The organism is Arthrobacter sp. NPDC058288 (assembly GCF_042880995.1).
Taxonomy (GTDB): Bacteria; Actinomycetota; Actinomycetes; order Actinomycetales; family Micrococcaceae; genus Arthrobacter.
Window position 1 is genome coordinate 55,459 of sequence record NZ_JBHVYH010000010.1, and the last position, 55,754, is coordinate 111,212.

At 66.4% G+C, this 55,754-nt stretch carries 48 protein-coding genes, 4 tRNA genes and 1 riboswitch (2 of these 53 only partly in view); of the genes, 29 read left to right on the plus strand and 23 right to left on the minus strand.

The window, feature by feature from the left end; all coding sequences use genetic code 11:
• Positions 1 to 518 carry the 5' portion of a hypothetical protein gene (locus tag ACFVWT_RS20745; protein WP_390251213.1) on the minus strand. Its footprint begins 58 nt before the window's first position, so only the first 518 of its 576 coding nucleotides appear in the window; the start codon lies at positions 516 to 518; its stop codon lies off the left edge, out of view.
• A gap of 181 nt (positions 519 to 699) precedes the next feature.
• On the opposite strand from ACFVWT_RS20745, the gene ACFVWT_RS20750 reads away from it, so the two are divergent.
• Complete coding sequence (locus tag ACFVWT_RS20750; RefSeq protein ID WP_390251215.1) at positions 700 to 1,476, plus strand: type 1 glutamine amidotransferase domain-containing protein; 777 nt, start codon at positions 700 to 702, stop codon at positions 1,474 to 1,476.
• 148 nt (positions 1,477 to 1,624) lie between these two features.
• On the opposite strand, the gene ACFVWT_RS20755 is transcribed toward ACFVWT_RS20750, so the two are convergent.
• On the minus strand, positions 1,625 to 2,230 hold the full coding sequence (locus ACFVWT_RS20755; RefSeq protein ID WP_390251217.1) for a dihydrofolate reductase family protein: 606 nt from the start codon (positions 2,228 to 2,230) through the stop codon (positions 1,625 to 1,627).
• A gap of 119 nt (positions 2,231 to 2,349) precedes the next feature.
• Between ACFVWT_RS20755 and ACFVWT_RS20760 the strand changes: the two genes are divergently transcribed.
• A complete protein-coding gene (locus ACFVWT_RS20760) occupies positions 2,350 to 2,871 on the plus strand; it encodes a hypothetical protein (RefSeq protein WP_390251219.1) in 522 nt (173 codons plus the stop codon).
• Positions 2,871 to 3,101, plus strand: coding sequence for a helix-turn-helix domain-containing protein (locus ACFVWT_RS20765; protein WP_390251222.1), 231 nt, complete (start codon positions 2,871 to 2,873; stop codon positions 3,099 to 3,101). The genes ACFVWT_RS20760 and ACFVWT_RS20765 overlap by 1 nt, the downstream gene beginning before the upstream one ends.
• Before the next feature lie 420 nt (positions 3,102 to 3,521).
• Here ACFVWT_RS20765 and ACFVWT_RS20770 read toward each other — a convergent pair.
• A tRNA-Ser gene (locus ACFVWT_RS20770) sits at positions 3,522 to 3,608 on the minus strand.
• Positions 3,609 to 3,713: 105 nt separating this feature from the next.
• Here ACFVWT_RS20770 and ACFVWT_RS20775 point away from each other — a divergent pair.
• The 3 genes from ACFVWT_RS20775 to ACFVWT_RS20785 are packed head-to-tail and all read left to right on the plus strand — an operon-like array spanning position 3,714 to position 6,289.
• Positions 3,714 to 4,742, plus strand: a complete 1,029-nt coding sequence (locus ACFVWT_RS20775; RefSeq protein WP_390251225.1) for a dehydrogenase — start codon at positions 3,714 to 3,716, stop codon at positions 4,740 to 4,742.
• A gap of 3 nt (positions 4,743 to 4,745) precedes the next feature.
• Positions 4,746 to 5,144, plus strand: a complete 399-nt coding sequence (locus ACFVWT_RS20780) for a 6-pyruvoyl tetrahydropterin synthase family protein (protein ID WP_390251227.1) — start codon at positions 4,746 to 4,748, stop codon at positions 5,142 to 5,144.
• Between the two features lie 8 nt (positions 5,145 to 5,152).
• A complete protein-coding gene (locus tag ACFVWT_RS20785) occupies positions 5,153 to 6,289 on the plus strand; it encodes a glycosyltransferase family 4 protein (RefSeq protein ID WP_390251229.1) in 1,137 nt (378 codons plus the stop codon).
• On the opposite strand, the gene tadA is transcribed toward ACFVWT_RS20785, so the two are convergent.
• The gene (gene tadA, locus ACFVWT_RS20790) at positions 6,270 to 6,788 is read right to left on the minus strand and encodes a tRNA adenosine(34) deaminase TadA (protein ID WP_390251231.1); all 519 of its coding nucleotides are present in this window, start codon (positions 6,786 to 6,788) and stop codon (positions 6,270 to 6,272) included. The two genes, ACFVWT_RS20785 and tadA, sit on opposite strands and share 20 nt — an antisense overlap.
• A gap of 43 nt (positions 6,789 to 6,831) precedes the next feature.
• Between tadA and ACFVWT_RS20795 the strand changes: the two genes are divergently transcribed.
• The 5 genes from ACFVWT_RS20795 to ACFVWT_RS20815 all read left to right on the plus strand — a co-directional run bounded on the left by ACFVWT_RS20795 (position 6,832) and on the right by ACFVWT_RS20815 (position 10,056).
• Positions 6,832 to 7,710: a phosphatase PAP2 family protein gene (locus ACFVWT_RS20795; RefSeq protein WP_390251233.1), complete on the plus strand. Its 879-nt coding sequence runs from the start codon at positions 6,832 to 6,834 to the stop codon at positions 7,708 to 7,710.
• A 12-nt stretch (positions 7,711 to 7,722) separates the two neighbouring features.
• A complete protein-coding gene (upp, locus tag ACFVWT_RS20800; RefSeq protein ID WP_043478170.1) occupies positions 7,723 to 8,358 on the plus strand; it encodes a uracil phosphoribosyltransferase in 636 nt (211 codons plus the stop codon).
• A gap of 137 nt (positions 8,359 to 8,495) precedes the next feature.
• On the plus strand, positions 8,496 to 8,873 hold the full coding sequence (locus tag ACFVWT_RS20805; RefSeq protein WP_390251235.1) for a glyoxalase superfamily protein: 378 nt from the start codon (positions 8,496 to 8,498) through the stop codon (positions 8,871 to 8,873).
• A gap of 44 nt (positions 8,874 to 8,917) precedes the next feature.
• Positions 8,918 to 9,622: an HAD-IA family hydrolase gene (locus ACFVWT_RS20810; RefSeq protein WP_390251237.1), complete on the plus strand. Its 705-nt coding sequence runs from the start codon at positions 8,918 to 8,920 to the stop codon at positions 9,620 to 9,622.
• 65 nt (positions 9,623 to 9,687) lie between these two features.
• Complete coding sequence (locus ACFVWT_RS20815) at positions 9,688 to 10,056, plus strand: STAS/SEC14 domain-containing protein (protein ID WP_390251239.1); 369 nt, start codon at positions 9,688 to 9,690, stop codon at positions 10,054 to 10,056.
• A gap of 3 nt (positions 10,057 to 10,059) precedes the next feature.
• On the opposite strand, the gene ACFVWT_RS20820 is transcribed toward ACFVWT_RS20815, so the two are convergent.
• The 4 genes from ACFVWT_RS20820 to ACFVWT_RS20835 form a co-directional block, all read right to left on the minus strand.
• Entirely contained in the window at positions 10,060 to 10,986 is a 927-nt protein-coding gene (locus ACFVWT_RS20820; RefSeq protein ID WP_390251241.1) for a dolichyl-phosphate beta-glucosyltransferase, read from the minus strand.
• A 212-nt stretch (positions 10,987 to 11,198) separates the two neighbouring features.
• Positions 11,199 to 11,954: a hypothetical protein gene (locus ACFVWT_RS20825; RefSeq protein ID WP_390251244.1), complete on the minus strand. Its 756-nt coding sequence runs from the start codon at positions 11,952 to 11,954 to the stop codon at positions 11,199 to 11,201.
• Positions 11,954 to 12,138: riboswitch (cyclic di-AMP (ydaO/yuaA leader) on the minus strand. Its footprint overlaps the gene before it by 1 nt.
• Before the next feature lie 139 nt (positions 12,139 to 12,277).
• A complete protein-coding gene (locus tag ACFVWT_RS20830; RefSeq protein WP_390251246.1) occupies positions 12,278 to 13,810 on the minus strand; it encodes an ATP-binding protein in 1,533 nt (510 codons plus the stop codon).
• A 3-nt stretch (positions 13,811 to 13,813) separates the two neighbouring features.
• Positions 13,814 to 14,554, minus strand: coding sequence for a response regulator transcription factor (locus ACFVWT_RS20835; RefSeq protein WP_390251248.1), 741 nt, complete (start codon positions 14,552 to 14,554; stop codon positions 13,814 to 13,816).
• Positions 14,555 to 14,801: 247 nt separating this feature from the next.
• On the opposite strand from ACFVWT_RS20835, the gene ACFVWT_RS20840 reads away from it, so the two are divergent.
• The 6 genes from ACFVWT_RS20840 (at position 14,802) to ACFVWT_RS20865 (ending at position 20,061) form a co-directional block, all read left to right on the plus strand.
• Complete coding sequence (locus tag ACFVWT_RS20840; protein WP_390251250.1) at positions 14,802 to 15,656, plus strand: hypothetical protein; 855 nt, start codon at positions 14,802 to 14,804, stop codon at positions 15,654 to 15,656.
• Positions 15,657 to 16,198: 542 nt separating this feature from the next.
• Positions 16,199 to 17,071, plus strand: coding sequence for a winged helix-turn-helix domain-containing protein (locus ACFVWT_RS20845; protein ID WP_390251252.1), 873 nt, complete (start codon positions 16,199 to 16,201; stop codon positions 17,069 to 17,071).
• Between the two features lie 279 nt (positions 17,072 to 17,350).
• Entirely contained in the window at positions 17,351 to 17,554 is a 204-nt protein-coding gene (locus ACFVWT_RS20850; protein WP_011690525.1) for a dodecin family protein, read from the plus strand.
• Between the two features lie 57 nt (positions 17,555 to 17,611).
• Positions 17,612 to 18,139 (plus strand): histidine phosphatase family protein, encoded by a 528-nt coding sequence (locus ACFVWT_RS20855; RefSeq protein WP_011690526.1) that lies wholly within the window; start codon positions 17,612 to 17,614, stop codon positions 18,137 to 18,139.
• A gap of 134 nt (positions 18,140 to 18,273) precedes the next feature.
• Entirely contained in the window at positions 18,274 to 18,930 is a 657-nt protein-coding gene (locus ACFVWT_RS20860) for a hypothetical protein (protein WP_390251254.1), read from the plus strand.
• Positions 18,931 to 18,975: 45 nt separating this feature from the next.
• Complete coding sequence (locus ACFVWT_RS20865) at positions 18,976 to 20,061, plus strand: EamA family transporter (protein WP_390251256.1); 1,086 nt, start codon at positions 18,976 to 18,978, stop codon at positions 20,059 to 20,061.
• 530 nt (positions 20,062 to 20,591) lie between these two features.
• Here the strand turns inward: ACFVWT_RS20865 and ACFVWT_RS20870 are convergent.
• From ACFVWT_RS20870 to ACFVWT_RS20885, 4 genes are all read right to left on the minus strand, one after another.
• A complete protein-coding gene (locus tag ACFVWT_RS20870; protein WP_390251258.1) occupies positions 20,592 to 21,209 on the minus strand; it encodes a TetR/AcrR family transcriptional regulator in 618 nt (205 codons plus the stop codon).
• Complete coding sequence (locus ACFVWT_RS20875) at positions 21,206 to 23,242, minus strand: YhgE/Pip family protein (RefSeq protein WP_390251260.1); 2,037 nt, start codon at positions 23,240 to 23,242, stop codon at positions 21,206 to 21,208. Before ACFVWT_RS20875 ends, ACFVWT_RS20870 begins: the two co-directional genes overlap by 4 nt.
• Positions 23,239 to 23,976 carry an ABC transporter ATP-binding protein gene (locus ACFVWT_RS20880; RefSeq protein ID WP_390251263.1) on the minus strand — a complete coding sequence of 246 codons (738 nt, stop codon included), beginning with the start codon at positions 23,974 to 23,976 and terminating at the stop codon, positions 23,239 to 23,241. The genes ACFVWT_RS20875 and ACFVWT_RS20880 overlap by 4 nt, the downstream gene beginning before the upstream one ends.
• 87 nt (positions 23,977 to 24,063) lie before the next feature.
• Positions 24,064 to 25,530 carry a dihydrolipoyl dehydrogenase family protein gene (locus tag ACFVWT_RS20885; protein WP_390251265.1) on the minus strand — a complete coding sequence of 489 codons (1,467 nt, stop codon included), beginning with the start codon at positions 25,528 to 25,530 and terminating at the stop codon, positions 24,064 to 24,066.
• 172 nt (positions 25,531 to 25,702) lie between these two features.
• On the opposite strand from ACFVWT_RS20885, the gene ACFVWT_RS20890 reads away from it, so the two are divergent.
• Positions 25,703 to 26,431 carry a FadR/GntR family transcriptional regulator gene (locus ACFVWT_RS20890; RefSeq protein ID WP_390251267.1) on the plus strand — a complete coding sequence of 243 codons (729 nt, stop codon included), beginning with the start codon at positions 25,703 to 25,705 and terminating at the stop codon, positions 26,429 to 26,431.
• A 150-nt stretch (positions 26,432 to 26,581) separates the two neighbouring features.
• Here ACFVWT_RS20890 and ACFVWT_RS20895 read toward each other — a convergent pair.
• Positions 26,582 to 26,655, minus strand: a tRNA-Arg gene (locus ACFVWT_RS20895).
• A gap of 278 nt (positions 26,656 to 26,933) precedes the next feature.
• Here ACFVWT_RS20895 and ACFVWT_RS20900 point away from each other — a divergent pair.
• Positions 26,934 to 28,769 carry a phosphoenolpyruvate carboxykinase (GTP) gene (locus ACFVWT_RS20900; RefSeq protein WP_390251269.1) on the plus strand — a complete coding sequence of 612 codons (1,836 nt, stop codon included), beginning with the start codon at positions 26,934 to 26,936 and terminating at the stop codon, positions 28,767 to 28,769.
• A gap of 153 nt (positions 28,770 to 28,922) precedes the next feature.
• On the opposite strand, the gene ACFVWT_RS20905 is transcribed toward ACFVWT_RS20900, so the two are convergent.
• The 4 genes from ACFVWT_RS20905 to ACFVWT_RS20920 form a co-directional block, all read right to left on the minus strand.
• A complete protein-coding gene (locus ACFVWT_RS20905) occupies positions 28,923 to 30,083 on the minus strand; it encodes a globin domain-containing protein (protein ID WP_390251271.1) in 1,161 nt (386 codons plus the stop codon).
• A 126-nt stretch (positions 30,084 to 30,209) separates the two neighbouring features.
• Complete coding sequence (locus tag ACFVWT_RS20910; protein WP_390251273.1) at positions 30,210 to 30,659, minus strand: RrF2 family transcriptional regulator; 450 nt, start codon at positions 30,657 to 30,659, stop codon at positions 30,210 to 30,212.
• A gap of 20 nt (positions 30,660 to 30,679) precedes the next feature.
• The gene (locus tag ACFVWT_RS20915; RefSeq protein ID WP_390251275.1) at positions 30,680 to 31,150 is read right to left on the minus strand and encodes a hypothetical protein; all 471 of its coding nucleotides are present in this window, start codon (positions 31,148 to 31,150) and stop codon (positions 30,680 to 30,682) included.
• A gap of 9 nt (positions 31,151 to 31,159) precedes the next feature.
• A complete protein-coding gene (locus ACFVWT_RS20920) occupies positions 31,160 to 32,578 on the minus strand; it encodes a phosphomannomutase/phosphoglucomutase (RefSeq protein ID WP_390251277.1) in 1,419 nt (472 codons plus the stop codon).
• Between the two features lie 171 nt (positions 32,579 to 32,749).
• Between ACFVWT_RS20920 and ACFVWT_RS20925 the strand changes: the two genes are divergently transcribed.
• Entirely contained in the window at positions 32,750 to 34,939 is a 2,190-nt protein-coding gene (locus ACFVWT_RS20925) for a RecQ family ATP-dependent DNA helicase (protein ID WP_390251279.1), read from the plus strand.
• 93 nt (positions 34,940 to 35,032) lie between these two features.
• Positions 35,033 to 36,475, plus strand: coding sequence for an MFS transporter (locus ACFVWT_RS20930; protein WP_390251281.1), 1,443 nt, complete (start codon positions 35,033 to 35,035; stop codon positions 36,473 to 36,475).
• 37 nt (positions 36,476 to 36,512) lie between these two features.
• On the opposite strand, the gene ACFVWT_RS20935 is transcribed toward ACFVWT_RS20930, so the two are convergent.
• The 3 genes from ACFVWT_RS20935 to ACFVWT_RS20945 all read right to left on the minus strand — a co-directional run bounded on the left by ACFVWT_RS20935 (position 36,513) and on the right by ACFVWT_RS20945 (position 40,732).
• The gene (locus ACFVWT_RS20935) at positions 36,513 to 38,102 is read right to left on the minus strand and encodes a phytoene desaturase family protein (RefSeq protein WP_390251283.1); all 1,590 of its coding nucleotides are present in this window, start codon (positions 38,100 to 38,102) and stop codon (positions 36,513 to 36,515) included.
• A 70-nt stretch (positions 38,103 to 38,172) separates the two neighbouring features.
• Positions 38,173 to 38,260 (minus strand) — tRNA-Ser (locus ACFVWT_RS20940).
• A 135-nt stretch (positions 38,261 to 38,395) separates the two neighbouring features.
• Positions 38,396 to 40,732, minus strand: coding sequence for a prolyl oligopeptidase family protein (locus tag ACFVWT_RS20945; RefSeq protein ID WP_390251285.1), 2,337 nt, complete (start codon positions 40,730 to 40,732; stop codon positions 38,396 to 38,398).
• A gap of 61 nt (positions 40,733 to 40,793) precedes the next feature.
• Here ACFVWT_RS20945 and ACFVWT_RS20950 point away from each other — a divergent pair, with 61 nt between their 5' ends.
• A complete protein-coding gene (locus ACFVWT_RS20950) occupies positions 40,794 to 42,776 on the plus strand; it encodes an FAD/NAD(P)-binding protein (RefSeq protein WP_390251287.1) in 1,983 nt (660 codons plus the stop codon).
• 292 nt (positions 42,777 to 43,068) lie between these two features.
• Here ACFVWT_RS20950 and ACFVWT_RS20955 read toward each other — a convergent pair whose 3' ends face one another.
• The 3 genes from ACFVWT_RS20955 to ACFVWT_RS20965 all read right to left on the minus strand — a co-directional run bounded on the left by ACFVWT_RS20955 (position 43,069) and on the right by ACFVWT_RS20965 (position 49,102).
• Positions 43,069 to 47,646 (minus strand): ExeM/NucH family extracellular endonuclease, encoded by a 4,578-nt coding sequence (locus ACFVWT_RS20955; RefSeq protein WP_390251289.1) that lies wholly within the window; start codon positions 47,644 to 47,646, stop codon positions 43,069 to 43,071.
• 363 nt (positions 47,647 to 48,009) lie between these two features.
• Positions 48,010 to 48,843 carry a VOC family protein gene (locus ACFVWT_RS20960; protein WP_390251291.1) on the minus strand — a complete coding sequence of 278 codons (834 nt, stop codon included), beginning with the start codon at positions 48,841 to 48,843 and terminating at the stop codon, positions 48,010 to 48,012.
• Between the two features lie 171 nt (positions 48,844 to 49,014).
• A tRNA-Ser gene (locus ACFVWT_RS20965) sits at positions 49,015 to 49,102 on the minus strand.
• Between the two features lie 123 nt (positions 49,103 to 49,225).
• On the opposite strand from ACFVWT_RS20965, the gene ACFVWT_RS20970 reads away from it, so the two are divergent.
• The 7 genes from ACFVWT_RS20970 to ACFVWT_RS21000 all read left to right on the plus strand — a co-directional run.
• Entirely contained in the window at positions 49,226 to 50,209 is a 984-nt protein-coding gene (locus ACFVWT_RS20970) for an NAD(P)H-quinone oxidoreductase (protein WP_390251293.1), read from the plus strand.
• A 136-nt stretch (positions 50,210 to 50,345) separates the two neighbouring features.
• Positions 50,346 to 50,882: a PadR family transcriptional regulator gene (locus ACFVWT_RS20975; RefSeq protein WP_390251295.1), complete on the plus strand. Its 537-nt coding sequence runs from the start codon at positions 50,346 to 50,348 to the stop codon at positions 50,880 to 50,882.
• A gap of 188 nt (positions 50,883 to 51,070) precedes the next feature.
• Positions 51,071 to 53,371, plus strand: a complete 2,301-nt coding sequence (locus ACFVWT_RS20980) for a carbon starvation CstA family protein (RefSeq protein WP_390251297.1) — start codon at positions 51,071 to 51,073, stop codon at positions 53,369 to 53,371.
• 13 nt (positions 53,372 to 53,384) lie between these two features.
• Entirely contained in the window at positions 53,385 to 53,576 is a 192-nt protein-coding gene (locus ACFVWT_RS20985; RefSeq protein ID WP_390251299.1) for a YbdD/YjiX family protein, read from the plus strand.
• Positions 53,577 to 53,727: 151 nt separating this feature from the next.
• Positions 53,728 to 54,351: a bacterial proteasome activator family protein gene (locus tag ACFVWT_RS20990; RefSeq protein ID WP_390251301.1), complete on the plus strand. Its 624-nt coding sequence runs from the start codon at positions 53,728 to 53,730 to the stop codon at positions 54,349 to 54,351.
• A gap of 7 nt (positions 54,352 to 54,358) precedes the next feature.
• A complete protein-coding gene (locus ACFVWT_RS20995) occupies positions 54,359 to 54,814 on the plus strand; it encodes a hypothetical protein (RefSeq protein WP_390251303.1) in 456 nt (151 codons plus the stop codon).
• Between the two features lie 118 nt (positions 54,815 to 54,932).
• A protein-coding gene (locus tag ACFVWT_RS21000; RefSeq protein ID WP_390251305.1) for an aldo/keto reductase crosses the window boundary here: on the plus strand, positions 54,933 to 55,754 show its 5' portion. 24 nt of this gene lie beyond the right edge of the window; the window shows 822 of its 846 coding nt (coding positions 1-822); its start codon is at positions 54,933 to 54,935; the stop codon falls past the right edge of the window.

Below are 55,754 nucleotides of genomic sequence, written 5' to 3' on the forward strand. Positions count from 1 at the left end.
AAGGGGTGGGTGCTGTGAGGGAAATTCTCCCGGGTGATCGCCAGGGTTCCCGGGTGCTCCTCGAACCATCTGCGCGCTTGATCGTCGGTCACCGCGTACATAGGCTTTGGTAGCCCTTTGGCCTTCCGGAGCTTGCGGGCACGCCACTCATCGCGGAGTGCCCTGATGCTAAGGAGCCAGCCGCCGGTGAACAGGGCCGTACATAGCAGCGAACCAACAATGGTTATCAGGCCCATCCCCATGTTTCCCGGGTCCGGGAAGGATATGAGTAGGGCAATGAGCCCGAAAACTGCACCCAGCGGGGCCAGGATGGCCGGGATCGTCATCAGCACGGTGACGATGCTAAGCCCTGTGAAGGTCCTGGCGCGGTAGTTGCCGCCTGACGGGTGGTTGCCTCCGAGGCCCCACTCTTCCGGGGTGTAGGCGTGGATGATCGTCTTGTTGTTCCACCCCTCAATTCCGGGCCCGTACCAATATTTGGGTACGTCTGGAAGCTGTTTGGGTTGAGTGCCGGCCAAAGGTCTGTTTGTCCCTTCTCACAAAGTGGGCGATGGCCCGTGAGCCGTGGAGATCGCTGTTTGGGCGCGTAGCCCTCACACTAGCGAAGAATGAGGCCCCCGACGGCCACCGCCTCGGACGGGAAGGATGACCCGGAATTTGGCTGGGCGTAGGGTGGAAGTTGGACGAAAGGAACACTTCATGAAGAAAATCCTCATGGTACTGACCAGCGTTTCCGAGATCGGCGATACGGGAGAGAAGACCGGCTACAACGTGGCCGAGGCTGCACATCCCTGGAAAGTCTTCAAGGATTCCGGGCATTTCGTCGACTTCGCGTCCATCAAAGGCGGCCAGCCCCCGCGCGACGAGGTGGACTCGAACGATCCCGTCCAGGTCGCCTTCACGGAGGACGAGACCACCCGCGCGGGTCTCTACAACACAGCCCGCGTCGACGTCGTTGATCCCGACCAGTACGACGCCGTCTATCTTGTGGGCGGCCACGGCACCATGTGGGACTTCCCGGACAGCGAAGGCCTGCAGAACCTGGTGGCCAGCGTCTACAACGCCGGCGGTTTGGTGGGCGCGGTCTGCCACGGACCGGCCGGACTGCTGAACGTGGAATTGGAGAACGGGTTCCGCCTCGTCGAGGGCCGCAAGGTGGCCGCCTTCACCAACGACGAGGAGGTTGCAGCAGGGAAGGACAAAGTCATCCCGTTCTTCCTGGCAGACCGCCTCGAGGAACAGGGCGCCACCCACGTCTCCGCTGATGTCTTTGAGGAGAAGGTGGTGGTTGACGAGCGGCTGGTCACCGGCCAGAACCCCGCCTCAGCCGCCGGCGTGGCCAAGGAAATGGAGAAGCTCTTCGCAGAGGTCATCCACCAGGAAAAAGCCGAGGAGCAGCACGAAGCGGAGGCTCTGCGCGCCGAGAAGGATGCAGAGAAGAACGCCAAGAAGGCTGCTGCAGAAGCAGAGCACTAACGCCCCTGCTTCAAGCCCGCTTGCTGAACGTACCGCTCCACGCCGCTGGGCGCTGCTGCCAGCACCCGTGCGATATTTTGTGGTCCCTACTTATTCTCTTGCCGCTCTGCACGGCCCACCCACGCCTGCGGAGCTAGCTGACGCGGAGCTAGCTGACGCGGCGGTAGCGGATGTGGGTGGCCAGCGGTGAGTGAAGCACCTCGGCGGGTTCAAAGCCGAAGGACTCAATCCCGTCGAAGATGCGCTCGCCCGAACCCAGCAGAACCGGTGCGATGTCGAGGGTGAGCTCGTCGATCACGCCTGCGATCAGTGCCTGTCGGACGGTCGAGGCCCCGCCAGCGATGTCGACGCCCTTGTCCCCGGCAGCCTGGCAGGCTGCGGAGTAGGCCGCGTCGAAGCCCTCGGTGACGAAGTGGAAGGTCGTCCCCCCGTCCATCTGGATCGGGTCATGTGCGTGATGGGTCAGCACGAACACCGGCGCGTGGTACGGCGGTTCAGCTCCCCACCACCCGGTCCATTCCTCATCCCAGTCCCCGCGGATCGGGCCGAACATGTTCCGACCCATCACATACGCGCCCCGCGGGCGCATGAGCCACTCGTTCGCGACCTTGTCGGCATCATTGGCTCGCGGGTCGCCGATATGCCAGCGGTGCAGCTCCAGCCCCCGCTTGCCCAGCGGGTCCTCGCGGCTCTGTTTTGGCCCGGCGACGAAGCCATCCAACGAGATCGACATGTGGCAGGTGGTGTCCGGCACCGCGAACCTCCTGAGTGAATGCGACTTGCTTACGGTCGCCTGTGGGTTCTGGGGATCGTAGCACGTGCCGGCATAATCGCCGCTCCATTTGGGAAGGAGTGACGGTCTTCCATGCCGGCATGGTGAAGTATTTATCGTTTGTCGTTACTTTCGGACTCGCAGCTGCCGGAATGGCAGTCTCGGCGATCGTGGCTGTCTACTCCGGGCTTGGGAGCGCGTCGCTTCTGACGGTGCCTCTCACGAACCTGGTGACGCCTGCGCTGGGTGAGGGCAACAGTCAAGTCCTCCAGGCCGCGTATGCCACAGCCGATGTGCAGCCGGCCAGCCTCACTTCGACCGAACGCTCTTTGCTGATCGGATCAGGACTCCTGGGTGGTCTTGCCGGTCTGTTGTCCGCAGCGACTCTCGGCATCTCGGGCCTGGCCGTGATGACCTGGGGGCTCCTGGGTCCGTTCATGGACGCCATCGCCTATCACTCGGTCCTCGATCGCATTGCGTTGCTTCCGGAACGAGGAACAGGAGCTTTCTTCCTCATGGAACTCGACGTGTGGCCGATCGCGGTTGGACTCGGCGCTGCCGCTCTCGCGAGCATGTTCGAGACGGGCCGGCGTCAGCAGCTGGAACTGGACGGGCTGATCTGATGGCTCCCGCACCAGATGAAGAGCAGCGGATACATTGCAGGCTCGACGAGCTGCTCGCGGCCCGTGGCATGACCTTGACCGAGCTCAGCCAGCGGGTGGGTGTCAGCTTGGTCAATCTGTCTGTGCTGAAGAATGACCGGGCGCGTGCGATCCGTTTTTCCACTCTGACCGCGATCTGTGATGTCCTGGACTGTGCGGTGGGTGACCTGCTGATAGTGAGGCCCTCGTAGGGGCGTGGTTTCCTGCAATGCTGGGCCGCATTCAGGCTTCTGCGAGGCGAACATTGGGCCAGGTTCGTTCTGTCCATCGTGACCGTCTTGTCGCTTGGAGGTGCCTTCAGTGTCGTACCAACACCTCTGGTTTTTACCGGTTTGGTCCTGACTCTTGCCGGTGCGGTGCTGATGTGGACGCCGGCATCCAGAACGTATTTTCGACGTAGTTCGGCCGCCGACTAAACTAAGCGACCCAGAATCGGCAGGGTGCGGGAGGCTCGGCCGCCACGGTGACGAATCGATCGTGGGTTGCGCAATGTTCCCGGGCTGCGGAGCGCAGGGCGTCGCGAGAATTGCGTTACTGCAGCACCTTTCCGGGGCAAAGCAAAAGGCCCTTGGTCCCTTCTAAACAAAGAAACCAAGGGCCTCGCTATCTCGCGGTGACGGTGGGATTTGAACCCACGTTGGCTTTGACACCAAACAACATTTCGAGTGTTGCACCTTCGGCCGCTCGGACACGTCACCAACCTGAATAGGTTACCGGAGCATGGCTCGCTTCCCCAAAACGAGGGCGCGCCGAAGGCGGAAGTCTTCCCCGCACCCGGTGCGGGGACTAGATTCGTAAGCAAGATGATCAATCCCCAGCAGCAATCCGAACACCGTCCCCAAGCCCGGGCCTATTGGACTGTCGGCCACGAAAAGGGCGAGCTCCGCACGGAAGAGCTGCCTGCGCCCGGCCCCGGCGAGGCTCTGGTCCGCGCCCTGTATTCGGGAATCAGCAAAGGCACTGAAACCGTGGTCCACTGCGGCAATGTGCCACCACGGGTTGCCGAACAAATGCGGGCGCCCCTGCAGGAGGGTTCCTTCCCGTCGCCGGTGAAGTTCGGCTACCTCTCGGTTGGAACAGTGGAACACGGCCCGGAGGGCTGGGTGGGCCGCACGGTGTTCTGCCTGCACCCGCACCAGGACCGCTACATTGTTCCGGTCGAGTCGCTGACCGTGGTCCCGGAGAACGTCCCGGCCCGGAGGGCGGTTCTCACCGGAACCGTCGAAACGGCTGTCAACGCCCTATGGGAAGCCGGTCCACGGCTGGGTGACCGCGTCGCGGTCGTCGGCGCGGGCCTGGTGGGCGGCATGGTGGCCAGCCTCCTGCGGACGTTCCCGCTGCAGCGGCTCCAGCTGGTGGACGTCGATCCGGCGAAGGGGGCGTTCGCCGATGCCCTCGGAGTCGAATTCAGCCACCCGGACGACGCCCTGGCCGACTGTGACATCGTGTTCCATTGTTCTGCGTCCCAGGAAGGCCTCGAACGCAGCCTTCAGCTGGTAGGCGACGAAGGCGACGTCATCGAAATGTCCTGGTACGCCGACCGCAAGGTGACCATTCCGCTGGGGGAGGACTTCCACGCCCGCCGGCTCTCCATCCGCGCGAGCCAGGTGGGGGTGGTGGCACGCGCCCGCCGCCACCGCAGGACCACCGCCGACCGGCTGGCGCTCGCTGTGTCCCTGCTCAGCGATCCCGTCTACGACATGTTCCTCACTGGGGCGTCGCCGTTTGCGGAACTTCCCGCCGTCGTTCACCAGCTGGCCGAGGGCAGCCTGGACGCCCTGTGCCACGTCATCGAGTACCCTTCCGACCACCCCGCCAAAGACAAGAGGTAGCCCTTGTTCAGCCTGACCGTCCGCCGCCACTTCATGATTGCCCACAGCCTTCCCCGGGAAGCCTTCGGACCGGCCCAAGGCCTGCACGGTGCCACCTTCGTGGCCGAGGTGACCTTCCGCCGTCGTGCGCTGAACGACGACGCAATCGTCTTGGACATCGGCGCCGCCGGCGGACTCATCGAAGAAGTGCTGGCCGGCCTGAACTACAAGAACCTGGACGAGCACCCCGATTTTGCCGGGAAGCTGAGCACCACCGAGGCATTGGCGCAATACATCGCAGAGGCCGTTGCGGCCAAGGTCCGTATCGGCGAGGACGGGCGGGAGCTTGCGGGACTGGCTGTAACGCTTCGGGAGAACCCGGACGCGTGGGCGTCGTTCTCACTCGACTTCGACGCCGAGTAGCGCCTTCCATGACTAAGCCGGGCGGCCCGGCGGTCCGGCTGATCGTTCCGGGCAATGTGCGGCACAACTCAGGCGGCAACGCCTACAACGCTGCACTGGCCCGGGGGCTCAGGGCCCTGGGGGCGGAGGTGGACATCTGCCGCGTTGACGGCAACTGGCCGGTGGGCAGCGAGGAAGAACGACGGCGGCTGGCAGAGTTACTGCTCGACGGCGTGGACCACCGCGGTTCCAGCGGCCGTGAGACGTCCCGTACGCCGGTGACCATCGTGGACGGCCTGGTGGCGCTGGGTGCGCCGAACGCCCTGGAAGAGGCCGCGGCCGCGGGGCGGCCCGCCTGGATCCTGGTTCACATGCAGTTGGCGGAGCACCGGGATCTGGAAGGGCGCGCCCTCGCTGCCGCGGCGGGCGTCATCTGCGCCAGTTCGACGGCGGCCGCCGAGATCCGGGAGCGGCACAATCCACCACGGCACAGTTCGGCCGGGGGCAGCACAATGCCGATCCACGTGGCGCTGCCCGGCACGGCTGCCGCACCGCCGGCAGCCGGATCCAACCCGCCGCACTTCCTGGCCGTGGCAGCCCTCCTGCCGAATAAGGATCAGATCCTGCTGCTCAAGGCGCTCGCCGGAATCAGGGACCTGCCCTGGACCGCATCCCTGGTGGGCTCCGACTCTGCAGACCCGGCCTACGCGGAGGCCGTCAGGAGCGCAATCACCGGACTGGCGCTGGGGGGCCGGGTCTCGGTCCAGGGCGAGCTGAGGGGACAGGCCCTGGACGCGGAATGGGACCGTGCGGATCTCAGCCTGCTCATCTCGCAGGCCGAAACCTACGGGATGGTGGTCACTGAGTCGCTCGCCCGCGGCATCCCGGTGGTGGTAAGGGACGGCACCGGCGCCGTCGAGGCGCTCGCGGCCGGGTCACAGGCTGTGGCAGAAGCTCCCGACGGCGGCGGGACAGCCGCCCTGCCGGGCACCGCCGTCGTGCGCGGTACGGACCCCGCGCCGCTGGAAGCCGTGCTGCGCCACTGGCTCAGCACGCCGGAGCTGCGCCTGCGCTGGCGTGAAGCGGCCCTGGCTGCGCGGAACCGGTTGCCGGGCTGGGATGTCACGGCCGGAACCGTGCTGGACCTCATTGCAGCGGCTGGCTGAGTTGCCGATGACCGGCGAAGAACTCCCGGAGCAGCGTGGCACACTCCTGCTCGCGGACTCCGGCGTAGACCTCCACCCAGTGGTTGAGGCGGCGCTCGCGGAGAATGTCGAACACCGAACCGGCCGCCCCTGCCTTCTCGTCCCACGCTCCGAACACCACGCGGGGAATCCGGGCCAGGACAACAGCGCCTGCGCACATGGCACAGGGCTCCAGCGTCACCACGAGCGTGCAGTCCGCCAACCGCCAGCCGTCACCCGGGCCGCCATTCGCACGTCCCAGCGACTGCAGCCGGGCGGCCGCTTCACGGATCGCCACCATCTCGGCGTGCGCCGTGGGATCACCGTGCGCTTCCCGTTCGTTCCTCCCGGTACCCAGGACGTCGCCGTCGGGCCCGATGACGACGGCGCCGATGGGCACGTCCCCGGTGCCCAAGGCGCGCTGAGCCTCGGCGAGGGCAAGGCCCATCCATTCGGCATGGCGGGGATCCGGGGAAGTCATGGCTCAATGATAGTTTCGAAGATGAGGAAGGCGCAGGCGACGTATGAGCCCGGGAGACGACGTGAAGACCTTGACTGACCGCATTACCGACCGGTGGGGGCGGTGGGTGGTGCCGTACGCCGCCCTCTGGATCACCATGCTAATTGGCGGCGTGATCGTCGTGACGCTGGCGTTCCTCGGCGCCGAAGTCTACGACAACGTGGTGGACGACGCCGGCCTCGCCAACCTGGACAAGCCCGCGCTGGCGCTGTCCGAAGACCTCCGGACCCCCTGGCTCAATTCCGCCGTCACCGCCTTCACCAACATTGGCGGCGGGATCGGCATGCCCATCGTCGGCAGCATACTGACGGCCTGGCTGACATGGGCGGGGCGCACCTGGCGGCCCCTCATCCTGGTGGGCGGCGCCGCTGCTGCTTCGGTCACTGCAACCACCTTCGGCAAGAAGCTCTTTGGCCGCACCCGTCCGGACCATGCGGACGCTGTTCCGCCCTACGAGGATTCGCCGTCGTTCCCCAGCGGGCACACGCTCAACACCACCGTCGTCATCGGGCTGATTGTCTACCTGGCCTGCCTGCAGATCCAGCGGACCGTTGCGCGGGTGTCCATGATCACGGCCGGTTCGCTCTTCATCATCGCCATGGGACTAAGCAGGGTGTTCCTCGGCCACCACTGGCTGACGGACGTCATCGCCGGGTGGCTCCTTGGCCTCGCCTGGGTGGGAATCGTGATCCTGGCCCACAGGCTCTTCCACGTGATGCGGCACCGCGAGCACGCCGGTCCCGCCCCGACGTTCGACCACCCCGTGCTCCGGGAAGAACTTGCGGCCCACCATGCCGCACACCGTGCCGAGGACCACCCGGAGGGCACGGACAGCCCCGGGCAGGCCCGCGGCCCTCGGGGCGGGGACACCACCTCCGGGTGATAGTTTTGACCCATGCGCACACTCGTCGTGGACCACCCGCTGGTCGCTCACAAGCTTACCGTTCTGCGGGACAAAAACACTCCTTCCCCGGTCTTCCGGCAGCTCACCGAGGAGCTCGTCACACTCCTCGCCTATGAGGCCACGCGGGACGTCCGCACCGAGCCCGTCACCATCGAAACACCGGTCAGCACCACGATCGGCACCGCGTTCACCAAGCCCACGCCGCTGGTGGTTCCCATCCTCCGCGCCGGACTGGGCATGCTCGAAGGCATGACCAAGCTGGTACCCACGGCCGAGGTCGGCTTCCTGGGAATGGCACGCGACGAGGAAACCCTGGACATCATCACGTACGCGGAGCGCCTCCCCGAGGACCTGACGGACCGGCAGATCTTCGTCCTGGACCCCATGCTCGCCACTGGCGGCACGCTGCGCGAAGCCATCAAGTTCCTGTTCAAGCGCGGCGCCTCGGACGTGACGTGCATCTGCCTGCTCGCCGCGCCCGAGGGCCTGGCCAAGCTGGAGGAAGAACTCTCGGACGCCAACGTGACCATTGTCCTGGCCTCCATTGACGAAAAGCTCAACGAGAAGTCCTACATCGTTCCCGGACTCGGCGACGCCGGGGACCGCCTCTACGGCATCGCAGGCTAGCTGGGCCGGCTGATTCTTCACTCCTTGGCTGCGGGCCGGGGGCTGCGTTCCGGAACCCAGCCCCCGGCCCGCACCCGCGTTCTCGGGAAGCGGTTGCCCTCTTCCGGATTCCGGTGGCCGCGGCTAGCCTGTGGCCCATGGACTGGAAACTTGAACTGGTGTTTGTGCCTGTGTCCGACGTGGACCGTGCCAAGGATTTTTACGTCAACAAGGTGGGCTTCAACGCGGACTACGATGAACGTCCCATGGAGGGCATCCGTTTCGTCCAGCTGACCCCGCCGGGCTCCGGCTGTTCGATCGCCATCGGCGAAGGCCTCAACGACGCTCCGCCGGGTACCGCTCCCGGCCTGCAACTTGTGGTGAGCGACATCCAAGCCGCGCACAAGCAGCTGAAGGACAACGGCGTTGACGTCAGCGACGTCGACGTCCAGGACTGGGGCCACTTCGTCCACTTCGCCGACCCCGATGGCAACAAATGGGCCGTCCAGTACATCCCCCACCGCCCGAACGGCTAGGTCACGGAATCCCGCCGCTGCCCCGGGTGGGGCAGGATGGAAGGATGAGCTTTCGCCCCGATGCCCCCGCCCCGGTTTCCGCGGGACTATCCGCCAGCACCATCATCACCCGTGCCGTCCTTTTCGACATGGACGGCACCCTGGTCGATTCCACAGCTGTTGTGGAGCAGGTGTGGGGCGAATTTGCCGCCCGTTACGGCCTGGACATTGCCGAGATCCTCCGCACCTCACACGGCGTCCAGGCGGGGGACACAGTGCGGCGGTTTGCGCCCGTCGGCACTGACGTTGCGGCCCTGACCGCGGAACTCGGCGCCATGGAGCGGGTGCGGACCGAGGGCATTGTGGCGTTGCCCGGGGCGGCCGAACTGCTGCGCAGCCTCCCGGCGGATGCCGTGGCGCTGGTGACTTCCGCCGACCGGATCCTGGCCGATATCCGGATGGGCGCCGCGAAACTTGCCATGCCGGCCACAGCCGTCACGGCCGACCTCGTCACCCGCGGCAAGCCGCACCCGGAAGGTTACCTCCGCGCCGCCGAACTGCTTGGCGTGGAGCCGGCCGATGCCCTGGTCTTTGAGGATGCCCCGGCAGGCATTGCGGCCGGAGTCGCCGCCGGGATCCGGACTGTTGCCATCGGGCCCAACACCGGTCCGTTGCCGGACGGCGTTATGCACATCGCCGACTACTCCGCTGTGTCCGTCACAACGGACGTGGACGACGCCGGCATCAGGACGATTTCCTTCCGGTTCTGACCCCAGCCCGGTTCCCGGTCCAGTAGTGTCGTTCGGGACGGCTGACTCTATCTTGGGGGGATAGGATGACCGAGATTCCGATTGACGGCGCCAGGGGCACTGTCGAGCTGCGCAACGGCGTCTTGCATGTGCGTTGGATTCCAGGGCTGGCCATTTGCGAGGAAGCCGCGGTGGCCGTGATGTCCGCGGTCAATGAGCTGAGCCGCGGGCGTCCGTTTCCGATGCTGGTGGACATGGCTGCGACGGAGTCCATGAGCCGCGGCGCCCGGCGCGTTTTTGCCCGTCCCAGCACGGTGGCCAGGGTGGCGCTCCTCGGGGCGTCCCCGGTGGACCGGGCATTGGCCAATTTCTTCCTCAGCATTCATTCTCCTGCCGCTCCGACGCGGTATTTCACCTGCCCGGAGGAAGCCATGCGGTGGCTCCGGCTCCCGTAGCCGTCATCGCGGCGGTGGAACACACGGCGCGAGTTGGGCCCGCAGTTCCGGAACCGGAATACGGCCGGTCGTCAGGTCGCGGCTGAGGCGGACCATGCCGCGAAGATCGGCGAGCGCGGTCTGGAAAAGGTCCACACCGGCGTCGCCACCGTCGGTCCAGTCCACCGGGACCTCGTGTACGCGGAGACCGCATCTTTCGGCCAGGACCAGCAGCTCGGTGTCAAAGAACCATGCGGTGTCAGCCGTATGCGGCAGGATGTGCCGGGCAACATCTGCGCGGATAGCCTTGAAGCCGCACTGCGCGTCGCTGAAATGCGCACCCATCAGCGCATGCAGCAGAACGTTGTACCCGCGGGAGATGAACCCCCGCCACGGTCCGCGGACAACGCGGGAAGTTCGTGCCAGCCGGGATCCGATCGCCAGGTCCGAATGCCCGGAAAGAAGCGGGGCGACCAGGGGAGCGAGCGCAGCGAGGTCGGTGGAAAGACTCACGTCCATGTAGGCCAGCACGGGTGACGGCGAGGCCAGCCACACGGTGCGGAGCGCGTTGCCGCGGCCTTTGGAGGTGAGTCGGACCACGGTGACCTCGCGTAGTTCCCGGGCCACACGCTCGGCGGTCTTGAGCGTGCCGTCGGTGCTGGAATTGTCCGCCACCGTAATCCGGAACGGGTAGGGAAACGTATCGGCCAGGTACAAGTGGAGCTGCCGCAGGGATTGCTCCAGACCCTGTTCCTCGTTATAGACCGGGATGACTACATCCAGCACCGGCAGAGCGGTTCCTGTGGTGCCGGTCATGCGCGTATCAACGGGCGCCCGGCGGACGTGACCCTGCCGGGGGAACGTCGGGGCGGGAGGACCCGGCCGGGCGTCGGCGGCGGCCCGGGGTTGCGGGGGCGGCAGGGATCCCGTGGCCAGGTCTGTGGGCGTCATGGTTCAACTATGGTGCGGCCGCATATGAAGGATTTAGGCCAAAGCTGTGCAGCTGCTGTGGGTTTTACCGTCAACGGGAACAGGAACGGTGGCGCCGGTGACATTTCCCTGCCTCCAGGGGGAGGTAATCACGCCTATACGGCCGGAGGCCCCGAATCCAGTAGTAGATTCGGGGCCTCCGGTTTTACGAAGCAAGTTGGCCAGGCGCCGGTTTAGTACCAGTTGTTGGCGTAGTGGAAGTTCAGGGCGCCGCAGGGGGAGCCGTACCGTTCCTTCACGTAGTTCAAGCCCCAGTTGATCTGGGTGCGGAAGTTGGTCAGGTAGTCGGACCCGGCACTGGCCATCTTTTCGGCCGGCAGCGACTGGACAATGCCGTAGGCGCCGCTGCTGGCGTTCGTGGCAGTGGTCTTCCAATCCGATTCCTTGGTCCAGAGCGTGGTGAGGCATTGCATCTGGTCAGCCGCCCAGCCGTACGTTCCGAGCTGCGAGGCGGCATATGCCTGGGCTGCTGCGGGATCGTCAACTGCTACGGGCGGTGCCGGGGCGGGAGCCGGTTCAGGGGCCGCTGCAGGTGCAGGAGCTTCCGGCGCCTTCTCCGCCGGCTTCTCTTCCGACGATTGCGCGGTCACGCTGACAGAGGCCGGTGCGGGCATGGCGGAAACGAGGATCTTTTCGAACGCGAGCTTCGGTTCCGCGTCGGCAGTTGCCGCAGTGGTTCCTGCGCCCGTTGCCGATGTTGCGGGGGCTACGGGTTCGGAAGCCTGGCCGGCGGCACCGACGCCAATCAGCACAGCACAGGCCGTGGTTACAACTGCGGCCCGGCGGCCGGAGCCCTGCAGGCTGGCCGCGAACCGGGACAGCGGAGATGCCTTGGCAGCTGGTTCGGCGCGGTGGCGTGAGCGTTGCGCAGACGCTGCGGACTTGCGGGAAGCGGGCTCAGGACGTACTTCTGGCGTGGATTTAGTCATGGTTGCCTCTCGATGCCGGCGGAGTTAGCTGTCGGGTTCGGATGAGGTCATCCGGCCGCACGGAACTTCACGTGTCGGCTTCACCCCAAGGGCGGCTATGCAGAATGCCCGGAGACCTGGGTCCCCCGCCTCTGCCTGATCATGAGGAAATCCGGGTAGCGGCAGAGTTTGGCGTCCATCCGGATATGCGGCCGGAACGGTGGCCGCACTCTAAAAACCGTACAGGAGTCCGGCGCTTAAGTCACATTTCGGTAACGAGGATCACGACGGCGGCGCGTTGGCTTGCGCTTATGCCGGGTGCTGCAGGCCCGTCCGTGGCGGAGTTAAGCTTCCGGTGATTCTCCCGGGAGGCGCAGCGCGAATTCGGTGCGTCCCGGGCGCGAGTTGACCTCCACGGTTCCGCCGTGCGCCTCCACGATCGACTGCACGATCGACAGGCCAAGTCCGCTTGTTCCCTCGGAAGCCGCGGCGCCCGAGCCGCCGGAACCCGAGGCGGAGCCTGCCGGGCTGGTTCGCGCGGCGTCCGCCCGGGCAAAGCGCGCGAAAACCCTGTCCACAAATTCGGGCGGGATCCCTGCACCGTTGTCCGTGACGGTCACCACGGCGCTGCCGTCAGCCGACCGCATCACTCTGGTGACCACGGTGGTGCCCGGTTCCGTGTGCTTGCGGGCGTTGGAGAGCAGGTTGGCCATCACCTGGTGCAGCTGCTTGGCATCCCCGCGGACCACCACGGGCTCCTCCGGGAGCTCCAGTTGCCAGATGCGGTCCGGGGCCATGACCTTCTCATCGCTGACGGTCTCCACCGCGAGCTGCGTCAGGTCCACGTCGCTGATTTTCAGCGGCTGGCCTTCGTCGAGCCGGGCCAGCAGCAGGAGGTCCTCCACCAGGGTGGTCATGCGTTCGGACTGGCTCTGCACCCTGGCGAGGGATTTTTGGCCGTCCGGGGTGAAGTCTTCGGTCATCCGCATGAGTTCCGTGTAGCCGCGGATGGCGGTCAGCGGCGTGCGCAGCTCGTGCGATGCATCGGCCACGAACTGGCGCACCTTCGTTTCGCTTTGCTGCCGGGCCTCGAGTGCCTTGGACACGTTGTCCAGCATGAGGTTGAGGGCGTGGCCCACGCTGCCCACTTCCGTTCCGGGATGCGCGTTCGACGGCGGGACGCGGACTGCGAGGGCCACCTCGCCGGCGTCGAGCGGCAGTTGCGAAACCTGCGTGGCGACTTCGGACAGCTGTTCGAGGGGTTTCATGGTGCGCCGGATCAGCACCGTTCCGGCAAGGCCGATGAGGACCAGGCCGCCCATCGAGACGATCACCATCGTCCATACCAAAGAGTTGAGCGTGTTCTGTTTTTCGTTGAGGGGGAGTCCGGTGACAATCACGTCCCCGTACGGGGCCTCCACCGCCACCAGGCGGTAGGAGCCGTTGGACAGGGCCCGATCGACGGGTGTTCCGTCGTGCTGGAGTGCCAAAAGAATCTGGTTATCCTCGGGCGAGAGGGACGCCACGGTGGCGTCTTTGGCGAGGAACCCGGCGCTGCTGACATTCCCGTTATCGATGCGCGCGATGAGGGTACCCACACCTTGGCCCGGTCCTTCGAACCCGTCCTGCCTGCCGGACGGGTTGCTGGGCCGTGGCCGTCCTGCCTCGTTCGAGAGCCTTGAGGCCTGCCCCAGCCGTTCATCGAGCTGCCTGGTCAGGAAGGAATCCATGGAGGCATAGCTGAAGAGGCCAATCGCGCCGCAGATGGCCACCAGCAGCGCCATGGCCACCAGGACCAGCCGGGTGCGCAGGTGCCAGGTTGACGGATCAAGCCACCGGCGGCGGTCTCTGCGGATTTCGCCGGAAAGTGTGGGCACCGCTCAATCCGCCGGTTTGATGACGTAGCCCGCGCCGCGGACGGTGTGGATCATGGGCGGGTGCTTGGCATCCACCTTCTTGCGCAAGTAGGAGATGTAGAGCTCCACGATGTTGGCTTGGCCGCCAAAGTCGTAGTCCCACACCCGGTCCAGGATCTGTGCCTTGCTGACCACCCGCTTGGGGTTCTCCATGAGGTAGCGGAGGAGTTCGAACTGGGTGGCGGTCAGCTGTAGTTCCTCCCCGGCCCGGGTCACTTCGCGCGTGTCAACGTTGAGGACAAGATCGCCCACCACCAGTTCGGCGGTGTCCATGGCGGCCACCCCGGAGCGCTGGACCAGCCGGTGCAGGCGGAGGAGCACCTCTTCCATGCTGAAGGGCTTGGTGACATAGTCGTCCCCGCCGGCCGCCAGGCCGAGGATGCGGTCCTGGACGGCGTCCTTTGCCGTCAGGAAGAGCGCTGGCACCTCCGGCGCGAAGGCGCGGATCCTGGTGAGCAGCTCGACGCCGTCGAAACCGGGGAGCATCACATCCAGCACCAGCACGTCCGGGCGGAAGTCCTTGGCGAGCTTGACGGCTTCGGGACCGTCGCCTGCGACGGCAACGGACCAGCCTGCCATCCGCAGGCCCATGCTCATGAGCTCGGAGAGGCTGGGTTCGTCGTCAACCACCAGGGCGCGGATGGGGGAACCGTCCGGGTGGGTGAGCTGGGGAAGGTTGTTGGTCATGGAGTGCGAAGTGGCCATGGGACAACTCTCCGATCTGCGGTTTAGCCGGCGCTATGGGGATCCTGTGCGCTGGCTGTGAATCCCAGCCTAGCGAGCTGAACGCGGTGGTGGGCCCTCCTTGGGCTGCCCGGCGCGGATCGGCTGAATCGCCGGACTGAAACCGGCATCGGAAACGTCACAGCTTGACCTCTTGCCCTGCACAGGCCCCGCACAGGAACGCTTCCGAGGCTGGAGTGGACAAAGCCCCCTGCCCGAGGAGTACGCCATGAACAACCACCACAGCACGCCGGTTCCGGAAAACGATTCTGAGAAGACTCCGGAAGACCAGCCGATCCCGGCGGGCGGTCGTGTGAACTTCCCCGTGAACAGCCCCGCCAACGGCGGGCAGGCCTCCGGATGGGGAGTGCCGCCGTCGGACGCTGCCTCCGGCGCGCTGCCGGAGACGGGGTGGGGACCGTCCCGTCCGTCCGGTAGTTGGGGTGCGCCGCCGCCTGCCGGCTTTCCGGACGACCCCGCAGGCCGCTCGAAGCCGTGGACCGTCAAACGCGGAGTGGCGGTCGCCGGCGCCGCGGCCGTTCTCGCCGGGGGAGTCGGCGTGGGCATCTACGCGCTGACTTCGAGCTCGGCGGCGGCTGGCAACCCGGCCGATGCAGGCGCACTGCAGGAGACTTCACCAGGCGGCCGCGGCGGAGCGCAGGGAGGTTTTGCCGACGGCGGGATGCCGCCACAGGGCGGCCCCGGAAACTTTGCCCCGGAGGGCCTGGGCGGAATGGGCACCGGAGTCTCCGCTGCCGTCCACTCCGAGTACGTGACCCTCGAGGAGGGCGCCTACGTCACCAAAGTGGAACAGCAGGGAACGGTCACTGCGGTGAGTTCGGGCTCCGTCACGGTCAAAAGCACGGACGGGTTCAGCCGCACCTATTCACTCGGTTCGGACGTTACGGTGAGCAATCAGCAACAAAGGCGTCAACAGTCCGGCGCTTCGGCCACCAGCCAGCCCACCGTGGCGGACATCGTGTCCGGTGCGATGGTAAGGATCGTCGCGGGAAAGGACGGCGACAGCTTCCCCGCGGAGTCCGTTCAGATGGTTGCGGCGACGCTCACCGGCCAATCCAACTGAGCCCGCCTGCGGGGCCGTGGGGCTGAATGGCAGGAATTTTTTCGGTCTAGCCCCGCCGGGCGCTGGACATGTGCACCGCCCGGGCCTCGTATTTCAGCAATTCCACGCTGGCTGAATTTTCGCACCGAAAAAAGGGGTTTGGAAGAAGACTATTCGGTAATCGAGCGAATCCGATCGATCGTTCTGAAAAACACCTGTTATATTATTGGCATTTCAGAATCGTGATTTGGGCCACAATGCGGGATTTCGTCTCACGATGCGGACAGAAGCGTCCATTGTTACTTGCAAGTTTTCATTGTTACGTTGCACACTTCAATTGTGAACAAGAACTCAACAGCACCTGCAGCCGCAGAATCCTGGACCAGCCCACCCGCTGGCGAAGACATGCGCTGTTGTCGAATGCACGCCTAACTTTCCCACCCCGAGAAGTTTTTAGGCATTCGCCCCAAGCCCAGCGTCGGGCGCCCCTCCCCAGATCTCATTGCGGGGAAAGACAGCATTCGAGCCGCGATGACGGCCATTCACATTGAGGTAAGCATTCCATGTCAGTTGCATCTGGATACGTCCACATCTCCGTCCGAAACGCCAACAAGGGCGGCCAGCCCTCGGGCCTCCGCCAGGGTTTCGGTGCCCGCCCGGCGTTCGCCCCGGCAGCCCCCGGCAACAGCTTCCCGGCCCCCGGCTACGCGCCCCAGGGCTATAACCCGAACTCCTATGGCCAGCTGCGCGCAGTTCCTGCCGCCGAAGCCGCCCCGCAGACGGCCCCCACCCCCGTGATTGCACCGGCCAACGGCAGCGCCGTCCGCCCCGTCGCAAACGAAAACGTAGCCCGTGGATTTGTCCTCTACATGGGCATCGATGAGGAGACCGCGGCAGCAGCCGGAACCTCCATCGCGAAACTTGCCCAGGAAATCCGCGCCTACGCCCAGTCGCTCGTCTCCGGTGCGGAGAGCTACGCCGCGGTGGCTGTAGCCCCCGCCAGCGCCCCGGGTTCCGCGCTCGACGTCGTACGGTCCACCTTCGGCGACCCCACCGTCAACTCCCGGCAGCGCGCCGAAACCACCCGGCTGCCGCAGCCTCAGGATCCCCGGCCTTCCGGCGTCCTGATCGACCTGGCCCGCCGCGAAGTCCACCTCGACGGCGACTCCCTGAACCTCACGTTCAAGGAGTTCGAACTCCTCAACTACCTCGTCGAAAACGGCACCCGCACCGTGGGCCGCGACGAACTGCTCGAGGGCCTGTGGCGCAACGCCGAAGAGGTCCCCAACGAGCGCACCATCGACGTCCACATCCGCCGCCTCCGCTCCAAGCTGGGCCGCCTCGCCAACACCGTCCGCACGGTTCGCGGCCAAGGCTACCGGTTCTACGAGCACCCGGAGGTTGTCGTCTGGGCCGCTCCGGAATACTCCATCTAGCCTCAAACCCCGCGCAAAGCGTCCGTTCCCTTTCTTTGGGGGCGGGCGCTTTCGCTTTCGCGGCGCAATCCCTCGGCGCCTGCGCTCGTTCCTCACGCAACAACGGCGCTTTCCAGATGTGCCGCTACGCTTCAGCGCCCTTGACCCAGGTGAAAGGGCCGCCTTTCCGCGGGTGGGCTCTCGGAGCATTGTGCTTCCGCGGCTTAGTTCCTATGGCCCTGTTGGCTTGGGGTGGTGCGGCGTAGTCTCTGATCGTCCATCCGACTACCAGGAGGAACTATGTCTGTAGCACGCATTACTACGCTGAGCTCGAATTCCAAAACCTCGTTTGACGCGGCCATCAAAGAGGGGATCGAGCGTGCCAACAAGACCCTTCGGGGTGTCACGGGCGCGTGGGTTAAGGAACAGAAAGTCGAAATCGCCGACGGCGCCGTCGTCGCGTGGCACGTTGTGCTTGAAGTGACCTTCGTACTGGAGGACTGAACCCTGTGCAGGGCGGCCATGACCTGAGGGGCAGGGCCGCCGCACTAGGATTGGGACATGAGCGAGCATCACATCAGGCGTTTGGTCCTCATGCGGCACTCCAAGGCGGACTGGCCCGGAGGCGTGCCCGATCATGAGCGCCCGCTGGAGGAACGCGGGCACCGTGAGGCTCCGCTGGCCGGGAAATGGCTGCTCAAGCACGGGGTGGTTCCCGATTTCATCCTGTGCTCCAGCGCGCTGCGTACACGGCAGACGTGCACCTGGGTATGCGCGGAACTGGGGGACAAAGCCCCGACGCCGAAACTTGAGGACGGCCTCTACGGAGCGTCCGCGCTGCGCATGCTGAAGGTCATCAACCACGTCCCGGATACCGTGACGACGCTGATGGTGATCTCCCATATGCCCGGCGTCCAGGATCTTGCCATGCACCTGGCGTCGCGCGATTCCAACCACGATGCCTATATGGACGCCGCCACCCGGTTTCCCACCAGCGGCCTGACTGTGCTGGAAACCGACAAAACCTGGGCGGAACTGGACGGCCAGGATGCACGGCTCACGCACTTCAAGGTGCCCCGGGCGCACTAAGGGGCATTGGGCAAGTGCGGCAGCCGTTGCGGACCTGACCCTTGACCCTCCTTCCGCCGTGTTCATGGTCAGCGCGGGGTTTGTGATGTTTACTGGAGATATTCGTCAGCGGCCCCGGGTAGAAGGAGATCATCGTGGACTCAGGACAGCTTGTGGGGATCATTATCGGCGTTGTTGTGGTGATTGCGATCATCGCAGCGGTGCTCTTCTTCAACCGGCGCCGCAAGGTGGAAGCGGACAGGAACCGGGCCGCGGAAATGCGTGAAAAAGCCAAGGCCGACGAGCTCGGAGCACGGGACCGCGAGGCCAAAGCCGCCCGTGCCGAGGCCGACGCCAAGCAGGCCGAGGTCGAGGCAGAGCGCCTGCGCCGGGACGCCCGCGAAAAGCAGGCGGAAGCCGAGCGCGTACGGGCCGCATCGCAGGAGCAGCTTCGCAAGGCCGATGAGGTTGATCCGGACGTCGTCACAGCCGATCGCCATGACGCTGATCGTCGCGCAGCTGACCGGCACGAGGCCGACGGGCACGGTGAGGCCGTGCCTGCCCAGCCGCAGACGCGTGCAGAAGCCGGAACCCGCGGACGCGGGGACAACGTGCCGGCGGCAACCCCTGGCACGGCAACCCCTGGCACGGCAGCACCCGGCCACGCTGAACCCGTCACGACTGAATCGGACGCACCACGCGAGCGCGGCGTCACCGAGCGCGATGCCGCCCACCATGATGCCGCCGAGCACGACGCTGCACCTGATCGCGGCGAGGACGGGGCTCCGCGAGAGCGCCCGCGGAATCTTTGACACCGGGTCCTTTGGCGTCACAGCCCTGAACCGGCAGCCCGGAGCGTGAACCTTCGCCATTCCGCCCTTGCGGTCCTCGTGGCCGTCCTGTGGGGCGCCAATTTCGTCGCGATCGACCTTGGCCTGCACGCCAACGGCGCCGAAGTGCCGCCGCTCCTCTTTGTGGCCATGCGCTTCGTCCTGGTGGTCTTTCCGTGGATCTTTTTCATCCGTAAGCCGGACGTCAGCTGGCGGGCGGTCGTCGGCGTCGGCCTCTTCATGAGCGCCGGACAGTTCGGTCTCCTCTACCTGGCCATGGCGCTGGGCATGCCCGCCGGGCTCGCCTCGCTGGTCCTGCAGGCCCAGGTGCTGCTGACTGTTCTCCTCGCTGCCGGAATTCTGGGTGAGCGTCCCAGCGTGAGGCAGTTCGCCGGCGTCGTCCTCGGAGTCGCTGGACTCGCGGTGGTGGCAGTCGGCCGCAGCATGGTGGCCCCGGTCCTTCCCTTGCTCATCGTCCTCGCTGCAGCCCTGTCCTGGGCGGCCGGGAACATCGTCGCCCGGCAGGCCAAAGCCTCGTCCGGCCTGGGCCTGGTGGTGTGGTCCGGCGCAGTGGTACCGCTGCCGCTGATCGGCCTGTCCCTGTTGATCGACGGGCCGGCCGCCGTGGGCGGCGCCCTTGCAGGCTTGCAGGTGGTCACCATCCTGAGCGCGATCTACACGGCGGTCCTCGGATCCCTGGTGGGCTACGGAATCTGGAACCGGCTCCTGGGAATCTATCCGTCGTCCGCGGTGGTCCCCTTTACGCTGCTTGTCCCGGTGGTGGGAATGACGACGGCGTGGCTGGTCCTGGGCGAGGTGCCTTCACCGGCCGAGGTGGCAGGCGGAATCCTGCTGCTGGGCGGAGTGGCAATCGCCGTCCTCCGGCCGGGGCGGCAGGGAGCCACGCCAGGCCAGAGGCGATGGCACGCTCAACGGCGCGATGTGGCCTTCGCCGGGGACGTGGGGGATGGTTTAGCCGCCAGCTTGGGCGCGGCGGACTTGGGAGCAGGCCGGGCCGCACGAGGAACCGTTGGTTTGGCCGAGGACGGCGCGGGCCGCTTGGCCGCGGGCGCACGCACCGCCCCGGAGCGCGACGCCGGAACACGCCCGTAGGTGGTCCCGGCGGCAGGTCGTTGCGCCGGTCTGGCCGTAGGGCGCCTTGCGCCGGATGCGGGCTTGCGCCGCCCGGATTCATTGCGGCCGGACCGGCTGCGTCCCGACCGGAGCCGCTTTCCGGCCGGCCATACCGCCCCGGCGAACACAACCAGCAGCGTCCCCGCGCCGGACACTGCGGCGAGGTAGAAGTAGATATCGGAGTCCCGGGTTGTCACCGCCGCACCCAGCGCATCCGGCTCCGCAGTGAACGCCAGGCCCCACATGCGCAGGAACGCGATGGTGAACCCGATGAACAGGCTGGTGCCGATGCCGCCCGTCAGCAGGGCAAGGTGGCGTCCCCGTGCCACCACCTGGACGACGCAGGCAAGGTAGCCCACGGCCACAGCCCCGAGGAACGCGAACAACACCGCCTCTTCGAGCGTTATCGCGGTCAGCACCAGAAGGCCTGCGGCGGCACACGCCGCTGCGATAGCTATTCTTCCGCTGTTACCCATGTGGCGCATGTGACTAATCTTCCCCGACGCGGGCTACTTCCGGACGTAGCCACGCATAATTGCCATGATGGCCGCCACGCTTTGTTCGCGGGTGCGTTCGGGGTTGTAGGTCTGGCGGTCCAGTCCCACCACGAAGCACGCGCCGAAGATGGCAGTCTCCAGGCTGCCCCGGGAGATGGACTCGTCGACGGGATACCTTGCGGCGACGCCCTCGATCGCGCCGCCGATCACTGCGAGCAGGCGGCCCCGGAGCTCCGCAAAGGTGTCCTGCCATTCGCTGGGGGTCCGCCAGTTTTCGCTGACCCAGAGCCTGGCGAAGGACGGGTACTCCGCCATGAAGTCCATCGCCTGGCCGATCATCTCGTCCATGGCGGCCAGCGGATCGGCGGAGGAGTCCTGCACGCTCAACAGCCGGGCGTGCAGGATGTCCACCCCGTGGCGCAGGAGCTGGGCGATCAGGTCGGACTTGCTGCCGAAGTTGTAATACACGGTCCCCTTGGAGACGCCGGCCGCGGCGGCGATCTCATCCACGGTGACGCCGGCCGCGCCGCGCTCGCCGATCAGCTCCATGGAAGCGTCGAACAGCTTCTGCTTGGTGGCATTGGTACGGGCCGGGCGGAGCTTCTTTTCGCCGGCGTCCTGCATGCTCATACGGCGATCTCCGGTTTCAGGGACTTCAAGGTCCAGAACTTGTGCTTGTGGACGGCCAGCGTTGACAGCCCGGCCCCCAGCACAGTGTAGCCAAGCAGGCGGGCCACGGTGGGCAGGATCATGGACAGGTCCGCGCCGTAGATCAGGTGCCGCATGCCGGTCACCACGTAGCCCATGGGGAGGATTTCGTGCACCACGTGCAGGGGCTGGGGGGTGGTTTGCCAGGGGAACGTGCCACCCGAGGACACCAGCTGGAGCACCAGCAGGATCAGCACCACCAGCTTTCCGGGGGAGCCAAGCAAGGCGACGATGCCCTGGATGATGGAACTGAAGGCCATTGCGGCCGCCAGCATGAACAGCCACATCAGCACCGGATGCGCGGGATTGAGGCCCAGCGCCACGTCCACCACCAGGGTGAGCAGGCTGGCCTGGACCACGGAGACGGCCAGGAACGGCAGCCAGCCGCCGAGGGCGATCTTCCACGACGGCGCATTGGAAGCCAGCGCCCGCTGGGTGACGGGACGCATGGCCTGGATCAGCATGAAGATGCCGATCCAGAGCGCCAGGGTCAGGAAGAACGGAGCCAGGCCGGCCCCGTAGGACCCTGCTTTGGCCTGTGAGACGTTGCTGACGGCCACGGGGTCGGCCATGACCTTCGACAGGCTGTTCTTCTGGGCGTCATCGGGATTGGGCACCTGGCCCGCGCCCTTGGCCAGCTCGGAGGCGAGGGTCCCGGCGCCGCTGGCGGCCGTTGCGGCGCCGTCCTCAAGTTGCGCCGCGCCGCCGTCGAGCGTCCTGGCGCCTTCGGCGAGCTTTGCGGTGCCGTCGACGGCGCTTTGTTCGCCGGCGGCCAAAGCGGAAGTCCCGGTGTGCAGCCGGTCCGCGCCCGCGGACGCCTGCCCGATGGCGCCGGTCAGGGCGGGTGTGGCCGCCGCGAGCCTGGCGGCACCGGCGCTCACCGCGGCCGAACCGTCCGCGAGCTGCTGGATTTGTGCGGCGTCGGACTGGATCTTTGCCTTGGCGTCCGCCACCGGACCGGATGCAGCAGCTGCGTCAAAGTCCTTGAGGATGCTGTCCGCCTGCGCCTGGGTAATGATGCCGGCAGCCATCAGCCTGCCGTTGGACTCCACTACGCGGTTCCGCAGTCCCTGGTCCGCGGCGTCCAGCTGTCCGACGACGTCCTGCACCTTGGTGTTCAGCGTGGCGTTTCCGGCCGCAACCTGCGCCGCGCCGTCGGCCAGCTTCTGCGAATCGGCCGGCAGGGACGCCGTCTTGTCCCTGAGCTGGCCGAGCCCGTCGCTGAGCTGTGCTGCGCCGTCGTCCAGCTGGTTGGCGCCGTCGCGCAGCTTGAGCTGGCCGGTGTAGAGTTCGCCGGCGCCGCTGCTGAGCTGCGTGGTGCCCTGGTGCAGGGTGACGGTGCCGTCGTGGAGTTTGCTGACGCCGTCGGAAAGCTGGCCTGCGCCGTCAGCCGCTTTGACCATCTGCGTGTGGATGGTGCCGAAGCCGGTCAGCAGCTGGTTGGCGGTTTCCTCGCCCACTTCCTTGGCCACGCTCGAGTGGACCGCAGTGGTCAGCTTGTCCACGATGGTGCTGAGCAAGTAATTATTGGCGTCGTTGGTGGTCACGTTCAACATGGCCTGGTTGGCGGCGTCGAAGCTGCCGGGGGACACCAGGTTGGCGGAGAAATCCTTCGGAATCTTCAGCGCGAAGGCATACCTGCCGCTGCTGACTCCCTGGTCGGCCTGTTCGGAGGAATCCACGGACTGCCAGTTGAACACGTGGCCGTCGATGAGGCTGTCCGCCACCTTCCGGCCCGCCTGCAGTTGCGTTCCGTCGCTGGAGGTGGCTCCGGTGTCCTCCACCACGAGCGCCGCGTCGATCTGGTCCAGGTTGCTGTACGGATCCCAGTTGGCGTACAGGTACACGGCCCCGTACAGCAGGGGCACCATGGTCAGGGCAAGGATGGTCAGCTTGGGCAGCAGCCCGCCGGTCATGCGCTTGAGTTCGGAGCGGGCCAGCCGCAGCACAGTCACTTTGCGTCCTCCGTTTCGGTTTCGGGGCTGGAGTTTTTGTCCACATCAAGGGACTTCGGGGCCGTTTTGCCCGCGTTATCTGGACAAAAACTCTTGTCGAGGGGAGGGCGGGGGACGGCGTTGCCGATCTCGCCGGCCGGCCCCGTCCAGTTGTCCGGGAGGGCAGCGACGGTTGCGACGACGGCGAGGGGCCGGCCGCCGTCGTACGCCAGCTCCTGGAGCCGCGGCAGCCAGTCCGCGGGGTCCGCGCTGTGGCGGTCGGGGGAATCGACCACGAGGAGGTCGGTGTGCGGGTTGGCGAGCGAGAGGGCGGTGAGCAGTTCAATGCGCCTGGCCGGTGCCAGCTGTTCCGCCCACAGGCCGGCGATGTCCTCGAAGCGATTGACCTTGAGCCACGGCGTGCTGAGCAGGGCGCCGCGGTAGCGCCGCGGGATCAGGGCGAGGTCCTCCGTGACGAGGTCCCGCACGCTCAGGTGCTGTTCGGGCTCATTGACCCCGGGGGAGTCCACGAGTGAGCTGGCTGCGCGAAGGCGCTTCGTCTTCGCCGTGCCGTCCCAGAGGAGCTCACCGGAGGACGGTTTCATCCGCCCGCTCAGGGTGAGTGCCAGCGCGGTCCTCTGGTCCTGGCGGACGCCGGAAACCAATACCAGCTCGCCGCGCCGTGCCTGGAGTGAAGTGGGCGGGAGCAAATCATCCCGCCGGCCTTTCACATGAAGCTGTCGAACCGAGAGCATGGAAGCCTTTCGCAGTGGGTGTCTGCATCAAGGCTAACTAAACTGACCAGTCAGTTCAAATAGCGGGGTTGAAGTGTGATCAACCAGTCAGAGGCCGTACTCCTCAAGCAGCCGCAGCCACACCTCGCTGACCGTGGGATAGGACGGCACCGCGTGCCACAGCCGGTCCAGGGGCACCTCGCCCACCACGGCGATGGTGGCGGCATGGAGGAGCTCGGCAACGTCCGGCCCCGCGAAGGTGGCCCCAAGAAGCACCTTCCTATCCTCGTCCACCACCAGCTGGGCCCACCCCTCGTAATGCTCGGAATGCAGTGAGGATCCGGCCACGCTGATGGGGAGCTCCACCGAGGACGCGTTGTAGCCATCCTTCCGCGCCTGCTCCACCGACCGGCCCACGCTGGCCAGCTCGGGATCCGTGAACACCACGTTGGGCACGGCGTGATCGTTGGCCGTCTGTGCGAAGCGGCTCCATGGCTTCGGTGAACCCTGCAGCTCGCCTTTGGCCCGCGCCGCGATGGCATCTCCGGTGGCACGCGCCGAGTACTTGCCCTGATGCGTCAGCATGACTTTGCCTGCTGCGTCCCCCACGGCGTAAAGCCAGTTCGCGTCGTTGTCCTGGCCGGCGCCGTCCATGCCCTCAACCAGGCCCGTGGTATCCGTGCGAAGCGGCGGCACTTTGCCATCCACGGCGCCAAGCCCCACGGCTTCCAGCCCCAGCCCGTCCAGCGCGGGATGGCGGCCGGTGGCGACGAGGAGCCGCTCAGCCCTGATGCTGTCGCCGTCGGCCAGGGACAGCGTGAACGAGCCGTCCTCGTTGCTGCTGACCCGTTCCGTGCCGGTGTTGAGGCGGACGTCCACGCCGTCGGCCCGGAGGCCGGCCAGCACCAGATTTGTGGCATGCTTCGGGTACATACTGAGTATCTCGCCGCGGGCCACGAGGGTTACGGCGGAACCCAGACGGGCAAAGGCCTGCGCCAGTTCGGTGCCGGCCACCCCGCCGCCGAGGACCGCCAGGCTGGTTGGCACGCTGCGTGCGGACGTGGCCTCGCGGGTGGTCCAGTAGTCCAGCTCCGCCAGGCCGGCAACCGGCGGCGCCGCCGGTGCCGATCCGGTGGAAAGTACGACGGCGTGCCTCGCCGAGAGCAGGTAGCTGACGCCGTCCCGCCCGGCTACTTCGACGGCCCGCGGGCCGGTGAGGCGGCCGCGGCCGCGGATCAGTTCGATTCCCGTGTCCTCCACCCATTTGACCTGGCCGTCATCCTGCCAGTTGGAGGTGAAGTAATCCCGGCGTTTCAGGACCGCGGCGGCATCCAAGGTACGCGTGACCGCCTCCTCGGCGCCAGGGACCGTTTGCGCGCCATGGAGGGCGGTCCCGGGGCGCAGCAGGGCCTTGGATGGCATGCAGGCCCAGTAGGAGCACTCGCCGCCCACCAGCTCAGCCTCAACCAGGACCGCGGTGAGTCCGCCTTGGACCACCCGGTCCGCGACGTTTTCCCCCACGGCTCCGGCACCGATCACAATGACATCGAATTCGCGTTCAACTCTGGCCGTCATGGCACCAGACTACGCCCGGCGGAGGCGCGGCCCGAGGCAAGGAGCCCCAGGAAGCGGCCACGGGAATCGGGTCCGTGTTTGGCGCGGGTGCTTAACAGAAGATGGGACATCCAATATTGTTTGCTGTGACCCACTCCGTACGGTGGTTCACGACTCTCGGTTAGGGGAACCCATGACTACATCAGGTGTCGCTTCGCAGGCGCGCTTCAGCGCCCAGGCGCGGCTCCGCGCTCTCCAGGCGGACATCATGGACCTCATCCTGGAGCGTGAACTTGAAGCAGGTGATCCGCTCCCCACCGAAAACGAACTGGCTCTGGCCCTGGGCGTGGGACGCAACACCCTCCGTGAGTCGCTCAAAGTCCTCCAGGCGCTCGGCGTGGTTGAGATTCGGCACGGGTTCGGCATGTTTGTGGCACCCAGCAACTTTGATGCCCTGGCTGACGGCCTGACCTTCCGCGGCCGGCTGTCGCTGCGCCACAAGGGCGGGGAGGCCCTGGAACTGGTGGACGTCAGGCAGGCGCTCGAGTCAGGCCTGATCGGGAGCGCCATGGACACCATGACACCCGGCCAACTGGCCGCCGTTGAGGAATCCGTGGTCCGGATGGAGGAGCTGGCTGCCGCGGGGGAGACGTTTGTGGAAGCGGACGCAGAGTTTCACCGGCGCCTGTTCGAGCCGCTCAACAACACCCTGCTGATCAGCCTGCTCGCCGTTTTCTGGAAGGTGTACCGGCAGATCCACCTGGAGGTCGGGGCCGGCACAGAGGACCTCACGGAGACGGCAGCTGTCCACCGACGCATTTACGAGGCCGTGGCGGACGGGGACAAAGCGCTGGCTGCTGAACGGCTGAACCGCCACTTCGACGGCATCCGGCGCCGCATCTACGACGCAATAAACGAATAAGCCTGGCCCGGGTGGCGGCCCAACGCTGCGGGGCCGCCACCAAAGTTGGCTCGCCTGCCAGGCGGCGTGGTCCGGAGGCGGTGCCACGCTAAACAAACTGAAACAAAAAAAGATCCGCACCGGCGAACCGGTGCGGATCTTCTCTTCCTGTGCGCCCAAAGGGATTCGAACCCCTGACCTTCTGTTCCGTAGACAGACGCTCTATCCAGCTGAGCTATGGGCGCATTCTCGGCTCCGGGAGTTTTTCGTTCACCCCCGAACCTCGAATTACTTTACGCGAGTTGCCGCCGAGTTCCAAATCGAATCGCGTGTAATGTGCGTGACTAGACCGGTCTATGTGACCTTACTCACAAAATGTCCCGATTTGGCCTGCGCAGTTCCTTGATTTTCCGCGGTTTTTGCTTTTTAGCCGGCCGGACATCCCACGTCTGATCCAAAATATGCAGTGGTCTAGAGCCCTAGCATTTAGGACACACCACTGAACCCGAGGAAGGGAACCGCAATGGGCGATCTCGCACGACTGCCGCTGCTTGAGAAAGCACCCACAACACATGCTGGCCTGCTGGCATGGGTCGAAGAGGTTGCAGAACTTACCCAGCCGGACCGGATCCATTGGGTCGACGGTACGGAAGAGGAATACACCCGCCTCACGGACGAACTCGTCGACGCCGGAACGCTGACCAGGCTGAACCCGGAGCTGTTCCCGAACTCTTTCGCTGCATTCTCCGATCCCGCGGACGTGGCGCGCGTTGAAGAGCAGACCTTCATCTGCTCCGAGAACGAGCGGGATGCGGGCTTCACCAATAACTGGATGGCGCCGGCCGAGATGAAGCAGAAGCTTCGCGGCCTGTTTGCCGGTTCCATGCGCGGCCGCACCATGTACGTCATCCCGTTCGTCATGGGCCACCTTGACGCTGAGGACCCCAAGTTCGGCGTGGAGATCACTGACAGCGCCTACGTGGTTGCCTCCATGCGCATCATGGCCAACATCGGCACCGAAGTGCTGGATAAGATCACCGCCACAAACGCGTTCTTCGTTCCCGCACTGCACTCCCTGGGCGCCCCCTTGGCCCCCGGCCAGGCCGACGTCGCGTGGCCGTGCAACCCGGACAAGTGGATTGTCCACTTCCCGGAGGAGCGTTCCATCTGGTCGTTCGGCTCCGGCTACGGCGGAAACGCCCTCCTGGGCAAGAAGTGCTACGCCCTGCGCATCGCCTCTGTGATGGCCCGGGACGAGGGCTGGCTTGCGGAGCACATGCTTATCCTCAAGCTCACCTCGCCGGAGAAGAAGTCGTACTACATGTCCGCCGCCTTCCCCTCGGCCTGCGGCAAAACCAACCTCGCCCTGCTGGACCCCACCATCGAAGGCTGGGAGGTCGAGACCCTTGGTGACGACATCACCTGGATGCGGATCGGCAAGGAAGGCGAGCTGCGCGCCACGAACCCCGAAGCCGGCCTGTTCGGTGTCGCCCCGGGCACCGGCTGGGGCACCAACCCCAACGCCATGCGCGCCATCGCCAAGGGCCACAGCATCTTCACCAACGTCGCCCTCACGGACGACGGCGGTGTCTGGTGGGAGGGCATGACCGAGGAAACCCCGGCGCACCTGACCGACTGGCAGGGCAACTCCTGGACGCCGGATTCGGACAAGCCGGCCGCCCACCCGAATTCCCGCTTCTGCACCCCGATCTCGCAGATCGACATGCTGGCCGAGGAGTACTACAGCCCCGAAGGCGTGGAGCTCTCAGCCATCCTCTTCGGCGGCCGCCGCAAGACCACCGTTCCGCTGGTGACCCAGGCCCGCAGCTGGACCAACGGCATCTTCATGGGCTCCACGCTTTCCTCCGAGACCACGGCCGCAGCTGCCGGGCAGGTCGGCGTGCTGCGCCGCGACCCGATGGCCATGCTGCCGTTCATCGGCTACGACGCAGGCGACTACCTGAAGCACTGGATCAGCGTCTCGGGCAAGGCCAACCCAGAGCGCCTGCCGCACATCTTCCTGGTCAACTGGTTCCGCCGCACGGCCGACGGCGACTTCGCCTGGCCCGGTTTCGGCGACAACGCCCGTGTCCTCAAGTGGGCCATCGAGCGCCTCGAAGGCAAGGCTGACGCCATTGAGACCCCGATCGGCTTCGTGCCAGCGGGCCATTCGCTGGACCTGACCGGCCTGGACCTGACCCACGCCCACGTGGAAGACGCCGTCCGCGTCGACCGCGAGGAGTGGGACGCCGAACTGGCCTCCATTGAGGAGTGGTACGCGAAGTTCGGTGACTCCCTGCCGGAGGCGCTGCGCTCCGAGCTTGAAGCCCTGAAGGAACGCATGGCGGACCACAGCTAGCAAGCCGGCAACGAACATAACGACGGCGGCGCCGCACCTCTTCCCAAAGGTGCGGCGCCGCCGTCGTACTTTGCGCGAACGGACACTTAAGCCCCTAAGGCGCGAACGGACACTTAAGCCCCGGGGCTCAAGTGTCCGTTCGCGCTTCTGCTGCTAGGAAGCCAGCCAGATGTCCGGGCCGAAGACTTCGTAGTGGATCTTGGTGGCCGGGATGCCCGCGTTGATGGCCTCGTTGCGGATGTGCTTCATGAACGGCAGCGGCCCGCAGAGGTACAGCGACGCATTGGCCGGCAGGTCCACTTCGCGCAGCGACATGAAGCCCTCCCTGGTTCCGGCGACCGGCCGCTCGAGCCAGAGCTGGAGGTCGGCGCCGTCGAGGCGTTCGACGTCGTCCGTCATCTGGCTGCGCAGGGCCCAGCTGTCGAGGTCGCTTTCCGCGTGCAGGACCAGGACCTGGCGGTCCGAGCCGGAGTCGGCGAGCGAGCGCAGGATGGAGGCGGTGGGAGTGCAGCCGATGCCGGCGGAGGCCAGGACGACGGGGCCGTCACCTTCCTTGAGGGTGATTTCACCGTAGGGGTTGGAGATTTCCAGGATGTCGCCCACCTGGACGTTGTTGTGCAGGACGGGGGAGACCTCGCCGCCGTCGTCCTTCTTGGTGGTGAAGATGCGGCTTGTGCCGGCCTCGCCCGACAGCGAATACTGGCGGACCTGGCGGAGGCCGTCCGGGAGCTGGACCTTCACGCTCACGTACTGTCCCGCGAGGGCCGGGGTGACGGGGGTGTCGTCGGCAGGTTCCAGTGTGAACGTCATGGAGCCGGTGCCGGCGGCGGTCTTGGCGGCGACCCGCCACGGGCTCCACATCACGCCGTTGGCCTGTGCGGCATAGAGGCCCTTTTCGAGCTTGATCAGCGCATCCGCCATGAGCCAGTAGACCTCGGTCCAGGCTTCGGCGATTTCCGGGGTGATGACCTCGGCAAGGTCCTCGGCGATGGCGGCGAAGAGGTGCTCGTAGACCACCTGGTACTGCGGTTCGGTGATGCCGAGGGAGGCGTGGCGGTGGGCGATGCGCGCTAGCACGGTCTCCGGAAGAGTGCCGGGGTTGTTCACCAGGTGGGTGGCGAAAGCGGCGATGCTTCCGGCCAGGGCCTGCTGCTGGTTGCCGTTGCGCTGGTTGGAGCGGCTGAAGAGCCCGTCCAGCAGTTCCGGATGTGCTGCGAAGAGTCGGGCGTAAAACTTGGGGGTGATTTCACCGATCCGGGAACCGACCAAGGGGAGGGTGGCCTCGATGACGGGGAAGGACTTGTCCGAGAGCATGTTGACTCCTGAGGTAGTGGCCCGGGGTCTTCAACCGGACCGATAAAAAATACCTGTATTTCAAATACAAGTATTTATACCTAAGTTCTACACGCCGTAGAAAAGATTTCCAAATCGGAAGGAGCCTCAGAGCCCGGGGCGGAGGCCGATTGCCTGGAAGACCGGCGCCATCTGGCGCGTGCCCGGAAGCGTGGACACCACAATGTCGTCAAGCTCGCGGTAAAAAGCCTCCCGCGCCCGCGCAAGGGCGCCGCGAAGCCGGCATTCATTGATGAGCGGGCAGTCGCCATTCAGCGAATGGCAGTCAGCCGGATCTGCACGGGTGTTCAGCTGCCGCAGGAGCTGGCCCACGGTGGCCCGGCGTCCGGCCTCGTTGAGCCGGGAACCGCCGTTGCGGCCCCGCTCGACGTCGATCACGCCGAGTTCGCGGAGCTTGGCCATGGCCTTGCTGACATGGTTGTAGGGAGTGCCTACGGCGTCCGCGATGCTCTGCGTGGTGAGCAGGCTGCCATCGGGGGCGGCCGCGAGCACCATCATGGCGCGCAGGCTTACGTCCGCGAACGCGTTGATCTTCATGTCAGCAACCCACTGGAGGTCTAGTCCACCCAGATGGAGGGCTCGTTGGAATCAGCTGCGAGCTGCCCGAACTCCCATTCGCGGGACTCGGCATTGGCTTCGTAAGGCAGGACCGCGGCGAAAACGGAACCGTCACGGTGCTCGGCCGCGACGTGGATGGCGTCGGTGTCCTCTTCCAGCAGGGTGATGTCGCAGACCACCGCGGCGGCACGGAAGTCGTCGCGGTTCTGCCGGAGCAGTTCGGTGAGGTCGCTGATCATCGCGTCGGCGTCGAAGCCGTCCTCCGAGCCGTCCTCGGCGTCAGCCGGCGTGACGGCGACGAGGCGCACCTCGCCGTCGTTCTCCACCACCAGCGCGAACGGCAGGAAACCGCCGTTGCGTCCCAGCTGCTCCTGTGCAGCCCCCACGCCGGTGCCCAGCAGGTTTTCCAGGTCGGTGGCCGTAGCTTCGGGCACAGAATCCCGCCAGGACGTTCCGGAAAGTTCAGTCATGCGGGCCGCCTAGCCGTTGACCAGGGCCAGCACGCGGTCGCGGATGCGTTCCATGGTGGCCCGGTCCGTGGCCTCGGTGTTCAGGCGGAGGAACGGTTCGGTGTTGGACGGACGCAGGTTGAACCACCAGCTGCCGTCGCGGGCCGTGAACGTGCTGCCGTCCAGCGTGTCGATCTCGACGTCTTCGCCGGCAAAATCGGCGCGGACCCGCTCCACGGCGCCCGCTTTGTCTTCGATTTCGGAGTTGATTTCCCCGGAGGAGACGTACGGCTCGTACTCGTGGCCGAGCTCGGACAGCGGGAGGTCCTGTTCGCCGAGGGCGGCCAGGACATGCATTGCGGCCAGCATGCCGGTGTCTGCATTCCAGAAATCGCGGAAGTAGAAGTGCGCCGAGTGCTCGCCGCCGAAGACGGCGCCTTCCTCGGCCATCTCGGCCTTGATGAACGAGTGGCCCACGCGTGTGCGCACCGCGCGGCCGCCGTCGTGCGCGACAAGCTCCGGAACGGCCCTGGAGGTCAGCAGGTTGTGGATGATGGTGGGGGTTTCCTCGCCCTGCGCCTTGGCGCGGGCAATCTCGCGGCGGGCCACCATTCCGGTGATGGCTGACGGAGAGACGGGGTTGCCCTTCTCGTCGATGACGAAGCAGCGGTCGGCGTCGCCATCGAACGCCAGCCCGATGTCCGCGCCGTGTTCCACGACGGCCGCCTGCAGGTCAAGCAGGTTTTCCGGCTCGAGCGGATTGGCAGGGTGGTTCGGGAAGGAGCCGTCCAGCTCGAAGTAGAGCGGAATGATGTCGAACGGCAGCTTGGGCAGGAGGGCGTCGCCGAGTACCGCAGGGGTGGTCAGGCCGGCCATGCCGTTGCCGGCGTCGACAACCACCTTCAGGGGGCGGGATCCCCGGAGGTCAACGAGCTTGCGGAGATATTCGGAGTAGTCCTTCAGGACATCGTGGACTCCGATCAGGCCGCGCTTGGCGGCGGCCGGGATGGATCCGGCGTGGAGGTAGTCCTCCGCGCGGGCCTGGATTTCCTTTAGTCCTGACTCCGAGGAGATGGGCTGGGCGCCGGCCTTGGACATCTTGATGCCGTTGTACTCGGCAGGATTGTGGCTGGCGGTGAACGTGGCACCTGCCGCGTTGAGCGCACCGCAGGCGTAGTAGAGCTCGTCGGTGGAAATCAGGTCCAGCAACTGGACGTTGGCGCCGCGGGTGGCGGCACCGTTGGCGAATGCCTTGCTGAACTCAGGGGAGGAGGGACGCATGTCGCCGCCCACCAGGACCGTCTGGCCCTCGAGCTTCAGGACGTCCACGAAGGCGGCGCCTACGGCTTCGACGATTTCGGCGGTAATGGACTCGCCCACAATGCCACGTACGTCGTAGGCCTTGAACGATGCCGAAAGGTCAAAAGTCTTTGTCTGGTCGCTAGTCACGCGTTCCATCTTACGTGGAAGCGCCAAGAGGCTGTGGAGGAGTGGTTGCGTTACGCAGCCGTGCCGGGCAGCGTGCGGTTAAGGCGGTGCAGGCCGGGACAGGGGCGCGGCTGTCCACATGGCCGGGCACCCGGCTTCGCGGCTGTCAGAGGGGGCTGGGATACTGAATCAATGGCCAATAACCAGAATGCTGCAGTCCTTTCCGCTTCCGCTGACCTCCCCGCTGGTGGAAAGGGGACCCGTGACCAGGCCCTGGAAGTGCTGCGGGGGCTGGTGGGGCACCCGGAAGCCAGCTTCCATGACGGCCAGTTCGAGGCCATTGAGGCACTGGTCGACGGCGGCCGCCGGGCCCTGGTGGTCCAGCGGACAGGCTGGGGAAAGTCGGCTGTCTACTTCGTGGCATCCCTGCTGCTCCGGCGCCGCGGTGCCGGCCCCACACTGATCGTGTCGCCGCTGCTGGCTCTGATGCGGGACCAGGTGGCGGCAGCGGCCAGGGCAGGCGTCCGCGCAGTTGCCATCAACTCCGCCAACCAGCTCGAATGGGACACTGTCCGCGAGCAGCTGGCCGCGGACGAGGTGGACGTGCTGCTCGTGTCCCCGGAACGGCTCACCAACCCTTCCTTCCGGGAGAACCAGCTTCCCGAACTGATCCGCCGTACCGGTCTCCTGGTGATCGACGAAGCACACTGCATCTCCGACTGGGGCCATGACTTCCGGCCGGACTACCGGCGCATCGCGGACCTCATCACCCAGCTGCCGGACACCGTGCCGGTGCTCGCCACCACTGCCACCGCCAACTCCCGGGTGGTCCACGACATCGAGGAGCAGCTGGGCGACGGCGTGCTCACCATCCGCGGAGCCCTGGGCCGTGAATCACTCCGGCTCGGCGTACTGCGCCTGCAGGACTCACGCGACCGGCTGGGCTGGCTCCTGACCCATCTGGCGGACCTGCCCGGCAGCGGCATCATCTACACCCTGACAGTTTCCGCGGCCGAGGACACCGCGCGGCTGCTCGCCGAAGCCGGCCATGAGGTCCTCGCCTACACAGGCCGGACTGATCCCGCGGACCGGGAACGGGCGGAACAGTTGCTCAAGGACAACCAGGTCAAGGCACTCGTGGCCACCTCGGCCCTGGGCATGGGCTTCGACAAACCTGACCTGGGCTTCGTGGTGCACCTCGGGGCTCCTTCATCGCCGGTGGCCTACTACCAGCAGGTGGGCCGTGCGGGGCGTGGCGCTGCAAACGCCGATGTCCTGCTGCTGCCCGGTGCGGAGGACCGGGACATCTGGCAGTACTTCGCCACGGCGTCCATGCCGTCGGAGGAAAAGGCGGCGGCAGTCCTGACCGCACTGGCCGAGGCCGGCGCGGCCGTGTCCACCGTGGCGCTCGAGGCCCGCGTGGACCTGCGCCGCACCCCGCTGGAACTGCTGCTCAAGGTCCTGTCCGTTGACGGTGCGGTGGAGCGGGTGGGCGGAGGCTGGCGCTCCACCGGCCGGCCCTGGACGTACGACGCCGAACGGTACCGCCGCATCGCCGAGGCCCGCGTGGACGAGCAGGATTCCATGGTGATCTACCAGGACACGGCCGGCTGCCGGATGGAGTACATCACCTCGGTCCTCGACGATGAAACAGCCCGTGCCTGCGGCCGCTGCGACAACTGCGCCGGGCGCTGGTTCCCGGCGGACATCTCAGCTTCGGCCACGGAAGCTGCCGGGCAGACGCTCAGCCGCGCCGGAGTGGCACTGGAACCGCGGCTACAGTGGCCCAGCGGCATGGACAGGCTCGGCGTGACCGTCAAGGGCAAGATCAAGCCGGATGAAAGCCTCGCCGAAGGACGGGCGCTGGCCCGGCTGACGGACCTCGGCTGGGGCGGGGCCCTGCGGGAAATCTTCGCCTCCGGTGCAGCGGACCGTGAAGTGGACCCCGCCATGCTCCAGGCCTGCGTGCAGGTGCTCCGGGAATGGGGCACCGGTAACGGACGCGACGCCGGCTGGAGCGGGGCAGGACGGCCCGCCGCCATCGTCAGCATCCCGTCCCGCAGCAAGCCCGCCCTGGTCGACTCCTTGGCGCGCGGAATTTCCGGCATTGGCCGGATACCGTACCTGGGCCAGCTGCAGCTGGAGCACGGCGGGCCCACCGGCGGGCGCGGCGGAAACAGCGCCTACCGGCTGGCCGGAGTCTGGGAACGTCTGGTGGTGGGACCTGAGCTGGAGGCGGCTTTGGCCGGTATCCAGGGGCAGAGCGTCATGCTGATTGACGACCTCACGGACAGCCGCTGGACGGTCACAGTTGCCGGCCGGGCATTACGCCGTGCCGGGGCGGGAGCAGTCCTTCCCCTCGTGCTGGGACAGGCCGGATAGGGTCCTCCCGCCGCTCCGCGTAAGGGGCGGACTTATTCTGGCACCGGGGCTGGCACGCCTATAGGATCGGCGGATGAGTCCAGGCCAGGAGCCATGAGCGAACCCCAAAGCAGCGCGTCGACGGTCCGGCAGGAATGGCAGCCCCGGCTGGCTTTGCTGGTGGCTGCGACCTTCTTTATGGAATTCCTCGACGGCACGGTCCTGACCACGGCCATCCCCAGCATCGCGGGAGACTTCGCCGTGGCTCCGGCGGACGTCAACATCACCATGACGGCCTACCTCATGACGGTGGCCATGGGCATTCCGGTCAGCGGTTGGCTTGCGGAGCGCGTGGGTGCCCGCCGCGTCTTCTGCGCCGCCATCGCCGTGTTCACCATTGCCTCGCTGCTGTGCGCGCTGAGCCAGGACCTGACCATGCTCACGGTCAGCCGCGTCCTGCAGGGCGCCGGCGGCGCGATGATGGTGCCGGTGGGGACCCTGGTAGTGCTGCGCCGGACACCCAAGGAGGACCTGCTCCGGGCCACGGCGTATCTTGTGTGGCCCGGACTGCTGGCACCGGTCCTTGCGCCGCTGGTGGGCGGCGCGCTGACCACGTTCCTGTCGTGGCACTGGATCTTCCTGATCAACGTTCCGTTGGGCCTGGCCGCGTTCATAGCAGCCCTTCGCCTTGTTCCCCAGGGTGCCGGGGACCAGTCGCGGCGCCTTGACTGGGTGGGACTGATCCTGACGACGGCCGGCGTGGGCGCCCTGGTGGTAGGGCTCGAACTTGCCACGGCGCACCCCTCCGGACCCGTCGGGGCCATCAGCGTGGCCGCCGGCTTCGTATCCATCGCCGCTGCGGTTCTGTGGCTGCGGCGCACCAGCAACCCGCTCTTCCAGCTGAATGTCTTTGGCACCCGTACGTTCCGCGCAACCTCCACCGGCGGGTTCGTGTACCGACTGACCATCAGCGCGGTTCCGTTCCTGCTGCCGCTGATGTTCCAGGACGGTTTTGGCTGGGATCCGCTCCATGCCGGCGCCATGGTGGCAGCGGTCTTCATCGGTAACATCGGCATCAAACCGGCAACCACCCCGCTCATCCGCAGATTCGGCTTCAAACCTGTCCTCGTCTTCGCTTCGCTCGCCTCGGCTGCCACTTTTGCCCTGTGCTCCCTGATCGACGCCGGAACCCCGGAACCGCTGATCTTCGCCCTGCTGGTCTGCAGCGGAGCGTTCCGCTCCATCGGATTCTCGGCCTACGCTTCGATCCAGTACGCCGACATCGTCCCGGGACAGCTGCCATCCGCCAACGCGATCTCGGCCACCCTCGTCCAGTTGGCGGCCGGGGCGGGCATCGCCGTCGGCGCCCTGTTCCTCAGGCTCTTCGCCGCCCCCGGCGCTTTCGGTGCCGACCCCGTTGCGCCCTACCGCGGGGCATTCCTGGCCATCACAGTGCTGATGCTGCTCAGCGCCGCTGACAGCCTGGCGCTGCACCGGCAGGCGGGCGCCGAAGTCAGCCGCGGGCGTTCGGCAGCGCCGAAAGCCGCCAACCCCTAGGCCGCAAAACCCCTAGGGCGCCGGGCCCCGGCGGCGCCTAGGACTCCAGCACCGCCATGGCGGCATTGTGGCCGCCTATGGCACTCACCGCCCCGCCGCGCCGCGCTCCGGAGCCGCACAACAGGATCCGGGGATCGTCGGTGGCCACACCCCAGCGCCGGGCGGGAGTGTCCAGCGGGTCATCGTCTTCCGCGAAAGGCCAGTCGAGGCCGCCGTGGAAGATGTTGCCGCGGGGCATGCCGACGGCGCGCTGGATATCCAGTGTGGTCTTGGTTTCGATGCATGGCGTTCCGCCGGAACCGGTCAGCAACAGGTCCTCGATCGGCTCCGCCAGCACTGAGTTGAGGGACTTTACGACGGCGGCCTGCAGCTTTGCCCGCATCGCCTCGTTGTTCTCCGCGGTGATGAGCCTGTCCGGCACATGCAGTCCGAAGACGGTCAGGGTATGGGCGCCGGAAGCCTGCAGTTCCGGTGAGAGGATGCTGGGATCGGTCAACGAATGGCAGTAGATTTCGCAGGGCAGCGGGTCCGGAACCGTTCCCTGCTCGGCGGCCAGGTAGGCCTCGTCCAACTGGTTCCAGGTCTCATTGATGTGGAAGGTGCCACCGAAGGCCGCCTCCGGGCTGACATTGCGGTCCAGTAACCGCGGCAGGCGTTTCAGCAGGATGTTCACCTTCACCTGGGAGCCCTCGCGCCGGTGGTTGGGGTTTGCGGGCTCCCCGGCGCCGCCGTCCCGCAGCCTGTGCAGCACCGCGGGAGCGACGTTGGACAGAACCCATTCAGCGGATGCCAAGCGTTCCCGGCCCTCGCTGCGGTAACCCACCAAGCCGCCGGGCCGGATGCCCGTGACCTCGGCGGACGTCATGATCGTGGCACCGGCCTCGCGGGCTGCCCGCTCCAGTTCGCCCGAAACGGCCCCCATACCGCCGATCGGCACATCCCAGTCACCGGTTCCGCCGCCCAGGAGGTGGTACAGGAAACAGATGTTCTGCTGCAGGTCGGCGCTGCCGGCCCGGGCGAACGTGCCGATCAGGGCGTCCGTCAGCACCACGCCGCGCACCAGGTCGTTGTGGAGCCCCCGCGTAATGGCTTCGCCAACGGGCCGCTCGATCACCGATTTCCACGCATCGCCGGCCCCGGCAGCCTCAGCGAGCTGCCTGGCAGCCGAACGGCTGGGCAACGGCGAAGCCATCGTGGGCCACAGCGCACCGGTGAGCTTCCGGCACTCCGCATAGAAGCGTTCAAAGGCCGCCGCCTCGCTGGCCGGGGCACCCACTGAAGCAAAGGACGCCGCCGTGGCCGCCGCGTCTCCGTTGTCGATCAGGAGGCCGCGGCCGGGGCTGGCCGGATCCGGCGTGTAGGAGGAGTAGCGGCGCCGGGCCAGCCTGATGCGCAGCCCCAGGTCATCAATGATCTCCTGCGGCAGCAGGCTCACCAGGTAGGAGTACCGCGAAAGCCGGGCGTCCACGCCGTCGAACGCCCGGGCAGATACGGCCGCGCCGCCGGCATGGTCGAGCTTTTCCAGCAGCAGGACGTCACGTCCGGCCCGGGCCAGGTAGGCGGCCGCCGCCAGCCCGTTGTGTCCGCCACCGACAATGACCACGTCATGATTGCTGCTGCTCACCATGGGCCTATCCTGCCACCCCGAAACAAGCCGGGAACGCAAAAGGCCCCGGTCCAAGGACCGGGGCCAAACGCGGAGACGGGGGGATTTGAACCCCCGGTGGAGTTGTGCCCCACACTTCATTAGCAGTGAAGCCCATTCGGCCGCTCTGGCACGTCTCCAATTGCTATTCCTAGCCCACCAAGGATACGCAGAACGGGCCATTCAGTGCAAAACGGCCCCATACCGTGAGGAATGCCGCCCTGAACAGGTCTGGCAGGGGGGGGGGGGGGGCGCCGCATGCGAATACGGCCGGGCTAGCTGCCGGAGCGGCCCGCCAGGGACCGCCACAGGAAATGCTGGCTCCGGCTCTGCAGTGCGGCCGCCTGGCGGTTATCGGAAGCGCCGGCGTGACCGCCCTCGAGGGCCTCGTGGAACCAGACATTGGGGATACCCATGGCCTGCATGCGTGCAGCCATCTTGCGTGCCTGCACGGGACCCACCCGGTCATCGGAGGTTGCAGTCCAGATGAAGGTTTCGGGGTAGTCCACGCCGTCGCGGAGGAGGTGGTAGGGCGAGAACGTCCGGATGAACTCCCAGTCCTCGGCCACGTCCGGGTCCCCGTATTCGGCGATCCAGGAGTGGCCTGCGGACAACTTGGTGTAGCGGCGCATGTCCAGCAGCGGCACGCCGCAGGAGACGGCACCGAACAGTTCCGGGTAGCGGGTCAACATGTTGCCCACCAGGAGCCCGCCGTTTGAGCCGCCCACGCAGCCAAGGCGTTCCCTGGAGGTGACTCCGCGGGAAATCAGGTCCCTGGCTACGGCCGCGAAGTCCTCGAACGCGCGGTGCCGGTTCTCCTGCAGCGCGGCCCGGTGCCACGAGGGGCCGTATTCGCCGCCGCCGCGGATGTTCGCCACAACGTACACTCCGCCGCGGGCGTGGGTCGGGCTGGATCCGCCGTCGCCGGCGGATCCAGCCGTGCCCTCGCCGGCGCCTTGGCCGGCGTCCGGTGCGTCTGTCCGGCGCTCCAGCCAGGCCCGGCCGATCGCGCCGCTGTAAGCGGGAGTGCGGGAAACTTCGAAGCCGCCGTAGCCGGACAGCTGCGTGGGGTTCTGGCCGTCGAGCACCAGGTCCTTGGATGCGACCTGGAAGTACGGGACCCGGGTACCGTCTTCCGAAACCGCGAAGTGCTGCTGGACCTCGTACGCCGCCTCGTCAAAGTAGGACGGCGAGGTGCGGACCACCTCGTGGGTGCTCACCACGGTACCGTCGCCGCTGCGGCGCAGGGTTCCCCGCGTGAGCGTGCTTGGCGTGGTGAAGCCGGTGGCAACGAGCCAGAAGTCGTTCCCTGCGCCGGGCGCCTCGCCTTCGGGGACCGCCACGTTGCCGCCGGTACCGTCGTCGTGCTCTTCGTCAACCTCCACGGCATCGTCTTCGTCGTCAACGGCGAAGGCGTTGACGTCGTGCAGCGGCGGGCAGGCGTCCAGGAGGGTGGCTGCCCAGGCGGATTGAATCCCGCCCTCGCTCCCCGTTCGCTCCGGATCCAGAACGCGGATCTCCGAGGACACATCCCGCAGCAGGTTCAACAGGAGGAAGTTGCGGGTCCAGCTCCAGGACTGCAGCGAGGTGTGCGCATCCGGGGTGAACAGGACGGCGAGTTCGCGGCTGCCGGCAAGGTAGTCCTCGAACTTCGCGGCGAGCAGCGAACCGGCCGGATACGTGGTTCCGTCGAGGTCCCAGTCGCCCTGCGGACGGAACAGCAGCCAATCACGGTGCACGCTCAGGTTCACGTCGGTGGGGGCGTCGATCGCGACCCACTGCCCGTCGCGCAGCACGGATGTGCTCTTGTTGAAGAAGCTGATCCAGTCCATCGCGAAGGTCCGCTCGTACCCCGGAGTGGAGTCATGGGCCACCAGAGCCATCATGTGGTCTTCGGGGATGTCGAAGATCCGTTCAGCCTCCGGAAGCGACCCGCCGCGGGCCAGCTTCACGGCGGTGCGCGCGTAGGACGAGGAAGTCCTGGGCATGCCTTCCGCGGTGGTGGACACCAGCAGCGTGTCCCGGTCCAGCCAGGAAGCATTGCCCTTCGCTGTGGGCAGGTCGAACCCTCCCGTCGCAGGGTCCACGAACGTCCGGCTCTCGACGTCGAACTCCCGGTAGCGGTTGGCGTCCCCGCCGTCGGGGGAGAGAGCCACTAGCGCCAGCCGGTGCGGTTCGCCGGGAGCTGGGCGGAGGAAATTGGCGCCGTGGAAGACCCACTCCTCGCCTTCGGCAGCGGCCAGGGCGTCGACGTCCAGGAGCACGTCCCACTCGGGCCGTCCGCTCTTGTAGCCTTCCCAGGACGTCCTGCGCCACAGCCCCTTGGGGTTCTGCCCGTCCCGCCAGAAGTTGTAATACCAGTCGCCGTGCTTGCCCACCATGGCGATCTTGTCCGTTGAGTCCAGCACCTCCAGGATGCGGCTCTCGAGCCTCGCGTAGTCGGCGTCTTCGAGCAGGTCCTCGGTGCGGGCGTTCTGTTCGCGGACCCACGCCAGCGGTTCCTCGCCGTAGATTTCCTCCAGCCAGATGTTTTCGTCGGTCGGTTCGGGCGCTTTGCCGGCGGCGGAAGGGGCGCCGGAGACGGGCGGGTGATCAGCTGCTGTGGTGGTCATGCGCCCTACGAAACAGCATCGGGGCGCAGCTAGCAAGTCACATGCGGATACTCTGGAGGGCGTGGGCACATCGCAAATCATCCGGACGGTACTAATAGGGGCCGGACCCCGCGGCACCAGTGTCCTGGAGCGCCTCCTCGCCAACTGGCGGCTCAGGAACGCCTCCGCTTCCGGGCACGACGGCGTTGCGGGCCTCCACATTGACGTCGTGGATCCCTACCCGGCCGGACCGGGCCACGTGTGGCAGCCCGGCCAGTCGCGGTTGTACCTGATGAACACCCAGTCGTTCTATCCCACGGTCATTCCCGAAGACCCTGAACTGGCCGCGCCGGTGGCCGGCTGCACCTTCGACCAGTGGCGGGAAGCGCAGCAGGACAGTCCCAAACCGTCGCTGACGGAGGACGAGCGGGCAGAACTTTCCGCTCTCGGCTCCCGGGATTTCCCGAGCCGCGCGCTGTACGGGCGTTACCTCAGCTCCACGATGGACGGGCTGCTCGCACACCTGCCGCAGGGCGTCACCGTGCAGTTCCACCGCACTACCGCCACGTCCGTCCGGCCGGCAGGTAACGGAACGTTCGACGTCGGACTCGGGGACGGCGGGTCGCTCACCGCCGGTTCCGTGGTGCTTGCCCTGGGGCACCTGGAGTCCCGGCTCAATGCCGAACAGCGCGAACTGCAGGCGGGTGCCGGCCAGCTGGGACTCCTGTACCTGCCGCCGGCCGTGCCTGCCGACGTCGACTGGTCCGTGGTGCCGGCCGGCCAGCCTGTGCTGGTCCGCGGGATGGGACTGAATTTTTTCGACGTCATGGGCCAGCTGACCGAAGGCCGCGGCGGGAAGTTCGTGGCTACGGAGGGTGACGGCACAGCGTTTCCAAGGCAGGGGAGAGCCGGGCTGGAGTACATCCCGTCCGGGGACGAGCCGTTGATCATTGCGGCCTCCCGGCGCGGGACCCCTTACCGTGCCAAGGCCAATCTGGCGGGGTATTATCCGTCCGGCGTGACGTTGCGGTACTGCACGGAAGCTGCCGTCGGACGGTTCGCTGCAGCCGGAATCACCCCCGGCTTCGACCACGACCTCTGGCCCCTCCTGCAGCGCGACGCGCTCTGGGCCTACTACTCCACCCTCGTCCGGACCCGGCCGGACGCCGTCACCGAGCCCGAGGGGTTCCTGGCCCTGCTCCAGGAGACAATGCGTCCCCACGCCCACAGCGTTTCCCACTGGGAAGCCGAGGTGGAGGTCCTGGTCGCCAGGCATGTGGCGCCGGACCAGCGCGTGGACCTGCCGGGCCTGGCGGCGCCCCTGGCCGGCCGCAGCTTCGCCTCTCAGGCGGAAGTGGACGCTGCCGTCGTCGAATACCTGCTTGATGACGCCCGGCGTTCGGCGCTGGGAGAGGACGACCCCGTGAAGATGGCCATCGGGGCGCTGCACCACGGCCGGGCGGTGCTAAAAACGGCGGTGGCCGACGGCGGCATCACCGATGAATCCTGGGTCGCCGGCCTGCGGGGGTGGTTTGAGGCGTTCGTCGAGGGGCTGGCCAGCGGGCCGCCGGCCATCCGGGCGGAGCAGCTCGCGGCGCTCGCCCGGGCCGGAGTGGTGAGTTTTGTAGGACCGGACCCCAAATTTTCGCTGGACCGCTCCGCCGGCACATTCAGTGCTGCCTCGCCGTGGGTCAAAGGCGTTGCCGTCCGAGCCCGCGCGATGATCGAGGCCCTTGCCCCCGGCAACAGGGTTTCCGTCAATGTGTCGCCGGTGCTGGAGCAGCTCCTGGCCGACGGCCTGGTGCGGCCCCGGCTGATGATGACGGCGGAGGGGGCTCCGGTGGAGACCTCAGGGCTTGACGTCAGCCCCCACCCCTACCGGCCGGTGGGTGCCAACGGATCCGTCACCGAAGGGCTCTATGTCCTGGGCCTGCAGTTGTCCGCAGCGCAGTGGGGCACGGCCATCGCCGCGGAGGCGCGGCCGCAGAACGGGCCGGTGTATCGCAGCGGCCAGCGGACCCTCCGCGACGCCGACGAAATAGCCCGCCACATCCTCGGCCTCTGAACCGGCCTCGGACCAACGCCCGCCCCGGGACGCTCTCTCACTTCCTGCCGCTGAACTCCCGACGCTCTCTCACATCCTGCCGCTGAACTCCCGACGCTCTCTCACTTCCTTCAACGCAGTGAGAGAGCGTTGCAGGAGGACCGGCAGGAAGTGAGAGAACGTTGCAGGAGGACCGGCAGGAAGTGAGAGAACGTCGCAGGGAAACGAAACATGCCCCGCCTCCGGAGCTGGGAACCGCAAGGGTTCCCAGGCCCGGCGACGGGGCATGTTCATTCTGTGTCAGGCTGCGAAACTAGCCCTTCAGGCAGTTCTGGTACTGGAGCCAGGCCAGGCCGTACTTGATCCAGCCCGCAAAGTCGTACCACTTGGTGGGTGCTACAGGTGCCGTGCAGACCGGCGGTACCGGGCCGCTATCGGCGACCTGGACTGAGGCCTTGACCATGGTCCCGGACTCAGCAGCGGTGAGCACCAGGGTGCCGGTGCCGGCAGCCGCGCCGGCCGGGACCTTCACGTCCACTGCCGCGGCTCCGCCGGACACTGGGATGGTGCCGAGCTGCGTCACGGTGCCGGCGGCGTCCGTAAAGGAGGCCGTCAGCGATGTGTTGACCGGGCTGCCCAGGGAGGTGAGGTCCAGCTTGGAAACCGCCAGCGTGATGGAGTCCCCGGCTTTGACCTCGGCGGCCGTGGTGTTCACGACAGCCACGGTACGGCGGGCAAAGTCCGGCGATACCGGGTTGTGCTCCTGCAGGTATTTGATCCAGGCATCCCGGTCCACCAGGCCCGAGTCCTTGGTGCCGGCACCTTCCTTGAAGATCCGGAAGTTGTCGCCGCCGGTTGCCAGGAAGCTGAAGGTGCCGATCCGGTAGGACTTGGCCGGGTCGATCAGCGAGCCGTCAACCCGGATGGACGTGACGCGGTCCCCTGCGGCGCGTGCAGCGTCGTAGGTGTAGTTGACATTCTTGGACAGCCCGAGCTGCTGGTAGGCGCGGCTCGGGACGGTGCCGTCCGGGTTGGTCTGCCACTGCTGTTCCAGGAGCGTTTTGAACTGGGCTCCCGTCAGGGACGTGGTCCAGAGGTTGTTCACGAACGGAAGCACGGCGTTAGCCTCCGCGTAGGTGATGGTTCCGTCCGGCGCGTAGTACAGCTCGTTGCGCAAGCCGCCGGGGTTTACGACGCCGATTTCGGCGGCGCCGAGGTCAGGCGCCTTGAGCGCGTCCACCAGTGAATCCGCCACAAGGTTGCCCAGCGTGGATTCGCTGGCGCGGTCGTCACGGGACGCCGGGCTGGTGGCCGTGGCGGGAGTGAAGGCGGTGGTGATATCAGCGGTGACCTTGCCGACCGGCTGGTTGCCGATCACAGCGGCGTCGGCGATTGCCTTATCAACGATCGCCTTGACGGCTGCCACCCGCGGGTACTTGGCCACGAGGTCTGCGGCCGTCTCCGCCGTTGTGGGCACGGTGCGCTTGACGTTGCCGGCCTTGTAGCCCGTAACCTGCATGGTCGCAGTGTCGACTGTCAGCTGAATCTGGCCGATGAACTCGCCGTAGCTGCCGGTCTGCACGATGGGGCGTGTCTTGCCGGTCGGCTGGCCGTTGGCATCGAGCACCGGTGCATCCCAGGCGTACTGCTTGTGGGTGTGACCGGTGAAGATCGCGTCCACCTCCGGAGAGGTTTCGTTGACCAGCTTGGCGAAGGGCCCTCCGGCAGCGACTTCCTGCTCCAAAGTGGAGCCGTCAGGGGTGCCGGAGCCGGCGCCGTCGTGGTCTTCCACGATGATGACGTCGGCGAGCTTTTCGGCGGTGATCTTCGCGGCAACGCGGTTGATCGCCGCCACCGGATCGCCGAATTCAAGGTCGGTGATGCCTGCAGGGGTGACCAGCGACGGCACTTCCTGGGTGACGGTGCCGATCACCGCCACCTTGACGCCGTTCATCTCCAGCACGGTGTATTCGGGCAGGGCCGGATCAGTGGTGCCCTTCTTGTACACGTTGGCACCGAGGTAGGGGAACTTCGCGTTTGTCCCGCCGGCGATGACGCGGTCGCGGAGGTCCGCCCAACCGCCGTCGAATTCGTGGTTGCCCACGGCTGACGTGCGCAGTTCCAGGGCGTTCAGCACGTCGATGGTCGGCTGGTCCTTGGCCACAGCGGACGCGAACAGCGAGGCCCCGATGTTGTCGCCCGCGGACAGGAATGCCGTGGCGCCGGGGGCGGCGGCCTCGCGGAGCTTTTCGATGGTGGCGGCAAACAGGACCGTGTTGGAATCAATGCGGCCGTGGAAATCGTTGATGCCCAGGAAGTTAAGGTCAACGCTCGGCGGTGTGACCGGCGCGGCCGGCAGATTCAGGCCCACCACCACGGGATCGTGGTCGCTGGCCCGGAACTGGTCCGGCGCATAGTAGTTGGTCACATTGTTGTTATACCGGCTGTACTCCAGCGCCACGGACTCCACGGAGTTGATGTTCCAGATGTCGGCACCGGTGACCACCGAGTTCGCACCCGGCGAGGCGAGGACGTGGTCCAAGGAGCCCACAAGGCCGCCGAACAAGTAGGAGTGCTTGGCTGAACCGTCGGCGTTACGGGCCTTCTCGTCCTGGTTGACGTAGCCCGCGGCCGTGAGGACGTTGATGGGGTCCTCCTTGGCGTAGGCGTTGAAGTCGCCCAGCAGGAAGACCTTGTCCGTGCCCTTTGAGGCCTGAAGATCGTTCGAGAATGCGAGGAGCGATTTGGCCTGCTCGGTGCGGGCAAGGTTTGAGGCGCCCTGGCCCTTGTCTGTGTCTTCAGGAGTGGCTGCGGAACCTTTGGATTTGAAGTGGTTGGCGATGGCGATGAACTTCTTGTCATCGGATGCGCCGACCGGCTTGAACACCTGGGCCAGTGGCTTGCGGGCACTGGCGAAAGCCACGGTGTCGTTGTGGATGATGGATTCGCCCACCGGTTCCGCAGCTGCCTTTTTGAAGATGAACGCGGTGCGGATCATGTCCTCGTCAGCCAGCGGGGGAGCGTTGGCGGGCGTGCGGACGTAGTCCCAGATCCCCGGGGCGGGAATGTTCAGGGCGTCCACCAGCTTGGCCAGGGCGTCGTCGCGGCCCTTGCCGAACTGAGCGGAGTTCTCAACCTCCATCAGGGACACGACGTCGGCGCCGGACTTGCCGATGGCCGCCACGATCTTGTCCTGCTGGCGCTTGAGGTTCTCGGCGTTGGCGGCACCGCGGGCGTCGCAGCCGCCGCGGACGGTGATGGGGTTGCCGTCGCGGTCCGTGTAGAACGTGCAGCCGGTGAGCATGTCACCGGTGGTGGGGAAGTAGTTCAGCACGTTGAAGGAGGCAATCTTCAGGTTGCCTCCGACGGCGGCGGGGGCTTCGGCGCGGGTGGCGCCGAAGGTTGCGGGCTGGACGATGCCGGCGTTTTCCGGCGTCAGGTGGGTCAGCGGCTGGAACTTCCAGGAGTTGTTGGCGTAGCTGAGCACCACATCTGTCCGGAACGTCACGGGGGACCCGACGCGGACGGGATCCGCGGTGGTCAGGTACGGCAGCACCTGCGCCTTGGTGGCGGCATCCTTCAGGAAATTGGTAGTGGCGCCGTCGTCGAGCTTGATGCCGCGGGCGGCGTTGGCCGCCACGGTTGCCGTGTATTCGGCGGAGCCGTACGGGGCGACGGAGGTGGGCTGCTCCAGCGGAGTGGTCCCGCCGGCCAGGCCGATTTCGCCGTACTGGTTCAGGGAGTAGTTGTCGGTGACAGTCACCGGCCCCTGCGGCGTCAGCAGCATGCCTTCGAGGGACTCGCGGAAGGCTTCGTCCGCCGGGAGGGCGAAGCCGGTGGACTTCACTTCCGGAGCTGCCTCGTTGAGCTTCTTAAGGCCGGCGGCATCCGCCACGTTGACCTGGGTCATCCCGTAGAACTCGGCCACGGCCCCGGTGATTTCGACGTAGTCGCCAATCGCGACGGAGCCCACCGTTGCGGGCGAGTAGACGAAGATCGCGTCCGACGCCGTGTGGTTGGCCGGCGTCAGGTCGCCGCCGGTTCCGGGGGTCTGGAGGTAGAAGCCGGCGAAGCCCCCGGTGGGGAAGGCCGCGGTGACCTTGCCGCGGGTGGTGACGGAAGCGCCGACGAACGGGCTGGCGGCGCCGGATCCTTGGATTTCCGCGATGGTCCTCGCGGCGGGTGCCGGCGGGGGATCCACCGGATCGGGATCAACCGGATCCGCGCTGCCCCCGGCTGGGGTCGGGGTGATGGCGGCGCTGAGCGTGAAGTCGGCGGAGTTGTTGTTGGTGTCCAGGCCGGCGCTGCGGTTCAGGCTCCTGACGTCAGTGTTGCTTCCGGGTGCGGTAGCGGCCTTGGTCTCGAACGTGTTGGAGGTGCCGTAGCCCAGCAGGTCCGCGACGTTGGCAGGCTCGATTACCGAGCCGACGGCCAGTGTGGTCACGGCGGCGGACTGCTTGGCCAGGACGATCGTGCCGCCCGCCCCCGCCGGGTTGAATCCGGTGGCGGTCACGTCTGCGGTGGGCAGATCGAGGCCGACGGTGCCGTTGCTGCCGCCCTTGAGCAGGTAGTACCCCTTGGCCGGGATGGTGCCGGTGAGGGGGGCCGTGCTGCTCGGCGCGGCCGCGCCCGTGCCCGAGCGGTATTGCAGGGACCAGCCGTCCAGGGTTACCGGTGCATCAGAGGTGTTGTATAGCTCTACAAACTTGTTTTTGTAGGCTGCTCCGGAGCTTCCGCCGCTGAGGTAAGCCTCGTTGATGACGACGGGGGAGGTGCCTGCAGCGGCCGGTGAGACCTCCACTGCAAACGCCGGGACGGCGGCCAGCGGAGCTGCAATGAGCCCCGCTGACACCGCTGTTCCCAGCGCAATTTTCCATGGTGTGCGTTTCATCCGCTCTAACTCTCATTAGGGTGCCCCGGGTAAGGGCTCGGTGGAATGTGTCCGGCGTTGTGGCGCGGACATTGGGCCCGGACTTTACTCCTGGTCAAGTAGTTTCCGGCACAGCAAAACAGAGTCGAATGAACGTGCAGTTGATTCAGCGTGCATTCTGCGAGACGTCCCCCAGCGAAACGTTCACTGCCGGCCGCGGGGCGGCATGGGCCCGGTCCCGGCAACAGTGTTTTTTGGATTTGTGCGTATGCCGGCCCACCCCATGTGCCGGACATGGCAAAAGAATACCGGCCAGTAGCTCCGATGGAAGCCGCTGGCCGGTATTTTTTAGATCAATTTACTTAATTGAAATGCGAGGACGTTTCAGGCCCCGGTGGTATCTCCTGATTCGGCCGGATCGCCCGCTCCCTGGTCGGTGTCCTGGCCGGTGTCGGCCACGATCTTGAACATCGCACCGGTGGGGTCGGCAAGGGTTGCCAGCCGGCCGAACGGGGTGTCGTCCGGCCCGTCGATCACTTGCGCGCCGAGGCTGACGGCTTTGTCGATCGAGGCGTCGGCGTCCTCCACGGCGAAGTAGACCTGCCAGTTGGACGGGACTTCGGCGGGCAGGTACGCGGAGGCATCCATGATGCCTGCCTTCGCCGCGTCTCCCGCCCCCAGGGTGGTGTAACGGAACTCCGGGGTGTCGCTCATGACGTCGGTGTCCCAGCCGAAGACGTCCTCGTAGAACTTGACGGCGGCGGGGTAGTCCTTGGTGTGAAGCTCGTGCCACGCAGGTGCGCCGGGCTCGGCCACAAGCTGGTAACCGGTCATTTCGCGCGGCTGCCAGATGCCGATGGCGGCGCCGGTGGCATCGCCGAAAATTGCCATGACCCCCTGTTCCGGTACGTCCATCGGGGGCATAAAGACCTGGCCGCCGTGCTCGGTGACGGCAGCAGCTGTGGCGGCTGCGTCGTCGGAACGCAGGTAGGTGGACCAGGCGTCGGGCATCCCGGCCTGGCTTTCGTCCTTCTGCATGATGCCCGCCACCGACTTGCCGTTCTTCGTGGCGGTGATGTAGCCGCCGTACTTCTCCTGGTCGCCGGCCTGGAAGTCCCAGCCGAACAGCCCGCCGTAGAACCGCCGGGCCTTCTCGGTGTCAGACGTCATGAGGTCGATCCAGCAGGGTGCTCCGGGAGTGATGTCAGGGCTGGGCATGGTGGCTCCTGTCGGTTTCCGCGGCAAACAAGGCTGCGGAGAAGGCTTGGTCAGTGACGACAAACCAGAGACTATTCCGGAGCGCCGACAGTTTCAATGGTCCCGGCCCGAACTTTCCCTTAACGGAAAATGCCCCGGGTCCTGATTCTTCAGGATCCGGGGCATTCTTCGCGGAAGGTAAGAGATTCGAACTCTTGGTACGGGGTTACCGCACACTGGTTTTCAAGACCAGCTCCTTCGGCCGCTCGGACAACCTTCCTTACCGAGTAGTGTTTCATAGGCAGTTGGCTGCGACAAAAACCGTCCGGAGTGTTTGCGGGCGGGCGCCGCCGCTGCAGACTATTTTTTGTGGCAGGAAGCAGCTAGGAATCGGGAGTTCACCATGAAGGCCGTCTACGTTAGCGAGGCCGGCGGGCCAGAGGTGCTCGAAGTTCGCGAGGTTCCGGCGCCGGTTCCCGGTCCCGGCGAGGTTCTGATCGACGTCGTCGCCGCCGGCCTCAACCGCGCCGACGTCCAGCAGCGCCGGGGTTTCTACCCGCCGCCGCCCGGGGCATCGGAGATCCTTGGCCTGGAAGTGTCCGGCCGGATAGCAGGCTTCGGCCCCGCCGTGTCCAAGCCGTTTTCCGTGGGGGACAGGGTGGTGGCGCTGCTCGCGGGCGGGGGCTACGCCCAGCAGGTGGCAGTCCCTGCCGAGCAGGTGCTGAGAATTCCCGACGGCGTGGACCTGGTCACCGCTGCCTCCCTCCCCGAAGTGGCGGCCACGGTGTACTCGAATTTGATTATGACGGCGCAGCTGCAGCCGGGTGAGACGGTGCTGATCCACGGCGCCACCGGAGGCATCGGCACCATGGCCATCCAGCTCGCCAAAGCCTTTGGCGCCACGGTGGCCGCAACAGCCGGAACTGCGGAGAAGGTTGGCACGGCCAAGGCCTTCCTCGGAGCGGACATCGCCATCAATTACACCGAAGAGGACTTTCCCGAGGCCCTCCGCGCACAAAACGGCGGACACGGTGCCGACGTCATCCTGGACGTGGTGGGCGCCAAGTATCTCGGGCAGAACGTTGACGCCCTGGCGGACTACGGCCGGCTCATCGTGATCGGGCTCCAGGGTGGCGCCAAGGCGGAACTGGACCTCGGGAAGCTCCTGAGTAAGCGGGCCGCCATCATCGGCACGGCTCTGCGTCCGCGTCCGGTCTCGGAGAAGGGCGTGATCATGAATGCCGTCCGCGAAGCTGTGTGGCCGCTCCTGGCCGACGGGCGCATCCGGCCGCTGGTGGCCCGGACCTTCCCGCTTGACCAGGTTCGCGCGGCCCACGAATACTTCGACTCAGGCGACCACGTGGGGAAGGTCCTGCTGGTCATGTAGCCGGACCATCCGGCGCGTGGATGAATACCCGGTATTGCCCCGAGGGCTGAATCACGCTAATGTAATTCCATACGCGGTATGCACGCGTCTTGGGGGCGCGTGTATGCCGTCGTCTTATGCGACATCAGGGGGCAGCATGTCCATTCGCCATAGTCTCCTCGCCCTGCTCCAGGACAAGCCCCGCTACGGGTACCAGTTGAGGGTCGAGTTTGAGGACCGCACCGGCTCCGCGTGGCCGCTGAACATCGGACAGGTCTACACCACGCTGGACCGGCTGGAACGGGACGGGCTGGTCAGGAATGACGGCGGCGACGGCGAGGGCCACGTTATCTACAGCATCACGGATGCCGGCCGGGGCGAAGTGACGGGCTGGTTCCAAGCCCCCGTTGGCCGCGGCAATCCTCCCAGGAACGAACTCGCCATCAAGCTCGCCCTCGCCGTGACCATTCCCGGCGTGGATGTCGCAGCTGTCATCCAGGCCCAGCGCGTCGCGTCAATGAAGGCGCTGCAGGACTATACCAAGTCCCGTCGGGACGCTTCAGCCAGCCAGCGCCGGGCCGACACCGCCTGGCTGCTCGTGCTGGATTCGCTGATCTTCCAGACCGAAGCCGAAGTCCGGTGGCTGGACCTCTGCGAGGCGCGGATGGCGCAACTGAATTCACCTTCCTCGTAGGCAGAGGCGAACCCGGGCCCGCAATCCACCGCCGCCCGCCTCCCGGGATTCCCGCCGCTCATCGCTGCCGTCCGACCGTTCGGCGAGGCGTTGAGGGCACTCCGTCCCAAAGCAGTATCCGTGCGTCCCCGGCGTTGGTATGGTGCGAAGGGGAGATCAATTTCAGCAGGGGTTCTCGAGGAGGAGACATGGGCAAAATGCCGGATGGCAAGGCGCGGACAGGATTATCAGGAGACGCGCTGGTGCCTGATCCAAAGCTCCCACCGACATCGGTGGACGAGGGGGTCCTCGAGGCCGAAGAGCGTAAATGGACACCTGCCAAAATCGCCATCTGGGCGGCAATCGCCCTGCTTGGCGGCGTTGCCTGGTTCATGCTGGCCATCATCCGCGGCGAAACAGTCAACGCGATCTGGTTTGTGTTCGCCTCTGTCTGTACGTACCTGATCGGCTACCGCTTCTACTCCAAGGTGATCGAACGGTACATCACCAGGCCGAACGACCGCCGCGCCACTCCGGCGGAGTACAAAGCGGATGGCAAGGACTACGTCCGCACGGACCGCAACGTCCTCTTCGGCCACCACTTTGCCGCCATCGCCGGCGCCGGGCCCCTGGTGGGCCCTGTACTTGCGGCCCAAATGGGCTACCTGCCCGGCACCATCTGGATCATCATCGGCGTCGTACTGGCCGGGGCAGTGCAGGACTACCTTGTGCTGTTCTTCTCCATGCGCCGCGGAGGCCGCTCGCTGGGCCAGATGGCCCGCGAGGAACTTGGCGTGATCGGCGGCACCGCCGCTCTCATCGCCACCCTGCTCATCATGGTGATCATCGTGGCCATCCTGGCCCTCGTCGTCGTGAATGCACTGGCCGAAAGCCCCTGGGGTGTCTTCTCCGTCGGCATGACAATCCCCATCGCCCTCTTTATGGGCGTTTACCTGCGCTTTCTTCGGCCCGGCAAGGTCCTGGAAGTGTCGCTGATCGGCTTCGTGCTGTTGATGGCTGCCATCATCGGCGGCGGCGCCGTGGCCGGAACCGAGTGGGGTGCAGCGTTCTTCACTCTGGACAAGGTCACCATCGCGTGGGGCCTGGTTGTTTACGGCTTCATCGCCGCCATCCTTCCGGTGTGGCTCCTGCTGGCCCCCCGGGATTACCTCTCCACGTTCATGAAGATCGGCGTGATCGTCATGCTGGCGCTGGCCATCATCGTGGTCCGCCCCGAAATCTCTGTTCCGGCCTTCAGCGAATTCGCGAGCCGGGAGAACGGGCCCGTGTTCCCCGGGGCATTGTTCCCGTTCCTGTTCGTCACGATTGCCTGCGGCGCGCTATCCGGGTTCCACGCCCTGATCGCCTCCGGCACCACCCCGAAGCTGATCGAAAAGGAACGCCAGGCGCGCATGATCGGCTACGGCGGCATGCTGATGGAGTCCTTCGTGGCCATCATGGCCCTCGTCGCGGCCATCTCCATCGACCGCGGGCTGTACTTCGCCATGAACTCCCCGGCGGCCCTGACCGGGGGCACGGTGCAAACGGCCGCCACCTGGGTAAACAGCCTGGGCCTGGCCGGTGTGAACCTCACCCCGGACCTCCTGGCCGAGACCGCCAGGAACGTCGGCGAGGAAAGCATTGTGTCGCGCACCGGCGGCGCACCCACGCTCGCCGTGGGCCTCGCCCACATCATGCAGCAGTTCATCGGCGGCACGGCGATGATGGCGTTCTGGTACCACTTCGCCATCATGTTCGAGGCGCTGTTCATCCTGACCGCCGTTGACGCGGGCACCCGCGTGGCCCGCTTCATGCTGCAGGATTCCATCGGCAACTTCATCCCCAAGTTCAAAGAACACTCATGGCGTCCGGGAGCCTGGCTCTGCACGGCCATCATGGTGGGTGCCTGGGGTGCGGTGCTGCTGATGGGCGTCACTGACCCGCTGGGCGGCATCAATACGCTGTTCCCGCTGTTCGGAATCGCAAACCAGCTGCTCGCCGCGATCGCCCTTTCCGTCTGCATGGCCATCGCGGCCAGGCGTGCCTCGTTCAAGTACCTGTGGATCGTGGCCCTTCCGCTGGCCTTTGCAGCGGTTGTCACTATTACTGCCAGCTTCCAGAAGATCTTCTCGCCGGTACCGGCGGTGGGTTACTTCGCCAACAACGCAGCCTTCGCGAAGGCCCTGGCCGACGGGAAGAAGGAATTCGGCACCGCCAAGACCGTCGCGGCCATGGAGGCCGTGGTCCGCAACACCATGATCCAGGGCTGGCTGTCGGTGATCTTCGTGGTGCTGAGCATCATCGTCATCGTCTCGGCGATCGTGGCAACCGCCAAGGCATTCCGCAATGCACGGGACGGGATCGACCACGCCGACCACGAGGACCCGGCAGTGCCCTCGCGGACCTACGCGCCGGCGGGATTCATTCCCACACCGGCCGAGCGGGAGCTCATGGCCGAATGGAACAAACTTCCCGCCGAGCTGCGGCTCGAAAAGTCCGCACACCACTGACAGGGAGACGGTCATGAACGCGATACTCGAAGGTTTTCGTGGCTTCGCCCGCTACTTCGGCGGGGTGATGGGTGCGGACGCCTACTCGAAGTACCTGGAGCACCATGCAGCCTCGGAACATGCGGAAGCTCCCATGACCGAGCGGGAGTTCTGGCGGGACCACACGGACCGCCAGGACAGCAACCCCCAGGGCCGCTGCTGTTGAACGGCTGCTGAGCACACTTGCGCCAGGGGCGCCGCCGGATCGTTAAGGTCCGACGGCGCCCCCTGCCTTTCCGGGGCATTGCCGGCACAGTCCGCGTCAACCGGGTTCATTGACTGGCGCCCGCGCTGGCGGCTCGTGAGAGTATGAACCCATGAGCGATCCGAACGACACTCAGCCTGCTGTTGAGGCCCCGGTAGAGGGCACCACCCTCGACGATGCGGCCCCGTCCGGTCCGGCGTTGACCCCAGAAGCCGGAACCCGGCCCAAGGGAAGCAGCCTCCAGGACCTGGTTGACGAGCCCGCCAAGGTGATGCGGATCGGCACCATGATCAAGCAGTTGCTGGATGAAGTGAAGTCCGCGCCCTTGGATGAAGCCGCGCGCGGCCGCCTCGCGGCGATCCACGAACGCTCCATCAAGGAACTCGAGGACGGGCTGGCGCCTGAACTCGTCGCCGAGCTGGAACGGATCAGCCTGCCGTTTCCGGAACAGGCCACGCCGTCCGATGCCGAGCTGCGCATTGCCCAGGCCCAGCTTGTCGGCTGGTTGGAGGGGCTGTTCCATGGCATCCAGACCGCCATCGCCGCCCAGCATGCCGCCCGAGAACATGCAGTGGCACAGCGGCAGCTTCGCCAGTTGCCGCCGGGCACGGTGATCGCGCCCGGCGTCGTGATCGGAGAGGACGGCGAGCCGCAGCGTGCCCGCGCACCGCATCCCGGCCCGGAGCGTGCAGGCGCGCCGGAGGACCCGGACCACGGTCCCGGCCAGTATCTCTAGGCTCGGCGTGGCATTTTTCGCGGCCGCCCGCCAAGGGCGCAAGGACGACGCCGAGCTCGGCAAAGGGCTGTGGCGCCGCGCCCACGACCGTTTTGTTCGCGGGCTTGACCGCTTCCATCAGGTCCTGGAAGGCGTGGAGGATGACCGGCTGTATGCCGAGCTAGTGGAGATCGCCAACGACCTTGCCGCCCTCTCGGTCCGGGTCCGGCAGGTGTGCGTCGAAGCCCAGCGGCGGTCACCCAGCGAAGGGCTGGACATCCCGGGAGCGTTGGCGGGCGTGCATCGCTCGCTGTCCAAGGCCGGCAACTCGCTCGCCACCACAGCGGAGGCGGCGGCGATGCTGCGCCTCGCCGTCGGTCCCGTGCCGGTAGGGGCGGCCTCGGTCCGCCGCCGGGCGGAGTCGGTCTTTGAACAGATTGCCGACGCCGAGCGGCGCCTTGCCGAGCAGCAGCCGGAATCGTAGGGGCCGGGGGGAACCGGCCCCGTGTGCCGGGAGGCAGGGCCGCTATTCCCGGTTAAGCGCCTAGCTTAGCCGGCCGTTTTTGCTGGCAGGGCCGTACCGACCTTGGCACTATGAGGTAATGACTTCTTCTCCTGAACTGACTTTCAACGACGGCAACACCATTCCCCAGCTTGGCTACGGAGTGTGGCAGGTCGAGGACGACGTAGCAGAAAAGGTAGTGGTCCAGGCTTTCGAGGCCGGATTCCGCCACATCGATACCGCCAAGATCTACGGCAACGAAGCAGGCGTGGGCCGCGCCATCGAGCGCTCCGGGCTGAAGCCTGAGGACATCTTCATCACCACCAAGCTGTGGAATGCCGACCAGGGATACGAGTCCACCCTTGCGGCCTTTGAGGCGTCCATGGAACGCCTGGGCCTCGAAACCCTGGACCTGTACCTGATCCACTGGCAGCAGCCGCAGCAGGACAAGTACGTGGACACCTGGAAGGCGCTGATCGAGCTTCAGAAGCGCGGCCGAGTGAAGTCCATCGGCGTTTCCAACTTCACCACCGAGGGACTCCAGCGGATCATCGACGAGACCGGCGTTGTCCCGGCCATCAACCAGGTTGAGCTGCACCCGTTCTTCAACCAGGCCGAACTGCGCGAATTCAACGCGTCCAAGGGCATCCTCACCCAGGCATGGTCGCCGCTGGGCCAGGGCGGCGAGCTCCTTGAGCACCCGGCCATCGCGGAGATCGCGGCCAAGCACAACGCCACACCCGCCCAGGTGGTCATTGCCTGGCACCTGGCCATCGGCAACGTGGTGATTCCGAAGTCCGTCACGGAGTCCCGGATCCGCGAGAACTATGCTGCCCTGGAAGTCACCTTGGACGAGGCGGACATCCAGGCCATCAACGGTCTGGACCGGACTGCTGAAGGCGCCGGCCGCATCGGCCCGGAC

What these genes read in the sequence shown, in the direction of transcription:
- ACFVWT_RS20845 (WP_390251252.1), top strand. Translation starts at nt 16,199, where the DNA reads ATGTCAGTTGCATCTGGATACGTCCACATCTCCGTCCGAAACGCCAAC.
- ACFVWT_RS20975 (WP_390251295.1), top strand. Translation starts at nt 50,346, where the DNA reads ATGTCCATTCGCCATAGTCTCCTCGCCCTGCTCCAGGACAAGCCCCGC.
- tadA (WP_390251231.1), bottom strand. Translation starts at nt 6,788, where the DNA reads ATGACTTCCCCGGATCCCCGCCATGCCGAATGGATGGGCCTTGCCCTC.
- ACFVWT_RS20870 (WP_390251258.1), bottom strand. Translation starts at nt 21,209, where the DNA reads ATGAGCATGCAGGACGCCGGCGAAAAGAAGCTCCGCCCGGCCCGTACC.
- ACFVWT_RS20985 (WP_390251299.1), top strand. Translation starts at nt 53,385, where the DNA reads ATGAACGCGATACTCGAAGGTTTTCGTGGCTTCGCCCGCTACTTCGGC.
- ACFVWT_RS20750 (WP_390251215.1), top strand. Translation starts at nt 700, where the DNA reads ATGAAGAAAATCCTCATGGTACTGACCAGCGTTTCCGAGATCGGCGAT.
- ACFVWT_RS20935 (WP_390251283.1), bottom strand. Translation starts at nt 38,102, where the DNA reads ATGGTGAGCAGCAGCAATCATGACGTGGTCATTGTCGGTGGCGGACAC.
- ACFVWT_RS20785 (WP_390251229.1), top strand. Translation starts at nt 5,153, where the DNA reads ATGACTAAGCCGGGCGGCCCGGCGGTCCGGCTGATCGTTCCGGGCAAT.
- ACFVWT_RS20900 (WP_390251269.1), top strand. Translation starts at nt 26,934, where the DNA reads ATGGGCGATCTCGCACGACTGCCGCTGCTTGAGAAAGCACCCACAACA.
- ACFVWT_RS20990 (WP_390251301.1), top strand. Translation starts at nt 53,728, where the DNA reads ATGAGCGATCCGAACGACACTCAGCCTGCTGTTGAGGCCCCGGTAGAG.
- ACFVWT_RS20840 (WP_390251250.1), top strand. Translation starts at nt 14,802, where the DNA reads ATGAACAACCACCACAGCACGCCGGTTCCGGAAAACGATTCTGAGAAG.
- ACFVWT_RS20805 (WP_390251235.1), top strand. Translation starts at nt 8,496, where the DNA reads ATGGACTGGAAACTTGAACTGGTGTTTGTGCCTGTGTCCGACGTGGAC.
- ACFVWT_RS20925 (WP_390251279.1), top strand. Translation starts at nt 32,750, where the DNA reads ATGGCCAATAACCAGAATGCTGCAGTCCTTTCCGCTTCCGCTGACCTC.
- ACFVWT_RS20930 (WP_390251281.1), top strand. Translation starts at nt 35,033, where the DNA reads ATGAGCGAACCCCAAAGCAGCGCGTCGACGGTCCGGCAGGAATGGCAG.
- ACFVWT_RS20885 (WP_390251265.1), bottom strand. Translation starts at nt 25,530, where the DNA reads ATGACGGCCAGAGTTGAACGCGAATTCGATGTCATTGTGATCGGTGCC.
- ACFVWT_RS20905 (WP_390251271.1), bottom strand. Translation starts at nt 30,083, where the DNA reads ATGCTCTCGGACAAGTCCTTCCCCGTCATCGAGGCCACCCTCCCCTTG.
- ACFVWT_RS20960 (WP_390251291.1), bottom strand. Translation starts at nt 48,843, where the DNA reads ATGCCCAGCCCTGACATCACTCCCGGAGCACCCTGCTGGATCGACCTC.
- ACFVWT_RS20915 (WP_390251275.1), bottom strand. Translation starts at nt 31,150, where the DNA reads ATGACTGAACTTTCCGGAACGTCCTGGCGGGATTCTGTGCCCGAAGCT.
- ACFVWT_RS20775 (WP_390251225.1), top strand. Translation starts at nt 3,714, where the DNA reads ATGATCAATCCCCAGCAGCAATCCGAACACCGTCCCCAAGCCCGGGCC.
- ACFVWT_RS20820 (WP_390251241.1), bottom strand. Translation starts at nt 10,986, where the DNA reads ATGACGCCCACAGACCTGGCCACGGGATCCCTGCCGCCCCCGCAACCC.
- ACFVWT_RS20850 (WP_011690525.1), top strand. Translation starts at nt 17,351, where the DNA reads ATGTCTGTAGCACGCATTACTACGCTGAGCTCGAATTCCAAAACCTCG.
- upp (WP_043478170.1), top strand. Translation starts at nt 7,723, where the DNA reads ATGCGCACACTCGTCGTGGACCACCCGCTGGTCGCTCACAAGCTTACC.
- ACFVWT_RS20980 (WP_390251297.1), top strand. Translation starts at nt 51,071, where the DNA reads ATGGGCAAAATGCCGGATGGCAAGGCGCGGACAGGATTATCAGGAGAC.
- ACFVWT_RS20815 (WP_390251239.1), top strand. Translation starts at nt 9,688, where the DNA reads ATGACCGAGATTCCGATTGACGGCGCCAGGGGCACTGTCGAGCTGCGC.
- ACFVWT_RS20855 (WP_011690526.1), top strand. Translation starts at nt 17,612, where the DNA reads ATGAGCGAGCATCACATCAGGCGTTTGGTCCTCATGCGGCACTCCAAG.
- ACFVWT_RS20765 (WP_390251222.1), top strand. Translation starts at nt 2,871, where the DNA reads ATGGCTCCCGCACCAGATGAAGAGCAGCGGATACATTGCAGGCTCGAC.
- ACFVWT_RS20970 (WP_390251293.1), top strand. Translation starts at nt 49,226, where the DNA reads ATGAAGGCCGTCTACGTTAGCGAGGCCGGCGGGCCAGAGGTGCTCGAA.
- ACFVWT_RS20760 (WP_390251219.1), top strand. Translation starts at nt 2,350, where the DNA reads ATGGTGAAGTATTTATCGTTTGTCGTTACTTTCGGACTCGCAGCTGCC.
- ACFVWT_RS20880 (WP_390251263.1), bottom strand. Translation starts at nt 23,976, where the DNA reads ATGCTCTCGGTTCGACAGCTTCATGTGAAAGGCCGGCGGGATGATTTG.
- ACFVWT_RS20955 (WP_390251289.1), bottom strand. Translation starts at nt 47,646, where the DNA reads ATGAAACGCACACCATGGAAAATTGCGCTGGGAACAGCGGTGTCAGCG.
- ACFVWT_RS20795 (WP_390251233.1), top strand. Translation starts at nt 6,832, where the DNA reads ATGAGCCCGGGAGACGACGTGAAGACCTTGACTGACCGCATTACCGAC.
- ACFVWT_RS20835 (WP_390251248.1), bottom strand. Translation starts at nt 14,554, where the DNA reads ATGGCCACTTCGCACTCCATGACCAACAACCTTCCCCAGCTCACCCAC.
- ACFVWT_RS20825 (WP_390251244.1), bottom strand. Translation starts at nt 11,954, where the DNA reads ATGACTAAATCCACGCCAGAAGTACGTCCTGAGCCCGCTTCCCGCAAG.
- ACFVWT_RS20810 (WP_390251237.1), top strand. Translation starts at nt 8,918, where the DNA reads ATGAGCTTTCGCCCCGATGCCCCCGCCCCGGTTTCCGCGGGACTATCC.
- ACFVWT_RS20890 (WP_390251267.1), top strand. Translation starts at nt 25,703, where the DNA reads ATGACTACATCAGGTGTCGCTTCGCAGGCGCGCTTCAGCGCCCAGGCG.
- ACFVWT_RS20945 (WP_390251285.1), bottom strand. Translation starts at nt 40,732, where the DNA reads ATGACCACCACAGCAGCTGATCACCCGCCCGTCTCCGGCGCCCCTTCC.
- ACFVWT_RS20910 (WP_390251273.1), bottom strand. Translation starts at nt 30,659, where the DNA reads ATGAAGATCAACGCGTTCGCGGACGTAAGCCTGCGCGCCATGATGGTG.